Below are 57,671 nucleotides of genomic sequence, written 5' to 3'. Positions count from 1 at the left end.
TGGTGGGTATTATCGCTTATCTCTCGTTTGGCGAACTGCATCTGGGCAAACGTCGCGCGGAGCGCGCCCGCACTATGTGGCCGTCGACCGCACGCTGGCTCAACGACCTGAAACAGTGCCGTGAAATTTTTGCCACCGAGCACAGTGACGTTGCCCGTTCACTGTTTGAGCTTTGCTACCATCGTCAGGGCATTGCCGGGGTTAAGGGCAATCAGCTTCAGTTGCTCACCAGCGCCGACGACGTCATGCAGGCGCTGATTCGTGATATCCAGCTGGCCCGTCATAACATTGAGATGGTGTTTTACATCTGGCATCCCGGCGGCCTGGCGGATGAAGTCGCCGAATCGCTAATGGCCGCATCACGCCGTGGCGTTCATTGCCGACTGCTGCTCGACTCCGCAGGCAGCGTCAACTTTTTCCGCAGCCCATGGGTCGGCATGATGCGCAATGCCGGTATCGACGTCGTGGAGGCCTTGCAGGTCAGCCTGCTGCGCGTCTTCCTGCGGCGAATGGATTTACGTCAGCATCGCAAAATCGTTCTGATTGATAATTACATTGCCTATACCGGCAGCATGAACCTGGTGGATCCACGCTTCTTTAAACAGAGCGCGGGTGTAGGCCAGTGGATTGACCTGATGGCGCGTATGGAAGGCCCGGTTGCGACCGCGATGGGCATTGTGTTCAGCTGTGACTGGGAGATTGAGACCGGTAAACGCATTCTTCCCCCACCGCCCGATCGCAACATCATGCCGCTTGAGCAGGAGAGCGGCCACACCGTGCAGGTGATCGCCTCCGGACCTGGCTTCCCGGAAGATATGATCCATCAGGCGCTGCTGACCGCGGTTTATTCAGCGCGTGAACAGCTGATTATGACCACACCCTACTTAGTGCCCAGCGACGATCTGCTGCATGCTATCTGTACCGCTGCGCAGCGTGGCGTGAGTGTCAGCGTGATTGTGCCGCGCCACAACGACTCCCTGCTGGTAGGCTGGGCCAGCCGCTCCTTCTTCAGCGAACTGCTGGAAGCGGGCGTGAAAATCTATCAGTTTGAAGATGGTCTGCTGCACACTAAAAGCGTGCTGGTCGACGGACAGCTGAGTCTGGTGGGAACCGTTAACCTTGATATGCGCAGTTTATGGCTGAATTTTGAAGTGACGCTGGTGGTGGATGATGCAGGATTTGGCAGCGATCTCGCCTGTGTGCAGGATGACTACATTGCCCGCTCCCGCCTGCTGGACGGTAAGCGCTGGGCAAAACGTGCCTGGTGGCAGCGCATCGTCGAACGACTGTTTTACTTCTTCAGTCCTTTACTGTAAAACGAGCCAGATTGTGTAAATGGCCGCAGGCCGACAGGACAGACTATGGATTTGAATAATCGCCTTACCGAAGATGAAACGCTGGAACAGGCCTACGATATTTTTCTCGAACTGGCCGTCGACAATCTCGACCCGGCAGACGTCATTCTCTTCAATCTTCAGTTCGAAGAGCGCGGTGGCGCAGAGCTGTTTGATCCCTCTGAAGACTGGAAAGACCATGTCGATTTTGATCTGAACCCGGACTTTTTCGCCGAGGTAGTCATCGGGCTGGGTGAAGCGGATGGTGAGCCAATCACTGATGTCTTTGCCCGCGTACTGCTGTGCCGCGAGAAAGATCACAAGCTCTGTCATATCCTGTGGCGCGAGTAAGCATCAGATAAGAAAACGCCGGGCACATGCCCGGCGTTTTGCTTTAGAGCGGATCGACCTTGAGGCAAGAGACCGCATGGTGGAAACTGCCTTCCAGCAGCGGCCGGGTTTTCGCACACTCCGGGCCGGCGATCGGACAGCGGGTGCGGAACACGCAGCCTGACGGCGGATTAATCGGCGACGGCAACTCCCCTTCCAGCAACTGAATCTGCTTATTCTTTTCCAGATCAGGATCGGGGATCGGCACGGCAGACATCAGCGCACGGGTGTAAGGATGCTGCGGATTGCTGTAGACCTCGCTGTAGGTACCCAGCTCCACCGCATGCCCCAGATACATCACCAGCACCCGATCAGAGATATGCTTCACCACAGCCAGGTCGTGGGCAATGAAGATTAGCGACAGCCCCATCTCACGCTGTAACTGTTGCAGCAGATTCACCACCTGCGCCTGAATCGAAACATCCAGCGCCGAGACCGGTTCATCGCAGATGATCAGCTTCGGCTCCAGAATCAGCGCACGGGCGATACCGATACGCTGACACTGACCGCCCGAAAACTCATGCGGGTAGCGGTTAATCAGGTTGGGCAGCAGCCCCACTTTCATCATCATATTTTTGACGCGGTCTTTCACTTCCTGCCGCGCCATTTTTGGATGGTAGGTGCGCAGTGGCTCGGCGATGATATCGCCGATGGTCATACGCGGGTTCAGCGACGCCAGCGGATCCTGGAAAATCATCTGGATATCGCTGCGCGCCTTGCGCCACTCCTCTTCACTCTGACCGAGCAGATCGCGGCCTAACCAGGCCACCCGACCTTCCGTGGCTTTAACCAGACCGATAATGGCGCGTGCCAGTGTCGATTTGCCGCAGCCAGACTCGCCTACCACGCCCAGCGTTTCTCCCTCATAAAGGCGCAGGCTGACGCCATCCACTGCCTTCAGGGTTTTTGACGGCTGCCAGAACCATTGCTTGCCATCTTTGATATCAAAATGGACTTTGAGGTCGGCGATTTCCAGTAACACTCTTTTTTCAGCTACGGTGCTCATACTAACTCCTCCACCGGCTTAAAGCAGGCACGCAGACGGCCTTCGCCAAACGGCTCCAGCGGCGGAGCCTGGGTGCAGATATCCATTGCGTGCGGACAACGCGGCTGGAACGGACAGCCCTGCGGCAGCCGCAGCAGGTTGGGTGGATTGCCCGGAATGGTGGTCAGGCTCTCGCCCTCCGCATCCAGGCGCGGCACTGCATTCAGCAGACCAATTGAGTAAGGGTGCGCAGGCTGATAAAAGACATCGCGAGCGCGGCCATACTCCATGGTGCGTCCGGCATACATCACCAGCACCTTATCGCAGATCCCGGCCACCACGCCGAGATCGTGGGTGATCATGATTATAGCGGTGTTGAATTCACGCTTCAGATCGTTGAGCAACGTCATGATCTGCGCCTGCACCGTCACATCCAGCGCCGTGGTCGGTTCATCGGCAATCAGCAGTTTTGGCCGGCACAGCAGCGCCATGGCAATCATCACGCGCTGACGCATCCCGCCGGAGAACTCATGCGGGTACATCTTCATGCGTTTACGTGCTTCCGGCATTTTCACCGCGTCCAGCATTCTCACTGACTCTTCAAACGCCTGTGCGCTGTTCATCCCTTTGTGTAGCTTGAGCACTTCCATCAACTGCTCGCCCACCCGCATATAGGGGTTCAGCGACGTCATCGGGTCCTGGAAGATCATTGCAATCTGTTCGGCGCGCAGTTTATTAAGCTGGTTCTCAGGCAGGTTCAGGATCTCTTTGCCGTTGAACATCGCCGAGCCGCCAATGCGGCCATTTTTTGCCAGCAACCCCATCAGGGCAAAGGCCGTCTGTGATTTGCCGGAACCGGACTCGCCAACAATGCCCAGCGTCTCACCAGCGCGCAGCGAGAAGTTGAGGTCATTAACGGCGGTCACATCCCCATCGTGTGTGCCAAAGGTCACGCGTAAATCTTTGACCGTAAGTAGCTGTTCGCTTCCCGCGCGGGCCGCCATCGCTGGCTGAAATTCATGAATAGTCATCGGGAAACTCCTTAACGATCTTTCGGGTCGAGGGCATCACGCAGGCCATCGCCGATAAAGTTGAAACAGAACAGCGTAACCACCAGGAAGCCCGCTGGATAGAGCAGCAGCCAGGGTGAGACTTCCATCGAGTTGGCGCCGTCGCTGAGCAGTGCGCCCCAGCTGCTCAAAGGCTCCTGCGTACCCAGACCGAGGAAGCTCAGGAAGGATTCAAACAGGATCATGCTTGGCACCAGCAGCGAGGCGTAAACCACCACCACGCCCAGCACGTTTGGCACGATGTGGCGCACCACGATTTTCCAGGTTGATACCCCGCCGACATGGGCCGCTTCGATAAACTCTTTACGCTTCAGGCTCAGCGTCTGGCCGCGCACAATACGCGCCATATCCAGCCATGAAACCATACCGATAGCGGCAAAAATCAGCAGGATATTACGACCAAAGAAGGTCACCAGCAGGATGACGAAGAACATAAACGGGAAAGAGTTAAGGATTTCCAGAATACGCATCATCACCGAGTCCGTTTTGCCGCCGAGATAGCCAGCAATCGAACCATAAAGTGTGCCCACGATCACCGCGATCAGCGCTGAGGCCACACCCACCATCAGGGAGATACGGCCACCAATCGCCACGCGCACCAGCAGGTCACGACCCGATGAGTCAGTGCCGAACCAGTGGCCGGAAGTGGTATCCGGCGGCGAGGACATCATGGCCCAGTCGGTATCGTCGTAGGTGAACTGCGCCATCATCGGCGCAAAGATCACGAACAGGGTAATCACGAGCAGCACCAGCAGGCTGATTAAGGCCGCCCGGTTATGGATAAAACGACGACGCGCGTCCTGCCAGAGACTGCGCCCTTCTACTTCCAGCTTCTCACTGAACGCATCAAGAGCTTCGCTGTTTTTCTTACTTAACATCATGGCGAACTCCGCAATCAGTAACGAATTTTTGGATCGATAACGGCATAGAGCACGTCAACAATCGCGTTGAAGATAATGGTCAGCAAACCGACCAGAATGGTCAGGCTCATCACCAGTGAGTAGTCACGGTTCAGCGCACCGTTCACAAACAGCTGACCGATACCCGGCAGACCATAGATCGACTCAATGACCATCGACCCGGTGATGATGCCGACAAACGCCGGTCCCATGTAGGAGATCACCGGCAGCAAGGCGGGCTTCAGCGCATGACGCAGCACAATGCGGCGCAGCGGCAGGCCTTTGGCGCGCGCGGTGCGGATAAAGTTGGAGTGCATCACTTCAATCATCGATCCACGGGTAATACGCGCGATACTGGCGATATACGCCAGCGACAGCGCCACCATCGGCAGCAGCATGTAGTTCCACTGCCCGCCATTCCAGCCACCGCCCGGCAGCCATTTCAGGCTGATGGCGAACAGCAGGACCAGCAGCGGTGCGACCACGAAACTGGGTATCACCACACCGGTCATTGCCACCCCCATCACCGCGAAGTCCCACAACGTATTTTGTTTGAGCGCAGCGATGACGCCGGCGGTCACGCCCAGCACTATCGCCAGCAGGAACGCGGCCAGACCGAGTTTGGCAGAAACCGGGAACGCATGTGCGACCAGATAGTTGACCGAATAGTCTTTGTATTTAAACGACGGGCCGAAATCGCCGTGCGCCAGCTGCACCAGGTAATCGACATACTGTTTACCAATGGGATCGTTGAGGTGGTACTTCGCCTCAATGTTGGCCATGACTTCGGGTGCCAGCGTACGCTCACCGGAAAAAGGACTACCGGGGGCCAGGCGCATCATAAAGAAGGAGATAGTAATCAGGACGAACAGCGTCGGTAGCGCTTCAAGCAAGCGACGCAGGATGAATTTTAACATTGCCGTACCTACCAGGCTGTTGCTTCACAACATATAAAAAATTAAAAAAGGCGGCGCCAGACGCGCCGCCACTGCTGATAGCCTGAATGCTATTAGTGTTTGATGATGTAGAAGTTTTTATCCAGGGTTTTATCCAGCGGATCTTTACCGGTATAACCGCCGACATAAGGTTTCACCAGACGCGTATTTACGTAGTAGTAAACCGGTACGATGGTGCTGTCTTTATCCATGATCTGCTCAGCCTTCTGATAATCCACTGCGCGGGCTTTCGCATCCGGGGCTTTGATCGCGTCACGCACCACTTTGTCAAACTCATCGCTCTTGTAGTGCGATGTGTTACTGCTGCTGTTGGACACCATGGTGTTCAGGAAGGAAGTGGGTTCGTTGTAGTCCGCACACCAGGCCGCACGCGACACATCGTAGTTACCCTGATGACGGGTATCCAGGAAGGTTTTCCACTCCTGGTTTTCCAGCTTGATGTTTACGCCGATGTTTTTCTTCCAGATCGACGAGGCGGCAATCGCGAGCTTCTTGTGCAGATCGGAGGTGTTATACAGCAGGTTAAAGGTCAGCGGTTTGTCAGCGGTGTAGCCCGCTTCAGCCAGCAGCTTCTTCGCTTCGGCATTACGTTTGTCCTGTGACCATGTGAACCAGTCTGGCGGCAGAATGTCCATGCCGTCGGTCGCTGGTGGCGTGTAGCTATAGGCAGGTTTCTGGCCCTGCGCCAGCACTTTATTCACCATGATGTCACGATCCAGACCCAGCTTCAGGGCCGCGCGCACGCGAGGATCGGTGAATGGCGCTTTCTGGTTGTTGATTTCGTAGTAATAGGTGCAGAGATATGGATCGACGTGCAGCTCTTTACCGTTGTCACGCTGCAGCTTTTTAAACAGCTCAATTGGCAGGTTGTTATAGGTCATGTCGCTGCCGTTCTCGGAGAAGTAGCGGTTAACGTCACTGACTTCTGAACTGATCGGCAGGAAGGTGACTTTGTTCAGCACCGTATGTTCATTGTCCCAGTAGTTCGGATTACGCACCAGGGTGATACGTTCGTTAATCACGTGCGCTTCAAGCTTAAAGGCACCGTTGCCGACCCAGTTCTGCGGCTGCGTCCACTGATCGCCAAATTTCTCAATCGCCGGTTTGTAAACCGGTGACATGACGGAGTTAATCAGCAGCTTATCAAAATAGGGAACCGGCTCGCTCAGGGTGACTTCCAGCGTGTGGTCATCAATAGCTTTTACGCCCAGATCGGTAACTGGTTTTTTACCGGCGATGATGTCATCGACGTTCAGGATATGACCATACTGCGGATAGCTGGCATACGGTGAGGCGGTTTTAGGATCGACCAGACGCTCCCAGCTGTAGACGAAATCCTGCGCGGTGACCGGCTCGCCATTGGACCATTTGGCATTTTTACGTAAGTGAAAAGTCCACACTTTGAAATCTTTATTTTCATAGCTTTCCGCTACGGCCGGGATCGGTTTACCGTTGCTGTCATTGACCAGCAGACCTTCGTAAAGATCGCGCGCCACGTTATCTTCCGGCACGCCTTCGATTTTGTGCGGATCGAGCGACTGTACTTCATCGCCATTGCCGCGAACCAGCTCCTGTTTAGCGGCCAGCTCAACGCCCGCAGGCACGGTTGCCGCGAAAGCCGCATTCCCTGCCAGGGCACTCACTGCGGCAAAAACGCCCGCTGCAATCAGGCTTTTTTTCGTGATGTTGTTCATTATTACACTCCAGTTTTATTATCGTCACCGTGGCGATGCTCCGCCACGGCGTCCCCCGTCTCCGGGCTCCCTGGCCTGTTCCCAGGGAGATTGACCCCAAAATGGTCTGTACGCTGATGCGTGTCCCGACTGTCTCGCCGAAACGGCGATCAGATCAGTGTTGTTTGATGAAATAGTACTTCAGGTCTGTCATGTCCTGCGGGTCTTTGCCCGTAAAGCCGCCAACCCAGGGCTTTACCAGGCGCACACTTACGCGGTAGTAAACTGGCACAATTGGTGAGTCTTTGTCGAGTTGTGTTTCAGCCTGCTGATACAGGTCGACGCGCTGCGCCTCGCTGCCCGCCGTCAACGTTTCCGCCATTAAGCGATCGAAGGTCGCGCTGCTGTAAAACGCGGTGTTGATCGAGGCGTTACTGATCAGCATGTTCAGGAAGGTGGAGGGCTCGTTGTAATCGGCACACCAGGTGGCACGCACCACGTCATACTGGGCCTGATGACGGGTCTCCAGCATGGTTTTCCACTCCTGATTCTGCAGCGTCACCTTCGCGCCCAAATTTTTCTGCCACATCGACGCGGCGGCAATCGCCTGCCGCTTATTTTGATCAGAGGTGTTATAGAGCAGCGTAAAGTTCAGCGGATGGCTGGCATCAAAGCCCGCCTCTGCCAGCAGCTTTTTCGCCGCCTCATTACGCTGCGCCTGGGTCCAGGTGAACCATTCAGGCGGGGATAGCTTAATATCAGCCGTGAACGGTGGCGTGAGGCTATAGGCCGGAATCTGTCCCTGAGCCATGATCTTATTGGCAATCACCTCGCGATCGAGGGTCATTTTCAGCGCAGCGCGCACCCGTGCATCGGTGAACGGCGCTTTTTTGTTGTTGATTTCGTAGTAGAAGGTGCAAAGCAGCGGACTGACTTTGACTTCATCACCCAGCTCTTTGCGCAGCTTGCCAAACATCTCTGGCGGTATCGCACTGTTAGTGATATCCGTGCCACCACTGCGATAGCGATTAATGTCACTGTTTTCAGAAGCGATCGGCAGGAAGGTCCCCTGCTCAATCACCGTATGCGCATTGTCCCAGTAGAGGGGATTACGCGTCACAACGATTTTTTCATTCACCACCCAGTCGCTGAGTGTATAGGCACCGTTACCGATGTAGTGACCGGGACGGGTCCAGGCGTCGCCCCACTGCTTAATGGCTGGCGCATAAACCGGCTTCATCGCCGTATGCGCTAACATCGCCACCAGGTAAGGCACGGGTTCACTCAGGGTGATCTGCAGGCGATGGGCATCAAGTGCTTTTACGCCCAATTGATCGGGTGATGCTTTACCGGCGAGGATGGCATCAATACCGGCAAAATGAGCTGCCTCCAGATAGCTGGAATATGGCGATGCTGTTTTCGGGTCCACCAGCCGACGCCAGCTATAAACGAAATCAGCGGCCGTCACCGGTTCGCCATTGCTCCACTTTGCATCATCACGCAGAGTAAAAATCCAGACCGTGGGTTGTGGATTTTCCCAGCTTCTGGCGACGCCCGGCACAACCTGACCGCGGTTATCGGTGTTAACCAGGCCATCCAGCAGGTTATGGATAACATTAGATTCCGGCACGCCTTCGGTTTTATGTGGATCCAGCGAAGAGACTTCGCTTCCGTTGTTGATCACTATTTGCTGTTGGGCGGCCAGAACCGTTCCAGGCGGAACGGTGGCGGCATAAGCCGGAGAAAAAGCTGTGAACAAAAAGAGTGCGATTGCTGACCGCTGTTGTTGCAAGTTTTTCATCCCAATCATGCGAAACGCCAACCTTTAATTAAGTATCCCGATAGGCTTAAGCAAAAAGCGTTCTCACTTTGGACTTTCGGAGAAAAAATTTACGCTGGGCCAAAAATTATCAGAAGCCGCGAAGGGGCGCCAAAGCAAAATAGCTAAAATGTTAACTAATTCTCTTTTATCATGAGATGTCAGGCAGCGAAAGTGTTAATTTTCGTCCTGAAAATATTATATCGATATGAAAAATAGGCTATTTAGCTGGAAACCTGTTTCCAGGGCGTTATGCAGCTACAAAAAGCGTCTGTTTTGGTATTTGTATTGATAAAAAGAGCATCGACGTGATGAAATTCAGGCTGGCCGCTGAAGCCTGGGTATTTATCGGGTTGAGCGGAGATCAGATAGCAGATTATCGTGTGAAAATAGTGACATTATTCTGAGAAAAAAAGTCTGTGAGCAAACCCACAGTAACGGAATTTATAATCGTCTGTTTTTATTAAGCAGGATGAATGACTGCATTACTATGGTGCAATAAATTACCTTACTGCACCAATTCAGGTCACCAATTCGCTTCGCTGCATGAAATAAGTGAGTTTCTAGTTCAGCAAGCCGGGGAAAATCGACTTCATGCCGGTCACAACAAATTCAATACCCAGCGCCATCAGTAACAGGCCCATAATTCGGGTAATGACGTTGATACCGGTCTGCCCAAGAATGCGCACCATTAACGGCGCGGCGCGGAACAGCAGCCAGCAGCAGAAGGCAAAAATAGCAATGGCCAGGGTGAATCCCAGCAGATTGAGCCAGCTGTGGTAGCGGGTACTCCAGACGATGGTTGAGCTGATGGCACCCGGCCCCGCCATGAGTGGCAATGCCAGCGGCACAACCCCCACGCTTTCACGAATCGCCGTTTCTGACTTCTCCTGTTTGTTCTGCTTATCCTCGCCCAGCTTGCCGCTGATCATCGACATGGCAATGGTGACGACCAGAATCCCGCCCGCAATCCGGAAGGAATCAATCGAGATGCCAAACACATGCAGAATCGCATCGCCGAGGAAAAGTGACGTCCAGAGAATAATGGCAACGGCCAGATTAGCTGTAAGGTTGGTTTTGTTACGCTCAGCTACCCCCTGATAACGGGTCATGCTGATGAACACCGGAATAATGCCTACCGGATTGACCAGCGCAAAGAGCCCGACAAAAAATTTTATGTAGCCTGATAGATCTAACAGCGCTGGATTCACAACTCTACTCCGTACCACAGGGGGGAAAACGCGCCTAATGTATGTGAAAACGTGCAGAGACGCCAGATGTGCGCCTGGGTATTTATCCTGATGAACAGCAAAGCAATTAGCGCTTTCCGCCAGAGATTAAAAAGTGGCTGGATTTAGCCACTGCCAGGACGGCTGAGCACAGGAGCACGCTGACTTAACAGGTAAGCACTATAAAGGGCTGCTGAAAGGTGTCAGCTTGCGCTTAAATTGATCTGCATCAAAATTGACCTACCCCAAACCAGGTAATCTTTTCTTAACGGAAGGATAAGAAAGCTCGCTAACGCCAGCAGAAGACTCGTTCAGTAAACAGTTGAAAATCCGGGATTTACCTGTCAGCCAGTCACGTTATTTCAGCGTGACTATACTCAGGACGCAGGATTGTTTACTAAAAAAGTTTAACTTCCTTCAGGAGAACACCATGGCCGTAACCAATGTCGCTGAACTCAATGCACTGGTCGAACGTGTAAAAAAAGCCCAGCGTGAATATGCCAACTTTTCTCAACAACAGGTCGACGCCATCTTCCGTGCCGCCGCCCTTGCCGCCGCTGACGCCAGAATCCCGTTAGCCAAGATGGCCGTTGCCGAATCCGGTATGGGCATCGTCGAAGACAAGGTCATTAAAAACCACTTTGCTTCCGAGTATATCTACAACGCCTATAAAGATGAAAAAACCTGTGGTGTATTAGCCACTGACGATACGTTCGGTACGATTACCATCGCCGAGCCGATTGGCCTGATTTGCGGTATCGTCCCGACAACCAACCCAACGTCAACCGCCATCTTTAAAGCATTAATCAGTCTTAAAACCCGTAACGGCATTATCTTTTCGCCACACCCTCGCGCCAAAGATGCGACAAACAAAGCTGCCGATATTGTCTTGCAGGCCGCCATTGCTGCCGGTGCGCCGAAAGACATTATCGGCTGGATCGATGCCCCGTCTGTTGAACTTTCAAACCAGCTGATGCATCACCCTGACATCAACCTGATTCTCGCCACCGGCGGTCCGGGCATGGTGAAAGCAGCATACAGCTCCGGTAAACCGGCGATTGGTGTCGGTGCCGGTAACACGCCGGTAGTGATTGATGAAACCGCCGATGTGAAACGTGCCGTTGCCTCCATTCTGATGTCAAAAACCTTTGATAACGGGGTGATCTGCGCCTCTGAACAATCTGTCATTGTGGTTGATTCAGTTTATGATGCCGTGCGTGAACGTTTCGCCAGCCATGGCGGCTACATGCTGCAGGGTGCTGAACTAAGCGCCGTACAGAATATCATCCTCAAAAACGGCGGTCTGAATGCGGCGATCGTGGGTCAGCCTGCCTTCAAAATTGCAGAGATGGCCGGTCTCACCGTGCCGCCGAGCACCAAGATCCTGATTGGTGAAGTGAAACTGGTGGATGAGTCTGAGCCATTTGCCCACGAAAAACTCTCACCTACCCTCGCAATGTATCGGGCAAAAGATTTCCAGGATGCTGTAGATAAAGCCGAGAAACTGGTCGCCATGGGCGGTATCGGTCACACCTCCTGCCTTTACACCGACCAGGATAACCAGACTGAGCGCGTGCACTACTTCGGCGATAAAATGAAAACCGCGCGTATTCTGATCAACACCCCGGCCTCTCAGGGCGGTATCGGTGACCTCTACAACTTTAAACTGGCGCCGTCTCTGACGCTGGGTTGTGGTTCCTGGGGCGGTAACTCTATTTCAGAGAACGTCGGTCCAAAACACCTGATCAATACCAAAACTGTCGCCAAGCGAGCTGAGAATATGTTGTGGCATAAACTTCCTAAATCCATCTACTTCCGTCGGGGTTCACTGCCAATTGCGCTGGAAGAGGTGGCAACGGACGGCGCGAAACGTGCCTTTATCGTCACTGACCGCTTCCTGTTCAATAACGGTTATGCTGACCAGGTGACCCGCGTGCTGAAATCACACGGCATCGAGACTGAAGTATTCTTCGAAGTTGAAGCTGACCCAACGCTGAGCATCGTACGTAAAGGTGCAGAGCAGATGAACAGCTTTAAACCTGACGTCATCATTGCCCTGGGCGGCGGTTCCCCAATGGATGCCGCGAAAATCATGTGGGTGATGTACGAACATCCCGAAACCCATTTCGAAGAGCTGGCGTTACGTTTCATGGACATCCGTAAACGTATCTACAAGTTCCCAAAAATGGGCGTCAAAGCACGCATGGTTGCCATCACGACTACCTCAGGTACCGGTTCAGAGGTCACACCGTTCGCTGTGGTAACCGACGATGCGACCGGTCAGAAATATCCTCTGGCTGACTATGCATTGACACCAGATATGGCAATTGTCGATGCCAACCTGGTGATGGATATGCCACGTTCACTCTGCGCCTTCGGTGGTCTGGATGCAGTCACCCACGCTCTGGAAGCCTATGTTTCTGTGCTGGCGAATGAATACTCTGATGGTCAGGCGCTGCAGGCACTGAAACTGCTGAAAGAGAACCTGCCGGCCAGCTATGCCGAAGGCGCTAAAAATCCGGTGGCGCGTGAACGCGTACACAATGCCGCAACTATCGCCGGTATTGCGTTTGCCAACGCATTCCTCGGGGTCTGTCACTCAATGGCACACAAACTGGGTTCAGAGTTCCATATCCCACACGGCCTGGCTAATGCCCTGTTAATCTCGAACGTTATTCGCTACAACGCGAATGACAACCCGACCAAACAGACCGCATTCAGCCAGTATGATCGTCCGCAGGCGCGTCGTCGTTACGCAGAGATTGCTGACCACTTAGGTCTGAGCGCACCAGGCGACCGCACCGCGCAGAAAATTGAGAAGCTGCTGGTATGGCTGGACGAGATCAAAACTGAACTCGGTATTCCGACCTCAATCCGCGAAGCCGGTGTGCAGGAAGCGGACTTCCTGGCGAAAGTCGACAAACTGGCCGATGATGCGTTCGATGACCAGTGTACCGGCGCGAACCCACGCTATCCGCTGATTGCTGAGCTGAAACAGATTATGCTCGATACCTACTACGGACGTGAATTTGTCGAACCGTTCTCAAGTGTCGCCGAAGCTGTCTCTGAGCAGCCGGTGAAAGGCGTGAAGGTTGATAAGAAAGTGAAGAAAGTCTGATAGTCCGGTTCTGACTGTCTGATAAAAAACCCGCCGCGGCGGGTTTTTTATTACCTGAATGATGCGGTTAATTCAGCGGAGTCTGTGCGCCATGAATCGCCTGTAACGACCCCTGCTCTATCGCCTGTTTATAATGCTTACGGCAGACGGAGATATAGCGTTCGTTACCGCCAATGACCACCTGCTCGCCTTCACTGAAAGGTTTACCCTCGCTATCCAGTCGCAGCACCATGCTCGCCTTGCGGCCACAATGACAAATGGTTTTTAATTCAACCAGCTTGTCAGCCCATGCCAGCAGATACTGACTGCCCACAAACAGTTCACCGCGAAAGTCGGTTCTCAGGCCATAGCAGAGCACCGGGATATCCAGATCGTCTACGACATCAGAGAGTGCTTTAACCTGCTCCCGGGTCAGGAACTGACTCTCATCAACCAGCACACAGTGGATTGGCTGCGCGGCATGCTCGGCGGCAATGTCACTATAGAGTGCGGTTTCAGCATTGTAGAGCATGGCCGGTGACGAAAGTCCGATACGGGAACTCACCTGCCCGGCACCAAACCGGTTATCGATTTCAGCGGTATAGACCAGCGAGCGCATGCCGCGCTCCTGATAGTTATAGGAGGATTGCAGCAGTGCCGTCGATTTCCCTGCATTCATGGCAGAGTAATAAAAATAGAGTTGAGCCATAGGAGCGTATCTTCATCAGGACTTAACGGAATGGCGCGCATATTAACACAAAGTGCAGGTAATACATTGCGGTGTAGCGGTAATTAAAGCGTAACGGCTGACCGGTTATTCATCCTGGTGCATAGCCGGGAGCCGGTTATGTGCGCTTCACGCTGGATAAGTTTTGCTTATTTTACCCGCAACAAAAGGAATGACATTTTTGTTACCACGCTAAATACATTAAATTTATTGCATATCAGACTTGCGGAAACTCTTTTTTTATTTGCCATAACCGTGAAATTTTTACTGTGATTATTTTAATTACTCAGGGAATTATCGTTCTGATATTGTTTTAAGATTGAAGTTATTTAATGTCACCACTACTATTAGCGGGCAACACAACTTTTTCCTTATTCAGAGACCAGGACAATGAGCGAAGCACTAAAAGTTCTTAATAATATCCGTACGCTGCGCGCCCAGGCCAGAGAGTATTCCGTCGAAACACTGGAAGAGATGCTGGAAAAACTGGACGTGGTGGTAAAAGAACGCCGCGAAGAAGAGTCACATTTTCAGGCAGAAAATGAAGAACGCACGCGTAAGCTTAATCAGTATCGTGAAATGCTGCTGGCGGATGGAATCGACCCGAATGAACTGATTAACACGCTGACCGCCACTCACCGGGTTGCGGCAAAAGGTAAACGCTCAGTGCGCCCGGCCAAATATGGTTATACCGATGAAAAAGGCGAGTCCAGAACCTGGACAGGTCAGGGACGGACACCGGCCGTGATTAAAAAAGCGCTGGAAGAACAGGGTAAAACGCTGGACGATTTTTTACTGTAATGCTGACTGCTTCGCTGCTTAAGCGTTAGCCTGCTACCCCAATAAAAAAGGAAGCCGGAGCTTCCTTTTTCTTTTAATCAGACGCGGTAGAAATCGCGATACCAGTCAACGAAATTTTTAACGCCCTCTTCGACCCCGGTCTGCGGTTTAAAACCAATGGCCTTATACAGCGCTTCGGTATCCGCACTGGTTTCCAGCACATCACCGGGCTGCATTGGCATCAGGTTTTTCTTCGCCGTAATCCCCAACGCTTTCTCAATCGCTTCGATATAGTTCATCAAGGTAACCGGCTGACTGTTACCAATATTATAAACCCGATAAGGCGCAGAGCTGGTTGCAGGTGAACCGGTTTCAACAGTCCAGTTATCATCCTGCTGCGGAATAACATCCTGCAGACGGACAATCGCTTCAGCAATATCGTCAATATAGGTAAAGTCGCGTTTCATCTGGCCCTGGTTATAAACATCTATCGCTTCACCTGCAATCATTGCCCGGGTGAACTTAAAGAGTGCCATATCAGGACGGCCCCAGGGACCGTAAACGGTAAAGAAGCGCAATCCGGTCGTCGGCAGCTGATAAAGATGCGAGTAAGTGTGCGACATTAACTCGTTAGCTTTTTTAGTCGCCGCATATAAAGAAACCGGATGATCAACGCTATCTTCGGTTGAGAACGGCATTTTGCGATTCAGGCCATAAACTGAACTGGATGAGGCATAGAGCAGATGTTCAATTTTATGATGACGACAGCCTTCAAGGATATTGAGGTGACCGATCAGATTCGAGTCTGCGTAGGCATGGGGATTTTCAATAGAGTACCTGACGCCAGCCTGAGCGCCAAGGTGAATAACGCGCTGGAATGTGTGCTGGTCGAACAGTGACGCCATTGCGTCACGGTCCGCCAGATCCATCTCAATAAATGTAAAACCAGAATCGGCTTTAATTAAATTGAGACGGGCATGCTTGAGATTTACGTCGTAATAATCATTCAGGTTGTCGATACCGACAACCTGGTGACCGGCGGCCAGCAGACGCTGACTGACATGAAAACCAATAAAGCCTGCGGCGCCGGTGACCAGAAAGTTCATAAATCCCTCGTTAATTATGCAGTTTGAATAGACGCTCCGCGGCCGATTGCATAATAAACGAAACCGCGTTTGCTGATACGCTCTGGATCATACAGGTTACGACCATCAAAAATCACGGCTTCTTTCAGTGCATTTTTGATAACGTCGAAGTCAGGCGCACGGAAGTTTTGCCACTCCGTACAGATGACCAGACCGTCTGCGCCCTGCAGTGCGGCTTCTTTGGTACCCATCAGCTTCAGATCGCTGCGGTGACCATAGATGCGCTGCGCTTCATCCATTGCTTCAGGGTCAAACGCCTGAACAGATGCGCCCGCTTCCCACAGCGATTCCATCAGCACACGACTGGAGGCTTCACGCATATCGTCAGTGTTCGGCTTAAATGACAGACCCCAGAGTGCAAACGTCTTACCTTTCAGATCGTCACCAAAATGACGCTTGATAAAGGTAGGCAGCTTGTTTTTCTGGTTGTCATTCACATCTTCCACCGCCTGCAAAAGACGTGGCTGATAGCCAATGGACTCAGCGGTACGGATTAACGCCTGCACATCTTTCGGGAAGCAGGAGCCGCCGTAGCCACAGCCAGGATAGATAAAGTGATAGCCAATGCGGGGATCAGAACCGATACCCTGACGTACTTTCTCAATATCCGCACCTAAACGTTCAGCCAGGTTAGACATCTCGTTCATAAAGCTGATTTTGGTTGCCAGCATGCAGTTTGCGGCATACTTGGTCAGCTCCGCGCTGCGGATATCCATCATGATCATGCGATCGTGATTACGGTTAAACGGCTCATAGAGCTCGCGTAACAGTTCTACCACGTCGTCGTTGTCAGTACCGACAACAATACGCTCCGGACGCATACAGTCATTAACTGCTGCACCCTCTTTCAGGAATTCCGGGTTTGAAACCACATCGAAGGTGATGTTGGCGTCACGCGCTTTCAGCGCTTCCGTCATTACTGCACGAACTTTGTCTGCTGTGCCAACCGGAACGGTTGATTTGTCGATAACCACCTTGTGATCGTTCATATGCTGCGCAATAGTGCGCGCTACGGCGGTCACATATTTCAGATCGGCAGAGCCGTCTTCATCCGGTGGAGTACCGACTGCAATAAACTGCATAACACCATGGTTTACGCCCTGCTCAGCATCGGTGCTGAACTTAAGACGACCCGCTTCGTAATTGGACATTACCAGCGGTGTTAAACCTGGTTCGAAAATAGGAATGATGCCTTTTTTCAGATTTTCGACTTTATTAGCGTCGACATCAATGCAGAGAACGTCATGTCCGACTTCGGCTAACACCGCAGCCTGAACCAGACCGACATAGCCGATACCAAATACAGTGACTTTCATCGAGTTATCCTGTGTTTATGAATTACTTTTTGTTGCCAACTGCGCCATCGAGCCATTCAGAGAAATCTTTGCCCAATACCGGATGACGAACACCGTACTCAACGAAAGCCTGCATGTAGCCCAGCTTATTACCACAGTCATGGCTCACGCCTTTCAGGTGATAAGCTTCAACCGTCTCTTTTTCCATCAGCATCGCAATGGAGTCAGTCAGCTGAACTTCGCCGCCTGCACCTGGAGGAGTTTTCGCCAGCAGTGGCCAGATGTCTGAAGACAGCACATAACGACCTACGACGGCCAGGTTTGATGGTGATTCTGACGCTTTAGGCTTCTCAACCACACCAACCATAGGTGCGCTGTCGCCTGGGTTCAGTTCTGCGCCCTGGCAATCAACAACACCGTACGCGGTAACATCGTCGACCGGCTCAACCATGATCTGGCTGCGGCCAGACTCTTCGTAACGGCTTAGCATTTCTGCCAGGTTATCTTTGGTTGGGTTGGATTCATATTCGTCGATGATGACGTCTGGCAGGATGACCGCAAATGGCTCATCACCGATCAGCGGGTGTGCACACATCACAGCGTGACCCAGACCTTTAGCGATGCCCTGACGGACCTGCATGATGGTAACGTGTGGCGGGCAGATTGACTGGATTTCATCCAGCAGCTGACGCTTAACGCGTTTTTCCAGCATTGATTCCAGTTCGAAGCTGGTATCAAAATGGTTTTCGATGGCATTTTTTGATGAATGCGTAACCAGCACAATTTCGTTGATGCCAGCAGCGATACACTCGTTGACGACATACTGGATTAACGGCTTATCAACCAGCGGTAACATCTCTTTTGGAATCGCTTTGGTAGCCGGGAGCATACGCGTACCCAAACCCGCTACCGGGATTACCGCTTTTTTTACTTTGGTATTATTGGCAGACATTAAGATACCTCTCTTATAGGCCGTTCAAGTTAATACTTGATATGTCGGTTTAAAATCGGAAATGAGTATATCAGTTAGTATCGAACGGATTTATCCTGGAAGGGACTAAACTGTCGAAATTAAGACTATTACCCAACTGTAAAGCTAAACTCTGGCCCTGAGTTCATCGCCAGAATCTCTCTGTTTTTTACCCTTACTCTTCTGCAGACAGCATCAGCCGGATGCGACCACCCGCGCCCCATACGTGGCACTGCCAGTTATCTGCGCGCTGACTGATTTGATTAAGATGGGTGCTGCCCATAGTGCCAAGCGGGACACCATTACTGAGCTGAATCTGATGGGCATGCACATGTAGTGTGGCGTTTAATCCGGCCGAAACCAGAATCAGATTTTTTAAACCGCGATGATAGTAACCAACCAGTAGCGGGAACTGACCGCTCAGGTTCGCCTGACGCAGCAGCAGATTGACCTGTCTGAGTAGTCCATTCAGCTCCGGAAGACGCTGTTTTTGGCCCGTGAGCTGCTCCTGCAGCAGGCCATTAAACAGTGCGCGCAGCAGCAGTGCCGCCAGCACGCCGTTATCACCGGCGCGCGTCACATCGAGACAGTAAAACGCCAGATCTTTGTCGGAGAGTGCCGCGATATCAAGTACCAGACCAGGCTGCTCGGCCATCGTCAACTGGCGATAGTTAATCCGGCAGTTGGCAATGGTCTGCTGTACCGGCGGCTGAAGTTGCTTGAGCAGCTTGGCGGCTGCTTTTGGATCGCGAACCAGCGCATCCCAGTCCTGGAAAAGCTGCTCATCCTCCTCCACTTTTGAGGTGAACATTGAGGGATAAAGGCACTCATAAACCGCTTCACGGAAGCGTTCGAAGTTTTTGAGTGGCTTAAGCAGCACATCCTGCACCCCAAGACGCAGCACATGAGCGATATCGGACATGTTTTCAGTGGCCGAGATGATCAATATCGGCACGACATTGCCACGGGTACGAATATGTTCAACAAACTGGATGCCACTCATACGGGGCATTTCCAGATCGCAGATAATCAGGTCGACAGTATGCTGTTGTAGTTGTGCAATTGCTTCCAGACCATCTTCCGCTTGTAACGTCACAGCACCCATCGATAACAAAAATTGGTCCAGCAACGAACGGAAAACAGCCTCATCTTCGACAATGAGTATCTTTTTGCCGAGTAGTGGTTTTTCCATTCTTTCCCCCTGCGTACCAGATAATTCAATAGTGGTTCATAAAACGCAGTTGCGCCTTTCAGTATTGCCCGAAGTCACCGTTTTGAATGAACAACCTGATTATCTGCCACGGACCAGTGGTAATAGTTCATCCATTTTCTTCTCTACGGCGGCCCTGCCTGCCTCAATGGCCTCTTCAGCACGATGAAAATCCAGCGTCGAAATTTGCGGACAGATCGGCTGTATCAAAACATCGGGCGGATCGCCTGCCATACGGTTTCGCTTAAGGCGATTCTCCAGTACCTGAATAGAAGTAGACATAATCTCCATCGCGCCAGGTGACTGAGATGCACGGCGCTGGGTGAAATTCACCAGGCGCTGTCGCAACTTCCCCCCCCAACTTAATGCCGCTGCGGCGGCTTCTTCTTCACTGTTCTGAGGTGTAACGGAAAAGAGATCCTGCTGCATTAAATGTGCGTCATGCTGTAAGTCAACGGCGATAACAATGTCTGCCCCCAGGGCGCGCGTCAGTGAAATCGGCACCGGGTTAACCACAGCACCATCCACCAGCCAATACCCATTGTAGCCCACCGGCGGTAATAAACCTGGCATACTGCAGGATGCGCGTACTGCCTGATGCAGATCGCCCTCGGTCAGCCAGAGCTCACGTCCGGTACTGAGGTTGGTCGCCACCACGCCAAAGGGTTTATTACAGTGCTCAATCGCATCATTGGGAATCAGCTGACGGACATGGCTGAATACTCTTTCGCCGCGTAACAACCCGCCACGCTGCCAGGAAACGTCCATCAGGCGAATCACATCCCAGTAGCGAAATGCACTGACCCATTTTTCCATCAGCGGTAAACGGTTATTCACATAGGCAGACCCGACCAGTGCGCCGACTGAGCAGCCTGCAACAACGTCAATCTCAATACCGGCCCGCTCCAGCGCGTTAATCACGCCAATATGCGCCCATCCCTTGGCCGCGCCAGATCCAAGAGCCAATCCAATTCTTACCTTTCTCATTTGTATCTGGTCCTGCCGTCAATACGTAGCGTCACAACGTGGGGTCAGCTAACATAGCGCGCTTGTGAAATCGACTCATCATTCCCGGGAGACAATGTGTCAGAAACCTGCCCATGTTGTAGCGGAGAGCAGTATAGCGTATGTTGCGGGCCCTTTCTGCAGGGTAACCAGACTCCTGTTACAGCTGAACAACTTATGCGATCCCGTTATTGCGCCTATGTTCAGCAGAATGCGGACTATCTGGTTGCAACCTGGCATCCTGACAAACGGCATCCGGGGCTGTCGGGGCTTTTATCTGAAAGTTTTCCGGGCACCGAATGGCTTAGCCTGAATGTAACCCGTTGTAATCATGGAAACCATGAGAACGAAGCTTTCGTTACCTTTTTTGCGCGATACCGTGAGAAAACAAACATTCATGCCATTCATGAGCGTTCACGCTTTCTTCGCGAGGATCAACGCTGGTACTATGTTGACGGTACAATACCGCCCGTCGGGCGTAACGATCCCTGCCCGTGCGGCAGTGGCAAAAAATACAAAAAATGTTGTGGTTAAGCTGACGGCTACCCCAGCGGTTTACACCCTAATGCTTTGACAGGACTCTGATTGAGATGCAAGCGCAAACCATGCAAAGAAAAGTTTTACGAACCATTTGTCCCGATGCAAAAGGTCTGATCGCCAAAATCACCAATATTTGTTACAAGCACGAACTTAATATCGTGCAGAACAATGAGTTTGTTGATCATCGCACCGGGCGTTTTTTCATGCGCACCGAGCTGGAAGGAATTTTCAACGATAATACCCTGCTCGCTGATCTCGACAGCGCCCTGCCGCAGGGTTCAGTGCGGGAACTTCACAGTGCCGGTCGCCGTCGCGTGGTGATTCTGGTGACTAAAGAGGCACACTGCCTGGGCGATCTGTTAATGAAGAGCGCGTTTGGCGGCCTGGATATGGAAATTGCAGCGGTAGTGGGTAACCACGATACCCTGCGTTCACTGGTTGAGCGTTTCGATATTCCGTTTGTGCTGGTGAGTCATGAGGGGTTGACGCGGGAAGAGCACGATAACCGCATGGCAGAAGAGATTGACCGCTATCAGCCCGATTACGTGGTGCTGGCAAAATATATGCGCGTTCTGACGCCCGCTTTCGTGCAGCGTTATCCGAACCAGATTATCAATATTCATCACTCCTTTCTGCCCGCCTTTATTGGAGCCCGCCCTTACCACCAGGCTTATGAGCGTGGCGTGAAAATCATCGGTGCTACCGCGCACTACGTGAATGACAATCTCGATGAAGGTCCCATCATCATGCAGGATGTGATTAACGTTGATCACAGCTATACCGCGGATGAGATGATGCGTGCCGGTCGCGACGTAGAAAAGAATGTACTGAGCAACGCACTGTATAAAGTGCTGGGACAGCGCGTGTTCGTTTACGGCAACCGTACGATTATTCTTTAATCAGCCAGGACGCTGAATTGCCTGCAGATTCAGCGCTACGTGTAAAAAGTGGGCAAACAGTTGTGGTTTTGCCAGTGGGCGCTTTACACCCTTATTGCATTTGGTATGATGCGCCCCGCTTTAAGAGACAAAGATTCAGGCCATGGTGGGATTCCCGAGCGGCCAAAGGGAGCAGACTGTAAATCTGCCGTCACAGACTTCGAAGGTTCGAATCCTTCTCCCACCACCATCTGAATCTGAATCATCTTAAGCCACTTCAATCCCTGGTGGGATTCCCGAGCGGCCAAAGGGAGCAGACTGTAAATCTGCCGTCACAGACTTCGAAGGTTCGAATCCTTCTCCCACCACCATCCTGCATGTCGCACTTAATCCCAAAAAAACATCACAGCCTCCTGTTCTGCGCGGAGAGGGATGAGAACCTTCGATTAAGGTTCGGGTCGGGCATCGTGCACACGACTCCCAAAACGATACCTGAGCTTCCTGGTCTGCCTTACGCCTCCTCACGTTTCTTACCCGCTTTCGCACAATCTCAGTCTGTTCCGTCATGACTTTCTCAATAAAAATCGCTACCATCTTCGCCCATTACTTGCTGAACAATGGTCGATCTCATGAAATTTGTTTCATTTAACATCAATGGGTTGCGTGCCCGCCCACATCAGCTTCAGGCGCTTGTCGAACAGCATCAGCCCGATGTGATCGGTCTGCAGGAAACCAAGGTCCATGACGACATGTTCCCGCTGGATGAGGTGGCAAAGCTTGGCTATCACGTCTTTTATCATGGACAGAAAGGCCATTACGGCGTGGCGTTGCTAACCAAAGCTCAGCCAGTGTCAGTCTGCCGGGGTTTTCCGGGCGATAATGAAGAATCCCAGCGCCGCCTGATCATGGCGGAAATTCCCAGCCCGATTGGCGACATCACGGTGATTAATGGCTATTTCCCGCAGGGCGAAAGTCGCGACCATCCCACCAAGTTCCCGGCTAAAGAGAAGTTCTATCGCGATCTGCAACGTCTGCTGACCGACGATCTGCCTGCCGATAAACCGGTTCTGGTTATGGGCGACATGAATATCAGCAGCACCGATCGGGATATTGGTATTGGTGAGGAGAGCCGCAAGCGCTGGCTGCGCACCGGCAAATGTTCCTTCCTGCCGGAAGAGCGCGAGTGGATGGACCGCCTGCTGGGCTGGGGTCTGGTGGATACCTGGCGCGAGCACAACCCGGAGGTAGCGGATCGCTTCTCCTGGTTCGATTATCGTTCGAAAGGTTTTGATGATAATCGTGGGTTACGCATTGATTTAGTGCTGGCAAGCAAAAATCTGGCCGCACACTGCGTTGAGAGCGGCATTGATTATGAAATTCGGGGCATGGAGAAGCCGTCTGACCACGCCCCCATCTGGTCAACCTTCCACTTTTAATTAATGGTCGCGTGGCAGAGCGCCACGCGACGGCTATTTCACTATCTTCCAGATAAGGTTGTTGGTGCCAAGAGACTGTTCATCACGCGCACACTGCAGCAGCACGCCCTCAGATTTCACTACCGCACCTTCTGTGTAGTTGCGGTTCTCAAAGATACAGCAGCGGAGACAGTCCTGCTGACGTCTCTCTGACTGCGTCCAGGCTTCAGGCGGCATATCCACCACTACATCAGTGTTTACACCATTGTTGCCCTGTTGTGGCATCGACTGATAACGACTGTTGGCCTGCACTGCGCTGGTCGCCAGCATCAGAGCCAGGGCCAGCAATACTGAATAATGTCTCATTCCGTCTCCTTCACTTTACGCCTGGTTTTGCGCACCGGACGTTTCTGTCCGGTGGACGGTAATCCCCGAAATGCATGCGCCGCAGGCTGCTGCCGCGCCTGCTGGATAAGGCCGGTTAAGGTCTGCACCAGCGGCTGCATAAACTCATCATAGCGGCAGGCCTTTTCGCTGATACGCGTCAGTGTCGATTCCCACTGCGCCGTCATATCCGGGCGCGCGGCCAGATCGGGCAGAGAGTGAATCAGGGCGCGTCCGGCATCCGTGGAATTGATGTAACGGCCCTTCTTCACCAGGAAGCCACGACGAAACAGTAATTCGATAATGCCGGCACGTGTGGCTTCCGTTCCTAAACCATCGGTCGCACGCAGCACTTTCTTTAATTCTTTATCCTGAACGAAACGGGCGATGCCGGTCATTGCAGAAAGAATCGTCGCATCGGTAAACGGCCGTGGCGGCTGAGTCTGCTTCGCCAGCACCTCGCCACGCTCACACAGCAACTCATCACCCTTCGCCACCTCTGGCAGCGGCATGCCGTCGTTCTCTTCATCACGCTCTTTGCTGCCCAGCAGTGCGCGCCAGCCCGCCTCAGCCAGGAAGCGCGCTTTCGCCACAAATTTTCCGCCCGCAATATCAAGGTCGATGACACATTTACGAAATACTGCATCCGGGCAGAACTGCATCAGATACTGGCGTGCCACCAGCTCATAGATATGCTGTTCATTTTCGCTGAGCTTTACCGCGCTGCTTCGGGCCGTGGGAATAATGGCATGGTGAGCATCGACTTTTTTATCATCCCAGCAGCGATTTCTGCGATCGGCGTTAAAGTCTGCTGGTGGGGTAAGCTGGGGCTGATGCGCCTGTATCGCCTTTAAGACCGCATGACGACCAGCAAAATGTTCTTCCGGCAGATAGCGGCTGTCTGAACGCGGGTAGGTAATCAGTTTGTGTGTTTCATAGAGCCGCTGACAGGCGTCCAAAACCGTCTGGGCACTCAGTCCGTACCGTTTTGCGGCCTCGATCTGCAGGCTGGACAGGGAGAATGGCAGCGGAGCGACGTCATTTTCGCGCTTATCACTGTAGGCCGTGACGATAGCGGGTTGACCGGTGATACGCGCTACCACATGGTCGGCCAGTGCGCGTTTAAGCAGACGCCCCTCTTCATCCTGCCACGGCTCACAGGCTTCGCTGGGGATCCAGCTGGCAACAAATCTGGCACCATCCGGCGTGAGGATATGTGCTTTAACTTCGAAGTAGTCTTTCGGCACGAAGTTTTCGATCTCCTCATCGCGCCGGACTACCAGCCCCAGTACCGGTGTCTGCACCCGACCTACCGACAGCACGCCATCGTAGCCAGCATTGCGTCCCAGCAGCGTCCAGGCACGGGTCATGTTGATGCCGTAAAGCCAGTCCGCCCGGGCGCGGGCCAGCGCAGAGACGCACAGCGGGATAAACTCGCGATTCTCACGCAGGCGATTTACGGCTCGATCCACTGCCTGAGGATTAAGATCGTTGATCAGACAGCGCTGCACTTTGCTGCGTTTTTCAGCCGGCAGGTTAAGGTAATCCAGCACCTCATCCACCAGCAACTGCCCTTCCCGATCCGGGTCACCGGCATGCACCACTTCACTCGCCTGCGCCAGCAGACTTTCAACCACTTTCAGCTGCTTCGCGACCGACGGACGCGGTTTCAGTTGCCATTTATCCGGGATGATCGGCAGATCGTTCAGCGACCAGCGTGCGTAACGGCTGTCATAACTGTCGGGCTGCGCCTGCTCCAGAAGGTGTCCCACGCACCAGGTGACGATCTGATCGTTGCCGCAGGCAATAAAGCCATCACCGCGGCGATGCGGTTTCGGCAGCACATCTGCGATAGCACGCCCAAGGCTCGGTTTTTCCGCAATAAACAAACGCATTGAATCAGGACATCCTTAACATCAGGGGAACACAGTGATAACCGGTTGTTCGCTGTCGGTTTGAATCTTGGGGCTATGTTAGCCTGGCAGGGCTTCGGGCGTAAGCGTGACGCGCGGTGTTAGCGATCGTTCGCACAGGAACCGTGCAAAAGGCAGGGCTGAAATGCACCCTGCCGGAACCGGACATGCAGATTAGAAGTAGCGGACGAAAGGCGCGGTGTCAGGCGGGAGCACCGTGGTGCTGGATTTCAGTTGCGGGGTCCCCAGATAAAGGAAGCCAACAATGGCATCCTGCTCGCGGCAGCCAAAACCCTGCCGTACCTGCTCGTCATCGGTCCAGGGACCGCTGCGCCAGATACCGTTGTAACCCTGAGCAAGCGCTGCCATCTGCATCGCCATCACCGCACAGCTGGCCGAGGCAATCTGTTCCCAGCGCGGCACTTTGTGGTGATCTTCGCAATGTGCCACCACGGTAATAATCATCGGTGCGCGAAACGGCGCCTGGCTCGCTTTATTAATCGCCTTTTCATCCAGCTGGCTATCGCGTGCCGCCCTCTCCAGCAGCTGACTCATCCGGTCACGCCCTTCATTTTCTACAATGATGAAGCGCCAGGGTTGCAGCGTGCCGTGATCCGGGGCGCGCATGCCAGCCCGCAGGATATTTTCCAGTGCGTCACCTGCCGGTGCCGGCTCAGTCAGGCGTGAAGCCGAACGTCGGTTGACCAGTAACTCCAGTGCGTCCATGTTTCTCTCCCGATCTCTGTAATGTTGCCATTATCCTGGCACAGGCAGATTTTTTGTAACAGTGCGCAGTGATTTCCTGCTGACTTTTCACACGCCGCTCTTTAGGATGAGCTCGTCGGGGAAGTCTGGTCCGCGCGGCGGCCACTTCCTGCTACATATTTATGGAGAGTCTGATGCGCACATTGTGGCGAATAATTGCAGGTCTGTTCCGCTGGAGCTGGCGGGTATTGAATTTTATCAGGGAATTTATTCTGAATATTTTCCTGATTTTGTTGATTGTGGTGGGTGTAGGGATCTGGCTTCAGGTCAGCGGATCGGGCGGCAGTTCAGCGCCGATTCAGCAGGGCGCGCTGAAGGTCGATCTCAGCGGCGTGCTGGTGGATAAACCGTCGGTAAGCAACCGTCTGAGTAAAATTGGTCGCCAGCTGCTGGGTGCCAGCAGTGATCGCTTACAGGAAAATTCGCTGTTTGATGTGGTCGATGCCATTCGCCAGGCAAAAGGTGACAGCAACATTAAAGGCATGGTGCTCGATCTACGCGAGTTTGCCGGTGGCGATCAGCCTTCGCTGCAATATGTGGGTAAAGCGCTGCGTGAATTCCGCGACAGCGGCAAGCCAATTTATGCTCTGGGCGACAGCTACAGCCAGGCGCAATACTACCTTGCCAGCTACGCCACGAAAATCTATCTGTCGCCGCAGGGCACCGTGGATCTGCATGGTTTCGCCACCAATGGACTCTACTACAAAACCCTGCTGGAGAAGCTGAAAGTCACCTCACACGTCTTCCGTGTCGGGACCTATAAATCAGCGGTCGAGCCATTCCTGCGTGACGACATGTCACCAGCGGCACGTGATGCTGACAGCCGCTGGGTCGGTCAGCTGTGGCAGAACTACCTGAATACCGTGGCGGCGAATCGCCAGCTGACGCCGGAACAACTCTTCCCTGGCGCAGCAGCGATTATTGCTGGTTTAAACGCGGTTAAAGGCGATACCGCGCAATATGCGCTGGATAACAAGCTGGTCGATGCCCTGGGTTCCCGTGCAGCAGCCGATCAGGAGCTGGTAAAAACCTTTGGTCTGGATAAGCAGAGCAACGATTACCGTAGCGTCAGCATCTATGACTACAGCGTGAAACCAGCCTCCTCGCAGCAGGATGGCAACATTGCGGTCGTCATGGCCAGCGGTGCCATCATGGATGGCGAAGAGACGCCGGGCAACGTGGGTGGGGATACCACGGCCGCGCAGATTCGCGATGCGCGTCTCGATCCAAAAATCAAAGCGATCATTCTGCGGGTCAACAGCCCGGGTGGCAGCGTGACGGCTTCGGAAGCCATTCGTGAAGAGCTGGCGGCGGCCCAGGCCGCAGGTAAGCCGATTGTGGTCTCTATGGGCGGCATGGCGGCATCCGGCGGTTACTGGATCTCAACGCCTGCCAGCTATATTGTGGCGAACCCCAGCACGCTGACCGGCTCGATTGGTATCTTCGGTGTGATTAATACGCTGGAGAACAGTCTGGACAGCATTGGCGTACACACAGATGGTGTCGCGACCTCCCCGCTGGCGGATATCTCTACCACCAAAGCGCTGCCAGCGGAAGTTCAGCAGCTGATGCAGTTGACTATCGAAAATGGCTACCGCAACTTTGTGGGTCTGGTGGCGAAGTCGCGTCATAAAACCCCAGAGCAGATTGATGCGATCGCGCAGGGCCATGTCTGGACCGGCAGCGATGCCAAAGCCAATGGTCTGGTGGATGCGCTGGGTGACTTCGATGATGCCGTGAAGAAGGCGGGCGAGCTGGCGAAAGTCAGTAAACCTATGCTGAGCTGGTATCAGGATGAACCGACCTTCCTGGATATGGTGCTGGGCCAGATGAACGCCTCTGTACAGGCCGTATTGCCGGATACGCTGAAAGCCTGGCTGCCCGCACCGATGCTGGATGTGATGAGTGCCATGAAAGCCCAGCCGGGTCTGTTCGACAAGCAGAACGATCCTCAGAATCGTTATGCCTTCTGCCTGAACTGCGGCGAAGTGCGATAAACCTCTCAGCCCGGCCGCTGGTCGGGCTGCTTTTCCCCGCTATTCCCCTTATACTGCGCGTTTTATGGCGAGTCTGAGTTCTCTAATGCAAAAGAAAAACATCTACGTAGCCTACACGGGCGGGACAATCGGTATGCAGCGCTCTGCGCAGGGCTATATTCCGGTCTCAGGGCACCTGCAGCAGCAGCTGGCGAATATGCCCGAGTTCCACCGCCCCGAGATGCCTGATTTCACCATTCATGAATATCAGCCGCTGATCGACTCATCCGACATGACCCCGGAAGACTGGCAGTTTATCGCCAACGATATCCGACAAAATTACGATCGCTACGATGGCTTTGTGATTCTGCATGGCACTGACACCATGGCGTTTACCGCCTCTGCGCTCTCGTTCATGCTGGAAAATCTGGCCAAGCCGGTGATCGTGACCGGGTCGCAGATTCCACTGGCGGAACTGCGCTCAGATGGTCAGCAGAATCTGTTGAATTCTCTTTATGTAGCGGCTAACTATCCGATTAGCGAAGTGTCTCTGTTTTTCAATAACACACTTTATCGCGGTAACCGTACCACCAAGGCTCATGCCGATGGCTTCAACGCCTTTGCTTCGCCGAACCTCTCCGCACTCCTGGAAGCGGGCATTCATATTCGCCGCCTCAATACGCCACCTGCCCCGTCCGGTCAGGGTGAACTGAACGTTCACACCATTACGCCTCAGCCCATTGGTGTGGTCACCCTCTATCCAGGAATTTCCGCCGACGTGGTGCGTAACTTCCTGCGTCAGCCGGTGAAGGCGCTGATCCTGCGTTCTTATGGCGTGGGCAATGCCCCGCAGAACAAGGAATTTCTGGCCGAACTTCAGCAGGCCAGCGAACGTGGTATCGTGGTAGTAAACCTGACCCAGTGTATTTCAGGCAAGGTGAATATGGGCGGATACGCCACCGGCAATGCGCTGGAAGAGGCTGGCGTGATTAGCGGATTTGACCTGACGGTAGAAGCCGCGCTGACCAAGCTACACTTTTTACTCAGTCAGGAACTCTCTGCCGATCAAATCCGTGCCAGAATGCAGCAGAATTTGCGCGGCGAACTGACTGAAGACTGAAACGGAGCGACATGTAATGAAGCGGGCACTCATCATTATTGATATTCAGAACGATTTTTGCCCCGGCGGCCCGATGGCAGTCCATGAGGGCGACCACACGGTCGAGGTGGCTAATCGCTATGCGCGTTTGTTCCGTGAGAACGGTGAATGCGTACTGGCCCTGCAGGACTGGCACCCGGCCGATCACGGCAGCTTTGCCTCGGTTTCCGGTGAGCCGGTCTACACGCTGGGCGAGTTAAATGGTCTGGCGCAAATCTGGTGGCCCGATCACGGCATTCAGGGCTCAGCAGGTGCGGATTTCCATCCCGGTCTGGATCGTTCACTGTTCGATGCGACGTTCCATAAAGGTGAAGATCAGGATGTCGACAGCTACAGCGCCTTTTTTGATAATGGCCACCGTCGTAAAACCGAGCTGGACAGCTGGCTGCGTGAGCGTGGCATCACCCATCTGGTGATGCTGGGGCTGGCGACAGATTACTGCGTGAAATATAGCGTGCTGGATGCGCTGGAATTGGGGTATCACGTCGAGGTGGTCAAAGAAGGTTGCCGCGGCGTTAATCTCAATCCTGAGGACAGTGAAATCGCCTTTGCTCAGATGACGGCGCAGGGCGCGATTCTGATTTAAAAAAGGAGCTGGCATGACGCCAGCTTTTTTTTAGTGCAGATGAATGCGGGTGACATCCGGATCGATGCCGAACGCTTCTTTCAGCTCTTTTTTCGACTTCATCACCATCTCGCCGCCCTTAGCGATGGTCATATGCTGCGGCGCATCGTTATGTCTTGCCTGCCACAACATAACCAGTTGCAGACAGTTGTCGCGCTGTTCCTGCGTCAGTGCCACGCCATCCGGCCATTTTCCAATCTCAACTGCTGTTGCCAGTCGTTCGTAGACTTCAGGTGTCATCGACGCAAGCATCGCTTCAAGTTGTTCCTTCATCGCCTTACCCTTTGGTCTGTTCGCCCTGCTCGTCGGTGAAATTCAGCGAGGCGGAGTTAACACAGTAGCGTTCACCGGTCGGTTGCGGGCCATCGGGGAAGACATGCCCCAGATGCGCATCGCAGCTGCCACAGCGGATCTCAACACGCTGCATGCCGTGTGAATTATCTTCGAGGTAGCGAATTGCATCGTCACTGAACGGCTGATAGAAACTGGGCCAGCCACAGCCAGAATCATATTTAGTCTCTGAGAGAAAAAGTGGCGCCTCACAGACCAGGCAGTGGTAAATCCCTTCCTGCTTGTTGTGCAGCAGTGCGCCGCTGTAAGGCGGTTCCGTTCCGCGTTGCTGTGTCACATAACGCTGCATTTCTGTCAGCTCGGCGATTTTTGCGTCGGGTGCGGTGTCTTTAGCCATTTTTAGGATTCCGGGGAAGTGCCATTCTGAAAAATTCGACTATTATTCTAACAAATGATCAACATTACCGGGTCTTTTTTTGTGCTCACCCTTTCAAGCCGTCCACTGCAAAGCGTAATTGTGACTTTGATCACCTTTTATCCCGGGCATCCCTATATATTCGGCGATTGGTTCGACGAAACGCGATATCATTGGCGGCGCGCAAGCGGTTGCGCATCGAATTATTCCTGTCAGGCGAATTGACCTGTCGCAACAATTGACACGATTCCGCTTGACGCCTGGTAAGGTTTTTGTAATTTTACAGGCAACCTTTTATTCACTAACCAATAGCTGGTGGAATATATGACTATCAAAGTAGGTATCAATGGTTTCGGCCGTATCGGTCGCATCGTTTTCCGTGCTGCTCAAAAGCGTTCTGACATCGAAATCGTTGCTATCAACGACCTGCTGGACGCGGATTACATGGCGTACATGCTGAAATATGACTCTACGCACGGTCGTTTCGATGGCACCGTAGAAGTTCAGGATGGCGCACTGGTGGTTAACGGTAAAAAAATCCGTGTTACTGCTGAACGTGATCCAGCGAACCTGAAGTGGGATGAAGTGGGCGTTGACGTTGTTGCGGAAGCAACCGGTATCTTCCTGACCGACGAAACCGCGCGTAAACACATCACCGCAGGTGCTAAGAAAGTCGTTCTGACCGGTCCATCTAAAGATGACACCCCAATGTTTGTTCGTGGTGCAAACTTCGACAAATATGATGGCCAGGATATCGTTTCTAACGCCTCCTGTACCACCAACTGCCTGGCACCGCTGGCAAAAGTCATCAACGACAAGTTTGGTATCGTTGAAGGTCTGATGACCACTGTTCACGCTACCACTGCTACCCAGAAAACCGTTGATGGCCCGTCTCACAAAGACTGGCGCGGCGGCCGTGGCGCATCGCAGAACATCATTCCTTCATCAACTGGCGCAGCAAAAGCCGTTGGTAAAGTTCTGCCAGAGCTGAACGGCAAACTGACCGGTATGGCATTCCGCGTACCTACCCCTAACGTTTCCGTTGTTGACCTGACCGTGCGTCTGGAAAAAGCGGCCTCTTACAAAGAAATCTGTGCTGCCATTAAAGCTGCTGCAGAAGGTGAGATGAAAGACGTTCTGGGCTACGTTGAAGATGACGTGGTTTCTACCGACTTCAACGGCGAAGTCCTGACTTCAGTGTTTGATGCTAAAGCGGGTATCGCGCTGAACGACAACTTTGTGAAACTGGTTTCCTGGTATGACAACGAAACTGGCTACTCAAACAAAGTTCTTGACCTGATTGCGCTGGTTTCTGCTAAATAAGGCAGACAGACATCATTAAGATTAAGGGCGACTTCGGTCGCCCTTTTTTTGATCCGCACAGGAAGGAATCGAACATGCAAGATAAACTGTTTTCTCTGCCCGTAGTTACGCAGATCTCCCCTTACCTTTCGCAGCGTCAGGTTGGCGAACTGCCGACGATTGTCATCAGTCACCCTAAGGTACGCGCAGCGATTACGCTGCAGGGCGCGCACCTGATCGCCTGGCAGCCGAGTGGCGAAAAGCCGGTACTCTGGCTGAGCGGCAAAAGTCTGTTTTCACCAGGCAAAGCGATTCGTGGCGGTGTACCGATCTGCTGGCCCTGGTTTGGTCCGGCAGGCGAACCGGCTCACGGTTTCGCCCGGATTCAGACATGGAAACTGACGGCGCATGATGAGAATGACGATGGCGTGATGCTGACGCTGGTGCTGGAGAGCAACGCTCAGACGCTGAAACTGTGGCCACACGAATTTACCCTTATCGCCCGCTTCCGCCTGGGTCAGCATTGTGAGATTGAGCTGGAAGCTCATGGTGACTTTGAAGCCACGGCAGCGCTGCATAGCTACTTTACCGTCAGTGACATCAACGGGGTTGAGGTCTCCGGTCTGGGCAACCGCTATATCGACAAAGTCAATAATGGCGAGGTTGCCAGCAGTGATGGCAAACAGCGTTATCCGGGGCGCATCGACCGTATTTTTACTGCAGCAGAAGATTGCTCGGTCATCAATGATACGGCGGGTGAACGGCAGATTGAGGTTTATCACCATCATCATAGTGACGTTGTCACGTGGAATCCGGGTGTTGAACTCTCCTGCAGTATGTCGGACATGGCAAATGAAGGTTACAAGACGATGGTCTGCGTAGAGACGGCACGTATCAGCAAACCGTTACGCAGCGCAGGTGAAAAGCCAGCACGTCTGGCTACAACATTCCGCCTTAAGAAGAAAGCCGCAGCCAGCGACAGGGGCAACGGCTAAACGATATCCAGCGGTAATTTATGCTGTGGTGCTGGCCAGGCACGATCGATGAGCTGCAATTCTTCATCGGTCAGTTCCACCTCCAGTGCCGCAGCATTCTCATGAACATGAACCACAGAACTGGCTTTGGGAATGGCAATGATGCCAGACTGACGAATTACCCAGGCCAGCAGTAATTGCGCCACGCTGATGCCCTTCTGTTGTGCAATCTGATTCAGCACCACGTCGGTAAACAGCGCGTCCCGTAGCCGTCCAGCCTGTGCCAGCGGACAATAGGCCATCACCGGCACGCCACGCTGCTGACAGACGGGCAGCAGATCAAATTCAATACCGCGTGAAGCCAGATGGTAGAGTACCTGGTTGGTCGCACACTGATCGCCTCCGGGTTCGTCCCACAGTTCGGCCATATCATCAGTATCAAAATTTGAGACGCCCCAGTGACGAATCTTGCCCTGCTGCTGCAGGCGCTCCATGGCGCGCAGAGTCTCTTCCAGCGGCATATTACCGCGCCAGTGCAGCAGGTAGAGATCAAGGTAATCGGTCTGCAGACGGCGCAGGCTGCGCTCACAGGCTTCAATGGCATCCACTTCGCCGGCATTCCACGGATAGACCTTCGACACCAGCAACGCTTTATCGCGACGCCCCTGCAGTGCCTGCCCGACCACCTCTTCAGCGCCGCCGTCTGCATACATTTCGGCGGTATCAATTAGCTGCAATCCACATTCAAGACCTGCCTGCAATGCCGCGACTTCACCGGCCCGCTGCGCCGGGTTTTCGCCCATATACCATGTGCCCTGCCCGATTAACGGCAGGTTATTGAAGCCAGCGAAGTTAATCGTGTTGTGCATTCTGCTCTCCCGCCTCATTCTGAGGCCCCATAAAAGAACAGAGGGCACTGGGTGCCCTCTTTCGGTGCGTTATCAGAAGGTGTAGCTGACACCTGTCCAGATCGTCGTCTGCCCGCTCTTATCAATCATTGGACTGTCTTTGATTTCGCTGTCAAAGCGGGTGTAACGTCCTACCACGCCAACATTCCACTGCGTTGCAATCTGATAGCTGGCACTCAGCTCAACATAAGGTGACCAGCTGTCGTCCGGATTGTAACGACTGATGCCGGTACGTGCGCTTTCATGCGCGGAAACACCGTAATAATAACGGTTTTGATTGGCGCTATTCCACATGGCACCGATGCCCGGCGTCAGGCTGAAGTCGCCCATCTGGATGGGATAGAGGTAAGTCAGGTCCCAGATCATGCCGTTGCTGTTATTCAGCACGTCGCCCAGCAATGCCGTACGGACAACCCCCCAGTCGGCGGTGTGACGATAGGTTGCGCCACCCATTAGCGTCATGCGGCGCTTATCCAGCCCTTTCATATCGCCCAGATCGTTGTCGCTGGGTTTGTACTCCTGCGGTGAGCCCAGTAGCGTCAGAGAGAGCTGATTCTGAGGATCTTTCCACAGGTAGTAACCGCCCTGCAGGCTACGGAACCAGAAGTTTTCACCTTCATAATTGATAACCGGAACCGGAAGATAACGGTCCTGTCCGCCACGATAAGGTGAGTCGGCATAGATAACCGATGCCCCTACAGAAAGCGGAGCGGCACTGGCGTGCGCCGCCAGTAAACAACAGGGTAAAAGTGCAACAAGCGTCTTAAATTTGAATTGGTTCACAATTTATTCATTCCATAAATATAACAATCAAACAGGAAGTCTAACGTTTTTTTACGGCTGGATTAACTTATATCGAAATCCTTTAAGCAACCAACAGATGAATGTGGCACCAAAGGTTAAAAACACGTTAAGTTAAAGCATCACCCATACGAACTCATCTCTTAACTGATCCGAATTCGTCTTGATCTCCCCCTCATTCGCTCAAACCCGTGGAGGAAATTTCCTAGAAGCCATCTACAGTTAGAATTAACAGCAGAGATTTTGTACGAGCAGAGTAACCATAAAAGTTGTGTATCCCGATAAAAAAGATCAGGTTGGCATAAGGGTTGCTGTACTCAACAGAGAATATCTTCCGGGAGCTGCTACACGTCTTAAATTACGCTCCTTACCTGTGCTAAAAACGAAAGGACGGGCATCGCTATGAATATATTCGATCACTATCGTCAGCGTTATGAAGCTGCCAAGGACGAAGAGTTCACACTGCAGGAATTTCTTGCTATCTGTAAGCAGGATCGCAGTGCATACGCCAACGCTGCAGAGCGACTGTTAATGGCTATCGGAGAGCCAGTAATGGTCGACACTGCTCAGGAGCCACGCCTTTCCAGAATATTCTCCAACCGTGTGATGGGACGCTATCCGGCGTTCGAGGAATTTTATGGCATGGAGGAAGCGATTGAACAAATCGTCTCCTATCTGAAACATGCCGCTCAGGGACTTGAGGAGAAGAAACAGATCCTCTATTTACTGGGTCCGGTCGGTGGTGGTAAATCTTCCCTGGCGGAACGGCTTAAGTCGCTGATGCAGCGGGTGCCCATCTATGTGCTGAGCGCTGACGGTGAACGCAGTCCGGTCAACGATCATCCTCTCTGCCTGTTCAATCCGCAGGAAGACGCGCATATTCTCGAAAAAGAGTATGGCGTGCCGCGCCGTTACCTCGGCACCATCATGTCGCCGTGGGCCGCGAAACGCCTTCACGACTTTGGTGGCGATATTTCGCGGTTCAAAGTCGTAAAAGTCTGGCCGTCGATTCTGGAACAGCTGGCGATCGCCAAAACCGAGCCGGGTGATGAGAACAACCAGGATATCTCTGCTCTGGTGGGTAAAGTGGATATCCGTAAACTGGAAAACCACGCGCAAAACGATCCTGATGCCTACGGTTACTCTGGTGCACTCTGCCGCGCGAACCAGGGCATCATGGAGTTCGTGGAGATGTTTAAAGCGCCGATTAAGGTGCTGCACCCCCTCCTGACAGCAACGCAGGAAGGGAACTACAACGGCACCGAGGGGATTTCGGCGCTGCCGTTTAACGGCATTATTCTGGCGCACTCCAACGAATCAGAGTGGGTGACGTTCCGTAACAACAAGAATAATGAGGCGTTCCTTGACCGCGTTTATATCGTCAAGGTGCCCTACTGCCTGCGGGTTTCTGAAGAGATCAAAATTTACGACAAACTGCTTAATCATAGTGAGCTGGCAACCTCGCCCTGCGCACCGGGTACGCTGGAAACGCTGGCACGCTTCTCTATCCTGTCACGTCTCAAGGATCCGGAGAACTCCAGTATCTACTCTAAAATGCGGGTCTATGACGGCGAAAGCCTGAAAGATACCGACCCTAAAGCGAAGTCATGGCAGGAATATCACGACTACGCCGGTGTGGATGAAGGTATGAACGGTCTTTCAACCCGCTTTGCCTTTAAGATCCTGTCGCGGGTATTTAACTTCGATCACGCCGAAGTCGCAGCTAACCCGGTGCATCTGTTCTACGTGCTTGAGCAGCAAATCGAACGTGAGCAGTTCCCGCAGGATCAGGCTGAGAAATACCTTGAGCACCTCAAAGGTTATCTGATTCCCAAATATGCTGAGTTTATTGGCAAAGAGATTCAGACCGCCTATCTGGAATCCTACTCTGAATATGGTCAGAACATTTTTGATCGCTATGTGACCTATGCCGACTTCTGGATTCAGGATCAGGAGTATCGCGATCCCGATACCGGACAGTTGTTTGACCGTGAATCGCTCAACGCGGAGCTTGAGAAGATCGAGAAGCCTGCTGGTATCAGTAATCCGAAAGATTTTCGTAACGAGATCGTCAACTTCGTGCTGCGCGCCAGGGCACACAATAACGGTCGCAATCCAAACTGGACCAGTTACGAGAAATTGCGCACCGTGATTGAGAAAAAAATGTTCTCGAATACGGAAGAGTTGCTGCCGGTCATCTCGTTTAACACCAAGACCTCTACCGATGAGCAGAAAAAGCATGATGATTTTGTCGATCGCATGATGGAAAAAGGCTATACCCGCAAACAGGTTCGCCTGCTGTGCGAATGGTATCTGCGTGTGCGTAAATCGTCCTGATAAGAGTCTGTAAGCTTGCCGGTAAGTGATACCGGTCTGACAGGGTCGGGTTCGCCCGGCCTGCTTACAATGTAGTTTGGGGGAATACCATGGCCTATTTCATCGATCGCCGGCTTAACGGCAAAAACAAGAGCGCGGTTAACCGCCAGCGCTTCTTGCGCCGTTATAAGTCGCAAATTAAGCAGTCGATCTCCGAGGCCATCAATAAACGCTCGGTGACCGACGTAAGCAGCGGTGAGTCCGTCTCTATCCCGATTGACGATATTAATGAGCCCATTTTCCATCAGGGCCGCGGCGGTAACCGCCATCGGGTCCATCCGGGCAACGACCATTTTGTTCAGAATGACCGCGTTGAGCGTCCGCAGGGTGGCGGTGGTGGCGGCAGTGGTCAGGGCAATGCCAGTCAGGATGGTGAAGGTCAGGATGAGTTTGTCTTTCAGATATCGAAAGATGAGTATCTTGACCTGCTGTTTGAAGATCTCGCCCTGCCTAACCTGCGTCGCAACCAGCATCGTCAGCTTAATGAGTATAAGACCCACCGGGCCGGTTTCACCTCTAATGGCGTGCCAGCCAATATCAGCGTTGTGCGCTCACTGCAGAACTCACTGGCGCGTCGTACGGCGATGACGGCAGGTAAACGCCGCATGCTGCACGAACTGGAAGAGACGCTGCAGGAAGTTGAGAATGCTGAACCGGCACAACTGCTGGAGGAGGAACGACTGCGTAGAGAGATTGCCGAGTTACGGGCGCGCATTGAACGGGTGCCCTTTATCGACACCTTCGATCTGCGCTACAAAAACTTTGAGAAGCGCCCGGAGCCCTCCAGCCAGGCGGTGATGTTCTGTCTGATGGATGTCTCCGGTTCGATGGACCAGGCGACTAAGGACATGGCAAAACGCTTCTATATCCTGCTCTACCTGTTCCTGAGCCGCACCTACAAGAATGTCGATGTGGTTTATATCCGCCATCATACGCAGGCTAAAGAAGTGGATGAACAGGAGTTCTTCTACTCTCAGGAGACCGGCGGCACCATCGTTTCCAGTGCGCTGAAACTGATGGATGAGGTAGTAAAAGAGCGTTATGACCCGGCGCAATGGAATATCTATGCAGCTCAGGCCTCCGATGGTGATAACTGGGCCGACGATTCGCCGCTCTGTCATGAGATTCTGGCGAAGCACATTCTGCCGGTCGTGCGTTACTACAGTTATATCGAGATCACCCGCCGGGCGCATCAGACCCTATGGCGCGAGTATGAGCATCTGCAGGCGACGTTTGATAACTTTGCCATTGAACATATTCGTGAGCCGGAAGATATCTATCCGGTATTCCGATCGCTGTTCCATAAACAGGCAACGGAAGCCTGATGCACTAAGCCGGTTAATCACCGGCTTTTTTTATCTGCCGAATAACATGCTAAAACAGTCTGTTTTCTCCCGCTTGCCTGCCAACCCCCTCATTCTTCACATTAATCTGATTCCATATGCTGTTAAGCAATTCGTATAATACGCATTTTCACAATGACAACTCCTTGATAAAACATTATCTTTCAGAGATAGCATGGATATTTGTCACCCCTTGCTGCATCGCACTGTCATATCTCAGGAGACCGGGTTTGAACCACACTATTGTCTACAGTCTGTTTATCATTGGTTCCGTGCTGGTCGCATCGAGTATTCTGCTCAGCTCTTTCTCGTCCCGGCTGGGCATTCCTATTCTGGTTATCTTCCTTGCACTGGGTATGCTGACCGGTATTGATGGTATCGGCGGCATCGCCTTTGATAACTATCCCGCGGCGTATCTGATTTCAAACCTGGCACTGGCGATCATCCTGCTGGATGGTGGCATGCGAACCAAAGCCAGCTCGTTTAAAGTCGCGCTGGGGCCTGCGCTGTCGCTGGCCACTGTCGGGGTAATGATCACCGCAGGTCTGACCGGCGTGGTGGCCGCCTGGCTATTTAACCTGGACATGATGCAGGGCTTCCTGATTGGCGCCATTATCGGATCCACAGATGCCGCCGCCGTCTTCTCCCTGCTGGGTGACAAAGGCCTGAATGAGCGCGTCAGCTCTACGCTGGAGATTGAGTCGGGCAGTAACGACCCAATGGCGGTATTTCTGACCATTACCCTGATAGAGATGATTGAACAGGGCCGCAGCGGCCTTGACTGGATGTTCCTGGTGCATCTGGTGCAGCAGTTCGGTCTGGGTATCGTGTTGGGCCTGGGTGGTGGCTGGGCGCTGCAGCAGTTGATTAACCGGATCAGTCTGGCCCCAGGGCTTTATCCGCTACTGGCGTTGAGTGGCGGCATTCTGGTGTTTGCCCTCACCACCGTGTTAGAGGGCAGCGGCATCCTGGCGGTCTATCTGTGCGGCTTCTTACTGGGCAACCGCCCGATTCGTAACCGTCACGGCATTCTGCAGACCTTTGATGGGATGGCCTGGCTGAGCCAGATTGGCATGTTTATTGTGCTGGGTCTGCTGGTGACGCCGTCTGATTTATGGCATATCGCGGTACCCGCGATGATCCTCTCCCTGTGGCTGATTCTGGTGGCGCGTCCGCTGTCGGTGTTTATTGGCCTGTTGCCATTCCGCAACTTCACCACCCGCGAGCGGGTCTTTATCAGCTGGGTCGGCTTACGCGGTGCGGTGCCGATTATCCTCGCAGTCTTCCCGATGATGGCCGGCTTAGAGAACGCCTCGCTCTATTTCAATATCGCCTTCTTTGTGGTGCTGGTCTCCCTGATGTTGCAGGGTACCTCGCTGGGCTTTGCGGCGAAAAAAGCCAAAGTAGTGGTGCCGCCGACCGCCTCGCCGATCAGCCGTATCGGTCTGGACATTCACCCGGAAAACCCGTGGGAGCAGTTTGTCTATCAGCTCAGCGCCGACAAGTGGTGCGTCGGTGCCGCGCTGCGTGACCTAAAGATGCCGCGCGAGACCCGCATCGCTGCCCTGTTCCGTGACAATGTACTGATGCACCCCAACGGCGGCACACGGCTGAAAGAGAACGACGTCATCTGCGTGATTGGCCGTGAGCGCGATCTTCCGGCGCTGGGCAAAATGTTTAGCCAGTCGCCGCCGGTTTCGCTCGACCAGCGCTTCTTTGGTGACTTTATTCTGGATGCAGAGGCCCGCCTGCGCGACGTTGCGCAGATTTACGGACTCGAGCTGGATGAGCGCACCAACGATCAGCAGTCGCTGGGGCAACTGGTGCTGGCGATGCTGGGTGGCTCGCCAGTCGTCGGCGATCAGGTGGAGTGGAATCAGCTGACCTGGACCGTCGCGGAGAAAGAGGATAACCGCATCGTTAAGATTGGTGTCCGTCCGGCTGAAGAGAAGGAATAATCCTAATCATTCAGCCACGTTATTTTCTCTCAGTGCGCTAAGCTTAACAGTCAATGCCAGTTAAAACGGGAGAAATGAATGGGACACGTGGTTAAAATTGGTCGTTATGAGATTGTAGATGCCGATCTTGACAGTGAGAACGCCGACACCGTCAGTATCCCCTGTCACACCAATCCCGGCTTAATTACCCAACTCGATGGCTGGGATCGTGATACCAGCGTACCGGCCTGGATTGACGGGGAGCCAGTGAATCTGCAGATTGGCCACTACGATAAACAGCAGGACCGCTGGATTTTAAAGAAACCTGCCTGAGTCACTATCACTACCGCCAGTCATATGATTTGGCGGTAATTCCTAAAAAGTGTCTTAAACAGTTTGGTTATAACTGACCTCTTCCTTATTTTATTAAACAAAAACATGTAGTTATAGATTTAAAACTTTAATCACTTTTGGTGTTTTCAGATTTTTTCCGTATTAACTCTGTCAAATAACTCCTGCATACTCATTCTCAATGCTGCAACATTTCGTGATTACCATCACGCTTTAATCGTTACCTTTTTTGCAGCTGCACTGGCTGTACTGACTGCAACAGACTGAAAATTATTTTTTAATTTTTCAGAGGCCCACTCCTGAGCGCGTATTTGATTCTGATCAGGCCATCTTTTACTTGAGAAAGAGAGCAGGTTTTATGGCAAGTACATTGATAATGAATAGCCCGAGCCGCTCGTGGAGCGGAACGCGTAAAAATATCATCGTGAAATTCGCCCTGAGTTTTTCCGATCTGATTGCACTCAACCTGGCGCTGTTTTTATCTGCCGCGACGATACAGGGTATTTGGGGCGAGCTGGATACCTTTATTCCACCGCATCAGATTGAATATCGTTTTGTGGCTCAGTTTATTATGTCAGTCATGTGTACCGGCTGGTTTTGGGTACGTCTGCGCCATTACACCTATCGCAAACCCTTCTGGTTCGAACTGAAAGAGATCGTTAAAACATTATTTGTTTTCTCGCTGCTTGACCTGGCGCTTATCGCCTTCTCTAAATGGGACTTCTCCCGCATGGTGTGGGTCTTCAGCTGGACATATGCCCTGCTGCTGCTGCCGCTGATGCGTGCTCTGGTTAAACGTGCCATTAACAAGGCGGGCCAGTGGCAGAAAGAGACCATCATTATCGGTTCCGGCCGCAACGCCACTGAAGCGTATGCGGCGCTGCAGAGTGAAGAGATCCTGGGCTACAACGTGCAGGCCTTTATCTCGGTGGATGAGGTTCCTGCTCAGCAGAGCGTGAATGGTGTGCCAGTGATCACCTGGAAAGACATTAACTGGCAGACCATTGACCGTGACAATGTGCAGTTTATTGTTGCCATGGAGTATGAGCAGCAGCCGATGCGCGATCGCTGGCTGAAATTCCTGTCGAAGATGAACTGCCGGTCCGTCTCGGTGATCCCAACGCTGCGCGGCGTGCCGCTTTACGGCACCGACATGTCCTTTATCTTCAGTCATGAAGTGATGATCCTGCGAGTCAGCAATAACCTGGCGAAGCACTCTTCACGTTTCATGAAGCGTGCCTTTGATATCGTCGTAGCGTCGATGCTGCTGCTGTTCCTTGGCCCAATCTTCGCCCTGCTCTGCTATATGGTGAAACGTGACGGCGGCAATGCAATTTATGGTCACGAACGTGTGGGCCAGAATGGCAAAAAATTCAAATGTCTGAAATTCCGTTCCATGGTGACCAATTCCAAAGAGGTGCTGGAGAAATTGCTGGCGACCAGTGAAGAGGCACGGATGGAGTGGGACAAAGATTTCAAACTGAAGAATGACCCGCGCGTAACCCGGATTGGCAGCTTCCTGCGTAAAACCAGCCTCGACGAATTGCCGCAGCTCTGGAACGTGATTCGCGGTGAGATGAGTCTGGTCGGCCCGCGTCCGGTCATCGAAGCTGAACTGGAGCGTTATGCCGGTGACGTCGACTACTACCTGATGGCCAAGCCAGGCATGACCGGCCTCTGGCAGGTCAGCGGACGTAACGATATCGACTATGATACCCGCGTCTATTTTGACTCCTGGTATGTCAAAAACTGGGCGCTCTGGACCGATATCGCGATCCTGTTCAAAACCGCAGGCGTGGTGCTACGCCGCGACGGTGCTTACTAAGCAAGACCCTGCGATGCCTGTTTACAGCAGGCATCGCACTTTCCGCACGACTTCCTCTATCTTTTTTGCCTCTGAATCATTACCCTCTGCGCTCGTTTTTTAACAGAACGTTTACCCTCTGGTTGTTATGCAAAAATTTACTCTGCTGTTATTAAGCCTGGTGCTGCTGGCACCTTTAGGCATCGATCTCTATTTGCCCACGCTGCCGCAAATCGCTGAAGGGCTGGATACGCCGGTCTCACTGGTACAGACCACCATTCCTCTGTTTCTGCTGGTGATGGGACTGGGCCAGCTGGTGACCGGTCCGCTGGTGGACAACTATGGCCGTAAGCCGATTGCCCTGCTGGGGCTGGGCCTTTACATCACCGGCAGCGCCATCGCCGCTACCGCCACCTCATTTCCGCTATTCGTCCTTGCCCGTCTGGTGCAGGGCTGTGGCGTCTGCTGCAGCGCGGTAGTCGCCTTTAGCGGCGTCCGCGACCGCCTCAGCGGTGATGATGCCGCCCGCGCCTATGGTTTTCTGAACGGTGCACTGAACATCGTTCCAGCCCTGGCACCGCTGCTGGGCGGACTCCTGGCCAGCGCCTTCGACTGGCGCGCACCCTTCTGGTTCCTCTGCGCCTACGGCGTGCTGATTACGCTGCTGGTGATTATATGGCTGCCAGAAACACGTCCGGCTGATACGCTGCGGGTAAAAGGATTACCGGTTAAACAGTACGCTGAAATTCTGCGTCAGCCGCGCTTCCTGGCCTTCGCCTTTGCCAATGCCGGTGCGCTGGGTATGGTGCTGACCTATGTGTCGCTGGCACCGCAGGTACTAATGACCGAAGGCGGGCTGACGCCGATCCAGTTCTCGTTTGCGTTCGGCGCTAACGGTTTCTGGATCATGTTTGTCAGTATGTTCGTGAATAAAGCGATTCGTAAAGCAGGTCGGCCGTTCTGCCTGGCAATGGGATTCTTCACCATGCTGCTGGGCGCGGTGCTGCTGGTGGCAGGGATGCAGATTTTCCCGGCGGAGATGCAGACGCACTGGGCGCTCTACATGTTCCCGGTCGCCGTGTCGGTGGCCGGACTGGCCTTTACGGTGGGACCGGCCACCAGCTATGCGCTGGAGCCCTATCAGCAACAGGCGGGCGTGGCGTCCGCCCTGCAGGGCTTTATTCAGATGGCCGGTGGTGCGGCAGGCAGCCTGGTGATCGTCGCGCTGCCGGTGGCGGAGAAGCTGTCGCTGAGTCTGATGATGCTGCTGGGTGCAGCGCTGGCCTTTATCGCCTGGCGCTGCAGCAGAAAGATGCGCGGCAGCCTGACCGCGCTTAAATAACCGTGACCGGGACGCGGGGTGCCAGCGCGCACATCAGTTCGTACCCTACCGTTCCGGCCGCTTTTGCCACCTGATCGATTTTCACCTGCTCACCCCACAGTTCAACAGAAGAACCGATGCCCGCCTGCGGACAGGGGGTTAAATCCACCGTGATCATATCCATGGAAACGGCGCCAACCACCTGCGTCATCACGCCATCGACGCAGACCGGCGTGCCCGTCGGGGCATGGCGCGGATAGCCATCGGCGTAACCACAGGCTACGACGCCAATCCGCTGCGACGTGCTGGCGTGATAACGGTAGCCGTAACCGACGCCATCGCCCGCCTGTAACTGCTGAACCGCAATAATCTCACTGCTCAGGGTCATCACTGGCTTCAGGCCACTGCCGGCAATGTCCTGCCAGTCACCGCTGGGCGACGCACCGTACAGAATAATACCGGGCCGGACCCAGTCAAAATGCGCTTCAGGATGCCATAAGGTGCAGGCGGAATTCGAGAGCGACCGCGCGCAGTTCAGCCCCTCCGCCGCCTGATCAACACGCTGCAGCGGTGCAATCAGGCCCTGCGGATTTTCGGCATCGGCAAAATGGGCCATCAGCGTCATCTCACCAACATTGCTCAGCGCCCGCAGCTTCTGCCAGGCGCCAGAAACCTGCTCCGGGCGAAAGCCCAGACGGTTCATGCCGCTGTTCATTTTGAGATAGATATCAATCGGCGCAGAAAGGCTCGCACTGGCTAGCGCCTTGATTTGCCAGTTACTGTGTATGCTGGTGGTCAGGCGATAGCGGTCAATCAGCTGCAGATCCTCTGGCTGGAAAAATCCCTCCAGCAGCAGAATCGGTTTTTTCCAGCCCTGCTCGCGCAGCAGAATGGCTTCTTCCATATTAAGCAGCGCAAAGCCGTCGGTGGCAGATAACGCTTCGCGTACACGATCAATGCCATGGCCATAAGCATTGGCTTTCACCACTGACCAGACGCGGGATACGGGCGCCGCCTGGCGAACAACCGTCAGGTTATGACGAAGCGCCTGTTGGTTAATGGTAGCGACAATCGGACGTGACATCCTCTCTCTCCCTGAATACTTAACGAGTTGCGTTGGCGTTACGCAGCGGCGATGAGGTCGCCGCGAAACCGGGTAAGTAGCGGAACACCGCTAAGTCATCCGCCGCAATGGCTGGCTTTTTACCGGAGATGAGATCGGCCAGCAACTGACCAGAACCACACGCCATCGTCCAGCCCAGCGTACCGTGACCGGTATTGAGATAAAGATTGGAGAGTGGCGTGGCACCGACAATCGGCGTACCGTCTGGCGTCATCGGACGCAGACCGGTCCAGAAACTCGCCTGCGCGAGATGACCGCCTTCAGGATAGAGATCACTGACCACCATCTCCAGCGTTTCCCGCCGCGCTTCGGTGAGTCTGGTGTTAAAACCAACAATTTCCGCCATCCCGCCGACGCGGATACGATCGTCAAACCGGGTCACCGCCACTTTGTAGGTTTCATCCAGAATCGTCGAAACCGGTGCAGCCTCAGGATTTTTAATCGGAATAGTGAGTGAGTAGCCTTTCAGCGGATAGACCGGAATATCAATGACGTTTTTCAGCAGTGCGGTCGAGTAGGAACCAAAGGCCACTACATAGCTGTCCGCCTTGATGATCTCCTCGCCGCACTTCACACCATAAATGCAATTGCCATCGCGCAGCAGGTGATCGACCGGGGTGTTAAAGCGGAAAACCACGCCCGCCTCTTCGGCCATTTTTGCCAGTCGCTGCGTAAAGAGCTGGCAGTCACCGGTTTCATCGTTAGGCAGGCGCAGTCCACCAGTGAGTTTATGCTGGGTTGCCGCCAGCGCCGGTTCCACGCGAGACAGCTCATGCGCCTCCAGCAGCTCATAGGGCACGCCCGCGTCGCGGAGCACCGCAATATCTTTACTGGCGCTGTCGAACTGCTGCTGCGTGCGGAAAAGCTGCAATGTTCCGCCCTGACGACCCTCATAGGCGATGCCGGTCTCAGCGCGTAACGCTTTCAGACAGTCACGACTGTATTCGGCAATCCGCACCATGCGGCTTTTGTTCTGTTGATAATGGTTGATGTCGCAATTACGCAGCATGTGCCACATCCACTCCAGCTGAAAACTACTGCCATCCAGCCGGATAGCCAGCGGCGCATGACGCTGGAACATCCACTTCACTGCTTTCAGCGGCACGCCTGGTGCCGCCCAGGGCGCGGCATAACCCGGTGAGATCTGACCAGCATTTCCTGCGCTGGTCTCCATTGCCGCAGCAGGCTGACGATCAATGACCGTAACCTGATGTCCGGCACGCGCCAGATACCAGGCACTTGCCACGCCAACCACACCACTTCCAAGAATGACTACGTGCATAGCTCCCCCACCCGGCATGTAAAAGCATAATTCACTGTTCAGGAGATGATAGTCAGCGGATTTACACAGCGGACACCACCCCATAAATTCAGCATCTATTTCACATCTTTTTCACTTTTCAGGTAACTAAAATCTTGTCGCACAGCCAATTTCAGCGCTTTATGCGTCTTATTCCATAAACACAGAAATAAATGACAACGGAGGCAGTTAAATCTGCGCATGGCAGGAGAATGCTTCAACCCCATACATTCTGCTTATAAACAGGATGATATTCCGCGTTATAAAATAACGTTCGAATTAAAGGCTATTAATTTCTCTGCCGCATCTGTCTGAATGATTTTGTGCCAAAGAATTCGTTTGAGTTCGCATTTCGGATAAGCGACAGTGGGCTATCATTGTTGTGTTCGCTCAGTTTTTTTCGGGTTCCCTTTTTCAGGATGAAGCCTTAAATAACCAGAACGGGTTGTCTTTCGGGTCAGCCGGTTTGCAAAAAAGAGGTGCGCTATGACGACGATCTTTGACGAAGCCATCAGAGACAGCAAACGACTCAATGACGGACCAGACTGGACATTTGAACTGCTTGATGTCTATTTAGCAGAGATAGACCGGGTTGCTAAACTGTACCGGCTTGATACCTACCCGCACCAGATTGAAGTGATTACCTCAGAACAGATGATGGATGCCTATTCCAGCGTTGGCATGCCCATCAACTATTCACACTGGTCATTCGGTAAAAAGTTTATTGAGACCGAGCAGCGCTATAAGCATGGTCAGCAGGGTCTGGCCTATGAAATCGTTATCAACTCCAACCCCTGCATCGCCTACCTGATGGAAGAGAACACCATGACCATGCAGGCGCTGGTGATGGCGCATGCCTGTTATGGCCATAACTCCTTCTTCAAGAATAACTATCTGTTCCGCAGCTGGACGGATGCCGGATCGATTGTCGATTACCTGCTGTTCGCCAAAAACTACATCAGTGACTGCGAAGAGCGCTATGGCGTCGAAGAAGTCGAGCGGCTGCTCGACTCCTGCCATGCCCTGATGAATTATGGCGTTGATCGCTATAAACGCCCGCAAAAAATCTCCCTTCAGGAGGAGAAGGCGCGACAGAAAAGCCGCGAAGAGTATCTGCAGAGCCAGGTGAACACCCTGTGGCGTACGCTGCCACGGCGTGAAACAGAAGCCGTGGCCTTTGAAGCCGCGCGCTACCCTTCTGAGCCGCAGGAAAACCTGCTCTACTTTATGGAGAAGAACGCTCCGCTACTGGAGCCCTGGCAGCGTGAGATTCTGCGCATCGTGCGCAAGGTAAGCCAGTATTTCTATCCGCAAAAACAGACCCAGGTGATGAATGAAGGCTGGGCGACCTTCTGGCACTACACCATCCTGAATCACCTCTATGACGAAGGCAAAGTGTCTGAACGCTTTATGATGGAGTTCCTGCACAGCCATACTAACGTCGTGTTTCAGCCACCCTATAACAGTCAGTGGTATAACGGCATCAACCCTTACGCCTTAGGCTTTGCGATGATGCAGGATATTAAGCGCATCTGTCAGTCACCGACCGAAGAGGATCGCTACTGGTTCCCGGATATCGCCGGTTCAGACTGGCTGGAAACGCTGCATTTTGCGATGCGTGAGTTCAAGGATGAGAGTTTTATCAGCCAGTTCCTGTCGCCGAAAGTGATGCGTGACTTCCGGTTGTTTACCGTGCTGGATGATGACCGCAATAACTATCTCGAAATCGCCGCTATTCATGATGAAACAGGCTATCGGGCAATTCGCCAGCAGCTCTCTGCGCAGTACAACCTGAGTAATCTCGAACCCAACATTCAGGTCTATAACGTGGATGTGCGCGGTGACCGTTCACTGACTCTGCGCTATGTGCCGCAGAGCCGGACGCCGCTCGATAAGAGTCGTCGCGAGGTGCTGAAGCATGTGCATCGTCTGTGGGGATTTGATGTGATTCTGGAACAGCAGAACGAAGATGGCAGCGTTGAGTTACTGGATCGTAATCCGCCGCGCGGTTCATCGCTCTGACAGGCTAAACATAAAAAAAAACCGGACGCGATGTCCGGTTTTTTTATCGCTTATTGCCGAGGTCGTCTGGCAGGTTCTTCTGCATACTGTGCCAGATTTCGCCGCTGCGGCGGCCATAGTTGCGCACCACCTCTACAATCTCATCCTGTCCTGGCTCTTTGTCGCACAGCGCCAGAAGTGTCAGATAGAAATCACGCGCAACCTGACGCGCTTCCGCACTGGAAAAGTAGTGACGACCTACACGGGTATAGAGGCCTTTCAGGCCATTGAGGATCAGACCGTAAATCGGATTACCTGATGCAAATGCCAGACCGCGGAACACCCGATAGTCGAGTTCGGTATAGGCATCCGCCTGATCGGCCGCGGCACTTACCGTCTCCAGCACTTCACGCGCCTTGTCCGGATGATGGCGCAGCGCACGGCTGATAAAAATTGATGAAATATTGCTGCGGACTGACAGCAGGTTGTCAATCAGCACCGGCACACTGTCGTGATCAAGGCGGGCAAGCGTCTCCAGAATATTCAGGCCAGATGTCTCCCAGAAATCATTCACGCGCGTCGGTTTGCCGTGCTGAATCGTCAGCCAGCCGTCACGTGCCAGGCGCTGCAGCACTTCACGCAATGTAGTGCGTGTCACCCCAATCAATTCAGAAAGCTCACGCTCAGCAGGAAGAATCGATCCGGGCGGAAAGCGACTGTTCCAGATGCTTTCAATAATATACTCTTCAGCAAATCCCGCTGGACTCTGAGCCTTTATAACCATAGCAATGTGTTCTCGTTGCTTTTCTAATCATGATGGGGACTCATCATACCAGACGCCCTATAGCGGATATAGCCTGCGTAACCATTAAAACCGGGCGCGGGCGCATATTTCAGACTGGCTGGCGACGAGTGCAACTGTTATAAGGCGACGGCCGGGTGCACGTTTTTCTGCGCGGGAACATTCAGTCTCAAAAACCAGCAGAAAAACATCCTGAAAGTACAGCATGCTGGTACCGGATGGCCTGCGCTTGCCGTTTCGCTTCCTGTCGATCGCAGCCGGGTATTCTTAACGTCCCCACCTTCAAGCTGTTTACTGAGCAGGCAAAACCCTGAGGGCCTCCGCTTATCCTCATGTAACCTGCTCTGGATCAGAATCAGGTCATGTTTGCACACGATTTTTCCCTGTCCCTGGCTGGTTTGCCCGCGCTTTTGGTTTACACTGCGTGGCATTAACGTTTACAGGGAATGCAATATGTTGCGATATCTGAATCAATGTTCTCGTGGTCGGGGAGCCTGGTTATTACTGGCACTGACAGCGCTTGCACTGGAATTAACGGCACTCTTCTTTCAGCACGTGATGGGACTAAAGCCCTGCGTGATGTGTATTTATGAACGTAATGCGCTGTTTGGTGTACTGGGCGCGGGTCTGGTGGGTGCGATTGCACCGAAATCACCGCTGCGTCTGGGCGCTCTGGCGTTATGGATCTACAGTGCCTGGGAGGGTCTGCGTCTCTCTTATGAACACACGATGATTCAGCTGCATCCAAACCCGTTTACTACCTGTGATTTTGCCGCCCGTTTCCCCAGCGGATTACCGCTGGATAAGTGGCTGCCGTCGGTGTTTCTGGCCAGCGGTGACTGCGCAGAACGTAGCTGGACTTTCCTGACGCTCAGCATGCCGCAGTGGATGATAGGGGTATTTGCCGGTTATCTGCTGGTCGCAGTGCTGGTACTGATTGCCCAGCCTTTCAAACCTAAGCGTCGCGATCTCTTTAGTCGCTGACACGAAACGTTGCTGAGATCAAAAAAGGCTGCCAGTGGCAGCCTTTTTACGTTTCAGATGAGGCAGTGGCGCTTAGCCGTTGCGATCGGGACGATCAATAATGTGATCTTCCCAGTCCCGCACTTCACTCTCCCGCACTGCAATATAACGCACCGAAATTCGCTGCGCATGCATCGCGGTTTTCGAACCAGCCCGCAGCGGATGCCAGACCGGCAATCCTTTGCCCTCGCCCAGCAACCGGTAGGCGCAGGTGCGCGGCAGCCAGTTGAAGGTGGTCAGATTTTCGCGCGTAAGCTTGATGCAATCCTCTTCTAATTCGAAGCGGCGTTCATAGTTACGGCACTGGCAGGTTTTAATATTGAGCTGATTGCAGGCGACGTTGGTAAAGTAAATCTCATCCGTGTCAGCGTCCTGCAACTTGTTAAGGCAACACTGGCCACAACCATCACACAAGGATTCCCATTCCTCATCGCTCATTTGTGCCAGGCGTTTTTGTTGCCAGAAAGGGGTGTCAGTCATGATGATTTGTCCGGGTTGTGCCTGAAACGCACCTTATAAAGCCTATGCTGCGGTGATGCAAGTTTTTAGAGTACGCGCGTGCTGATGCCGTGACCCGCCAGCGACACGTCCAGCTTGTCACCCGAGCGCATCGGCCCCACACCCTCAGGTGTCCCGGTCAGAATGACATCGCCTGCACGCAACGTAAAATAGTGGCTCATATGTGCAATCAGCGGCAGAATTTTGTGAATCATATCGGCTGTGTTGCCGTGCTGACGCACTTCTCCGTTTACCACCAGCTTAAGCTCGACATTCTGTGGATCATCACTGAATTCGGCTACCGGGATGAAACCGGAGATGGGACAGGCGTTATCAAAGCCTTTGGATTTTTCCCATGGCTGGCCCGCTTTTTTCAACCCGGACTGCAGGTCACGCAGCGTCAGATCCAGCGCCACGCCATAGCCTGCAATCGCCTTAGCCACGTGTTCTTCACTCGCCTGCTTCAGCGTCGCACCTATCAGCACCGCCAGTTCGACTTCGTGATGAACTTCGCCAAAGGCGTCGGGAATAGAGAGCGGCTGGCGCAAATCACATAGCGCTGTTTCCGGTTTGATAAAGATTACCGGCTCGGTTGGGATCGCACTGCCCATCTCTTTAATGTGTTTTGCATAATTACTGCCGACGCAAACCACTTTGCTGACCGGAAAATCTAACAGAGCGCCTTGCCAGTTATGATGCTGATACATGCTCATCCCCTGTTCAGGTTAGGTGTTGTGCCAGCGCGGCTGGCGGGTTGATGTTTGCTGATGCGTTGATCGAAATGCCAGCAACAGAGCGTGATAATAAGATCCTTTTAACCATCCGGGGTGCGGAATTTGTCAAAAAGCGTAAACGATGCCCCTGGCGTGCTGAATAATCGTACAAATAAGGTGTGAAAATGTGGACTGGGTATTTAAACAGGGGTAAACAGATAAGCTGCGCCGTTAATTTTGCGCAGCTTCAGAGCAATATTAACCCTGCAGTATCGCACCGACAGGATTTATATTTACAGAAGAATCCGAGTTAAACTTTTTTATCGGCCTCTAAATGAATTTTTAGCAGACTTTCAATCGGCGGTGGAAGCTGTAAATAAAAACCCTGCTCGCTCAATCCCTGCTTAACTTTATTGATATCTGCGTTAGCCAGCCTGTCGCGGTCCGCCAGCTTCAGCACCATCGCCAGTTGCGGCTTGCCAAATCCTTTCAGCAATTCTTCCGGAACGCGCGAAAAATCGTCCTTTTTTTCAACATAGAGATAAGTCTGGTCACGTAACGGGCTTCTGTAGATCACACAAAACATATTTTTTACTCGAATTAACCGGCGTTGAGGCTTGTCTGAATATAGCTGTAACTATAACATGCTTGCAGAACTTCGAATATTCACCGTTAGCGCTTCAGCGATGATTTTATCATCGCCGGGTTAACGGTAGTGAAAACAGGACTGAGTCGGGACAGATGTCGCAAACGCCAATCGAATTCAAAGGTAGCAGTTTCACCCTGTCTGTCGTCCATTTGCATCACCATGACCCTGTGGTGATTCGCAAGGCACTCCAGGACAAGATTGACCAGGCTCCCGATTTCCTGAAAAACGCCCCGGTGGTGCTAAACGTCGCCACATTGAGTGCCGATGTTAACTGGAAACAGCTACAGCAGGCCATTCTTGCTACCGGTTTACGCATTGTCGGCGTAAGCGGCTGCAAAGATGATGCTTTGAAACGCATGATCGCCCGTGCAGGGCTGCCGGTACTGGCAGAAGGCAAAGAGTCCAGACCGCGCGCCGAGACACAGCAGCCGGCCCCCATTCCTGAACCACAGCCGGTTGTAACCGAGACGGCAGCAGCGAAAACCCGCATCGTGAACACGCCGGTGCGCTCAGGCCAGCAGATTTATGCGCGTGACGCTGACTTAATCATCACAAGCAGCGTCAGTGCCGGTGCCGAACTGGTCGCCGATGGCAACATTCATATTTACGGCATGATGCGCGGTCGCGCTCTGGCAGGTGCCAGCGGCGATCGCAACTGCCAGATTTTCTGTACTAACCTGGCTGCCGAGCTGGTCTCGATTGCCGGAGAGTACTGGATCATGGATCAGATCCCGCAAGAATTTTTTGGTAAAGCCGCGCGCCTGTGCCTGCAGGATGGCGCGCTGACTATCCAGACACTTAATTAGGCCCCTTTTCTTTTGTTAAGGAAATCAACATTTATGGCACGCATTATTGTAGTTACATCCGGTAAAGGGGGCGTTGGTAAGACCACGTCAAGCGCGGCCATCGCCACCGGTTTAGCGCAGAAAGGCAAAAAGACGGTCGTTATCGACTTTGATATCGGTCTGCGTAACCTGGATTTGATCATGGGCTGTGAACGCCGTGTGGTCTACGACTTCGTTAACGTTATCCAGGGCGATGCCACGCTGAACCAGGCGCTGATTCGCGACAAACGCACTGAGCAGCTCTACATTCTGCCTGCATCGCAGACCCGCGATAAAGATGCGCTGACCCGTGAAGGTGTTGAGAAAGTCCTGAACGATCTGGCCGCAATGGAGTTTGACTTCATCGTCTGTGACTCACCGGCAGGGATTGAAACGGGCGCACTGATGGCACTTTACTTTGCGGACGAAGCAATCATCACCACTAACCCGGAAGTCTCTTCTGTCCGCGACTCCGACCGTATCCTCGGCATCATCTCATCGAAATCCCGCCGCGCTGAAAACAGTCAGGACCCGGTTAAGGAGCATCTGCTGCTGACCCGCTACAACCCTGGCCGGGTAAACCGTGGCGATATGCTGAGCATGGAAGATGTGCTGGAAATTCTGCGCATTCCTCTGGTCGGTGTGATCCCTGAAGATCAATCGGTGTTACGTGCCTCTAACCAGGGTGAGCCGGTGATTCTTGACGGCGAATCTGATGCTGGCAAAGCCTATGCCGATACCGTTGAACGGTTACTCGGTGAAGTACGCCCCTTCCGCTTTATCGAAGAAGAGAAGAAGGGTTTCCTGAAACGCCTGTTCGGGGGATAAACCATGGCATTACTTGATTTCTTTTTATCCCGGAAGAAGAACACTGCCAACATAGCCAAGGAACGGCTGCAGATTATCGTGGCAGAACGGAGAAGGGGCGACAGTGAGCCCCACTATCTTCCGCAACTTAAGCGCGACATTCTGGAAGTGATTTGCAGATATGTGAAGATCGATCCGGAAATGGTCACGGTACAGCTCGATCAGAAAGGTGATGACATCTCGATTCTGGAGCTGAACGTCACGCTGCCAGAAACGGATGAAGTGACTAAATGACGCTGACCGTTTCCTGAATTTCCCCTGCGCAGTGGCAGGGGAAGTTTAACCGGTTAACAACCCGCAAGAATCTCCTCAATGCCGGGTTTCAGCAGTTCGCCCCGCCATCCGGTGAGTAATTCCGGCTGACGTCCCTGTGGCTTCAGGCCCCAGTGCTGGCTTAATACCTGATTAATCTGACGTCGTGACGCCAGTAACTCCTGACTGAATCCGCTCTGCTCACTGACCTGCTGCACCAGCGCCTTCATCGCCTTAAACACCTGCTTATAGTGCGGATGGTCGATCAGATTGCCCAGCGGTGCCGGCAGTTCATTCTCGTCAAGCGCCTCCGCTTCGGCCACCAGCGCCACCAGCGTTTTGCCGTGGAAACGGATTTCGTGGCCTGACAGCCCCAGATGATCCAGCTCCCCCAGAGAGCCAGGCATAAAGCGCGCCACTTTCCACAGATGCTCTTCGCGCACCACAAAATTCACCGCCATATCTTTTTCACGCGCCAGTTTCAGACGCCAGGCCGCCAGCCGCTGCAGTGCCGCCAGCTGACGCGGACGCAGTTGCCAGCCATTGGTGATATCCCGCCAGGCTTCATCCGGTGCCACGCTGTCGAGACGGCGCTGACAGAGGTTATCGCACTCACTGAGTGCCGCCGCCATGTTGCCAGCCTCTTCCGTGTTGATCATCAACTGACGGGCAATCGGCAGCAGATAGTGAACGTCCGCCGCCGCATACTCGCACTGACGCTGGGTCAGGGGGCGCGCCAGCCAGTCGGTACGGGATTCACTTTTATCCAGCTCGACCTGGGTAAAATGCGCCACCATGGAAGCAAAGCCCCAGGAAAGTGGCTGGCCGGAGAAGGCTGCCAGAATCTGAGTGTCAATCATAGGCGTCGGCAGCACGCCGAAACGGTGCAGGAAGACTTCCAGATCTTCCCCTCCGGCATGCAGAAATTTAGTCACGCGGGTGTCGGTCAGCAGCGCAATAAAGGGTGACCAGTCACGGATATTCAGCGGGTCAATCAGCACCAGCTGGTGATCGTCGAACAGCTGGATCAGGCCAAGCTGAGGGTAGTAGGTGCGGGTGCGGACAAATTCGGTGTCCAGTGCCACCGCTGTATGCTGGCGGGCTTTCTGACACACGTCAGCCAGTTGTTCATCCTGGTCGATAAGGGAATAATTCACGTCTGATTTCCACCGCAGCCAACAACGCGCGGCGCTCCATGTTAAAAACAATAAAAACGCCGGACATGCCGGCGTTCAACCTCAATTCTTATACAGATTCAGTTCGCGCCGGGCTTCGCCTCGTCGCGCAGCTCACGTCGCAGAATCTTTCCGACGTTGGTTTTCGGTAACTCATCACGAAACTCAATGATTTTTGGCACCTTGTAACCGGTCAGCTGGCGGCGACAGTGATCGAGCACCTCTTCTTTGGTCAGCGACGCCTCTTTTTTCACGATGCAGACTTTTACTGCTTCGCCTGACAGGTCGCTGGGCACGCCAATTGCCGCGGCTTCACGCACTTTCGGGTGCTGCATCAGTACATCTTCGATCTCATTCGGATAGACATTAAAACCGGAGACCAGAATCATATCTTTTTTGCGGTCAACGATGCGAATGAACCCTTCCTGGTCAACGGTAACAATATCACCGCTGTGGAGCCAGCCATTTTTCAGCACTTCCGCTGTTGCTTCCGGATGCTGCCAATAGCCCAGCATCACCTGCGGACCACTGATACAGAGTTCGCCCGGCTCCCCCGGCACTACTTCGTTTCCGGCATCATCGAGAATGCGTACGTCGGTCGAAGGAACCGGCAGGCCGATACTGCCCGTATGGCAGCTGATGTCATACGGATTGACGGATACCAGCGGCGAACATTCGGTCAGGCCGTAGCCTTCCAGCAGATAGTGTCCGGTGAGCTTTTCCCAGCGCTCAGCCACCACTTTCTGCACTGCCATTCCGCCACCCGCAGAGAGGCGCAGCGTTGAAAAATCGAGTTTATTGAACTGCTCATCGTTGAGCAGCGCATTAAACAGCGTGTTCACGCCGGTAATCGCGGTAAACGGAACTTTACCCAGCTCTTTAACGAAGCCGGGAATATCGCGGGGATTAGTGATTAACAGATTCTGACCGCCCAGCTCCAGGAACAGCAGGCCATTCACGGTTAAAGCGAAGATGTGGTAAAGCGGCAGCGCGGTGACAACAAATTCTTTTCCGTCACGCAGTACCTTACCGTATGTCGCACGGGTCTGCTCCAGATTCGCCTGCATGTTGCGATGGGTCAGCATTGCCCCTTTCGCCACGCCGGTGGTGCCGCCGGTGTATTGCAGGAAGGCAAGATCGTCATTCGAGACAGTCGGTCGCTGATAATTGAGCGTGGCACCCTCTTCCAGCACCTGACGAAACGAAATGGCGCCGGGTAAATGGTATTTGGGCACCAGCTTCTTCACATACTTGACGACAAAATTAACCAGTGTGGCTTTTATCGGTGCCAGCTGATCGCCCATCCGGGTCAGGATGACATGCCGCACAGCGGTTTCAGCCACCACTTTTTCCAGGGTATGCGCAAAATTTGAGACAATAACGATGGCGCTGGCACCACTGTCATTGAGCTGATGCTTCAGCTCACGCGGCGTGTAGAGCGGATTCACATTGACCACGACCATACCGGCACGCAGTACACCAAACAGGGCCACCGGATACTGCAGTAAGTTAGGCATCATCAGCGCCACCCGATCACCTGCTTTCAGGCCCAGCTGATGCTGGAGATAAGCAGCAAAGGCACGGCTCTTCTCTTCCAGCTGACGATAACTCATCTTCTGACCCATGTTCAGAAATGCGGGTTGATCGGCGTAGCGTTTTACTGCCTGCTCAAAAAGATCCACCAGCGAGGTGTAACGATCTGCACTTATTTCGGCAGGTACATCTGCCGGGTAGCGTTTCAGCCAAACCTTATTCAAGGATCCACCCCGATAATTATGTTGTATTTCCATCGCTGCCTCAGCCAATCTGGTTTGTTAACAATATTTTAACTGATTGTACCAGTTTGCCTGTTTCGGCATGTTGAGGTTGCGAAGTGCATCACTAAATTTCGTGCCGGGAAAACAGGCCAATAAAAAGCCCGGTAGCGAGCGCCGCGACCGGGCTGGATAAATCATGTTTACACTTATTCGGTCAGGATGGTCTGCACCTCTGAGGGTCCGGTGTTGACCATTCCCCAGTAGGGATTAGGTCCCCAGTATCCGCCGCGATGACGGGTCGGACCATACCAGATCCAGGGATCCATTGGCTGTGGCGGTGCGGTTACCTGCTGGGCAATGCGCCAGCGCTGATAACCGCGCACATCAATGACCACAAATTTGTAATCGGCCTCACCAATTTTACCCTGCTCCGTGCCCTTCAGCGTACCCAGCACGGTAACGTACTGGTTTCTGACATCCACCGGATCAACAAAGCCGTGAATGTCTGCATAAATCCGGCCAACCGAGGCTGCCCCCAGACGCGGTCTGGCGCTCTCATCCAGCGGTTGTGCCGCAATCTCAAGCCGGGTTTTGCCGTTCAGGTTAGTGACATTCACTACCTTGC

52 protein-coding genes and 2 tRNA genes (2 of these 54 only partly in view) are annotated in these 57,671 nt (G+C 53.2%); 25 read left to right on the top strand and 29 right to left on the bottom strand.

The features are described 5' to 3' along the window. Both cls and ACTJKZ_RS04180 read left to right on the top strand, forming a co-directional pair. A protein-coding gene (gene cls, locus ACTJKZ_RS04185) for a cardiolipin synthase (RefSeq protein ID WP_440829284.1) crosses the window boundary here: on the top strand, nucleotides 1-1,316 show its 3' portion. The gene continues 145 nt to the left of window position 1, outside the view; 1,316 of the gene's 1,461 nt are visible here — the last part of the coding sequence; its start codon lies beyond the left edge, outside the window; its stop codon occupies nucleotides 1,314-1,316. 45 nt (nucleotides 1,317-1,361) lie between these two features. Next, nucleotides 1,362-1,685: an HI1450 family dsDNA-mimic protein gene (locus tag ACTJKZ_RS04180; RefSeq protein WP_003853921.1), complete on the top strand. Its 324-nt coding sequence runs from the start codon at nucleotides 1,362-1,364 to the stop codon at nucleotides 1,683-1,685. Between the two features lie 43 nt (nucleotides 1,686-1,728). On the opposite strand, the gene oppF is transcribed toward ACTJKZ_RS04180, so the two are convergent. The 7 genes from oppF to ACTJKZ_RS04145 form a co-directional block, all read right to left on the bottom strand. Further along, nucleotides 1,729-2,730, bottom strand: a complete 1,002-nt coding sequence (gene oppF, locus ACTJKZ_RS04175) for a murein tripeptide/oligopeptide ABC transporter ATP binding protein OppF (protein ID WP_161733973.1) — start codon at nucleotides 2,728-2,730, stop codon at nucleotides 1,729-1,731. Continuing rightward, a complete protein-coding gene (locus ACTJKZ_RS04170; protein WP_161733975.1) occupies nucleotides 2,727-3,740 on the bottom strand; it encodes an ABC transporter ATP-binding protein in 1,014 nt (337 codons plus the stop codon). Before ACTJKZ_RS04170 ends, oppF begins: the two co-directional genes overlap by 4 nt. Nucleotides 3,741-3,751: 11 nt before the next feature. Next, nucleotides 3,752-4,660: an oligopeptide ABC transporter permease OppC gene (gene oppC, locus ACTJKZ_RS04165; protein WP_161733977.1), complete on the bottom strand. Its 909-nt coding sequence runs from the start codon at nucleotides 4,658-4,660 to the stop codon at nucleotides 3,752-3,754. A 14-nt stretch (nucleotides 4,661-4,674) separates the two neighbouring features. Then, on the bottom strand, nucleotides 4,675-5,595 hold the full coding sequence (gene oppB / locus ACTJKZ_RS04160) for an oligopeptide ABC transporter permease OppB (RefSeq protein WP_161733980.1): 921 nt from the start codon (nucleotides 5,593-5,595) through the stop codon (nucleotides 4,675-4,677). Nucleotides 5,596-5,687: 92 nt separating this feature from the next. Beyond that, entirely contained in the window at nucleotides 5,688-7,328 is a 1,641-nt protein-coding gene (gene oppA, locus ACTJKZ_RS04155; protein ID WP_161733982.1) for an oligopeptide ABC transporter substrate-binding protein OppA, read from the bottom strand. 154 nt (nucleotides 7,329-7,482) lie between these two features. Continuing rightward, a complete protein-coding gene (locus ACTJKZ_RS04150; protein ID WP_440829283.1) occupies nucleotides 7,483-9,108 on the bottom strand; it encodes an ABC transporter substrate-binding protein in 1,626 nt (541 codons plus the stop codon). A 581-nt stretch (nucleotides 9,109-9,689) separates the two neighbouring features. After that, nucleotides 9,690-10,337, bottom strand: a complete 648-nt coding sequence (locus ACTJKZ_RS04145; protein ID WP_161733986.1) for a YchE family NAAT transporter — start codon at nucleotides 10,335-10,337, stop codon at nucleotides 9,690-9,692. A 448-nt stretch (nucleotides 10,338-10,785) separates the two neighbouring features. On the opposite strand from ACTJKZ_RS04145, the gene adhE reads away from it, so the two are divergent. Next, the gene (gene adhE / locus ACTJKZ_RS04140) at nucleotides 10,786-13,473 is read left to right on the top strand and encodes a bifunctional acetaldehyde-CoA/alcohol dehydrogenase (protein WP_161733988.1); all 2,688 of its coding nucleotides are present in this window, start codon (nucleotides 10,786-10,788) and stop codon (nucleotides 13,471-13,473) included. Nucleotides 13,474-13,540: 67 nt separating this feature from the next. On the opposite strand, the gene tdk is transcribed toward adhE, so the two are convergent. After that, nucleotides 13,541-14,161 (bottom strand): thymidine kinase, encoded by a 621-nt coding sequence (gene tdk / locus ACTJKZ_RS04135; protein WP_033783265.1) that lies wholly within the window; start codon nucleotides 14,159-14,161, stop codon nucleotides 13,541-13,543. Between the two features lie 408 nt (nucleotides 14,162-14,569). On the opposite strand from tdk, the gene hns reads away from it, so the two are divergent. Then, complete coding sequence (gene hns, locus ACTJKZ_RS04130) at nucleotides 14,570-14,980, top strand: histone-like nucleoid-structuring protein H-NS (protein WP_161733990.1); 411 nt, start codon at nucleotides 14,570-14,572, stop codon at nucleotides 14,978-14,980. A 77-nt stretch (nucleotides 14,981-15,057) separates the two neighbouring features. Here the strand turns inward: hns and ACTJKZ_RS04125 are convergent, their stop codons facing one another. The 5 genes from ACTJKZ_RS04125 to rssA all read right to left on the bottom strand — a co-directional run bounded on the left by ACTJKZ_RS04125 (nucleotide 15,058) and on the right by rssA (nucleotide 20,566). After that, nucleotides 15,058-16,065, bottom strand: coding sequence for an NAD-dependent epimerase (locus ACTJKZ_RS04125; protein WP_161733992.1), 1,008 nt, complete (start codon nucleotides 16,063-16,065; stop codon nucleotides 15,058-15,060). Nucleotides 16,066-16,079: 14 nt separating this feature from the next. Next, nucleotides 16,080-17,420: a UDP-glucose dehydrogenase family protein gene (locus ACTJKZ_RS04120; RefSeq protein ID WP_440829282.1), complete on the bottom strand. Its 1,341-nt coding sequence runs from the start codon at nucleotides 17,418-17,420 to the stop codon at nucleotides 16,080-16,082. A gap of 22 nt (nucleotides 17,421-17,442) precedes the next feature. Continuing rightward, on the bottom strand, nucleotides 17,443-18,351 hold the full coding sequence (gene galU / locus ACTJKZ_RS04115) for a UTP--glucose-1-phosphate uridylyltransferase GalU (RefSeq protein ID WP_161733996.1): 909 nt from the start codon (nucleotides 18,349-18,351) through the stop codon (nucleotides 17,443-17,445). 193 nt (nucleotides 18,352-18,544) lie between these two features. Then, nucleotides 18,545-19,561 (bottom strand): two-component system response regulator RssB, encoded by a 1,017-nt coding sequence (gene rssB / locus ACTJKZ_RS04110; protein ID WP_161733998.1) that lies wholly within the window; start codon nucleotides 19,559-19,561, stop codon nucleotides 18,545-18,547. Between the two features lie 99 nt (nucleotides 19,562-19,660). Next, a complete protein-coding gene (rssA, locus tag ACTJKZ_RS04105) occupies nucleotides 19,661-20,566 on the bottom strand; it encodes a patatin-like phospholipase RssA (protein WP_161734000.1) in 906 nt (301 codons plus the stop codon). 96 nt (nucleotides 20,567-20,662) lie between these two features. Here rssA and ACTJKZ_RS04100 point away from each other — a divergent pair, with 96 nt between their 5' ends. From ACTJKZ_RS04100 to xthA, 5 genes are all read left to right on the top strand, one after another. Next, nucleotides 20,663-21,118 carry a YchJ family protein gene (locus ACTJKZ_RS04100; RefSeq protein WP_253418778.1) on the top strand — a complete coding sequence of 152 codons (456 nt, stop codon included), beginning with the start codon at nucleotides 20,663-20,665 and terminating at the stop codon, nucleotides 21,116-21,118. 56 nt (nucleotides 21,119-21,174) lie between these two features. Further along, a complete protein-coding gene (gene purU, locus ACTJKZ_RS04095; protein WP_111140030.1) occupies nucleotides 21,175-22,023 on the top strand; it encodes a formyltetrahydrofolate deformylase in 849 nt (282 codons plus the stop codon). A gap of 144 nt (nucleotides 22,024-22,167) precedes the next feature. Continuing rightward, nucleotides 22,168-22,252, top strand: a tRNA-Tyr gene (locus tag ACTJKZ_RS04090). A gap of 36 nt (nucleotides 22,253-22,288) precedes the next feature. Continuing rightward, nucleotides 22,289-22,373: transfer RNA gene (locus ACTJKZ_RS04085), tRNA-Tyr, on the top strand. A gap of 258 nt (nucleotides 22,374-22,631) precedes the next feature. Further along, nucleotides 22,632-23,438 (top strand): exodeoxyribonuclease III, encoded by an 807-nt coding sequence (xthA, locus tag ACTJKZ_RS04080; protein ID WP_440829281.1) that lies wholly within the window; start codon nucleotides 22,632-22,634, stop codon nucleotides 23,436-23,438. Between the two features lie 33 nt (nucleotides 23,439-23,471). On the opposite strand, the gene ACTJKZ_RS04075 is transcribed toward xthA, so the two are convergent. The 3 genes from ACTJKZ_RS04075 to ACTJKZ_RS04065 all read right to left on the bottom strand — a co-directional run bounded on the left by ACTJKZ_RS04075 (nucleotide 23,472) and on the right by ACTJKZ_RS04065 (nucleotide 26,440). Then, a complete protein-coding gene (locus tag ACTJKZ_RS04075; RefSeq protein ID WP_161734006.1) occupies nucleotides 23,472-23,783 on the bottom strand; it encodes a DUF1496 domain-containing protein in 312 nt (103 codons plus the stop codon). Beyond that, nucleotides 23,780-25,696: a DNA topoisomerase III gene (locus tag ACTJKZ_RS04070; protein ID WP_260058312.1), complete on the bottom strand. Its 1,917-nt coding sequence runs from the start codon at nucleotides 25,694-25,696 to the stop codon at nucleotides 23,780-23,782. The genes ACTJKZ_RS04075 and ACTJKZ_RS04070 overlap by 4 nt, the downstream gene beginning before the upstream one ends. Nucleotides 25,697-25,888: 192 nt before the next feature. After that, entirely contained in the window at nucleotides 25,889-26,440 is a 552-nt protein-coding gene (locus ACTJKZ_RS04065) for an NAD(P)H nitroreductase (RefSeq protein ID WP_285088393.1), read from the bottom strand. A 173-nt stretch (nucleotides 26,441-26,613) separates the two neighbouring features. On the opposite strand from ACTJKZ_RS04065, the gene sppA reads away from it, so the two are divergent. The 3 genes from sppA (at nucleotide 26,614) to pncA (ending at nucleotide 30,200) form a co-directional block, all read left to right on the top strand. Further along, nucleotides 26,614-28,476, top strand: a complete 1,863-nt coding sequence (sppA, locus tag ACTJKZ_RS04060; RefSeq protein ID WP_033783269.1) for a signal peptide peptidase SppA — start codon at nucleotides 26,614-26,616, stop codon at nucleotides 28,474-28,476. 85 nt (nucleotides 28,477-28,561) lie between these two features. After that, nucleotides 28,562-29,575: an asparaginase gene (gene ansA / locus ACTJKZ_RS04055; protein WP_161734014.1), complete on the top strand. Its 1,014-nt coding sequence runs from the start codon at nucleotides 28,562-28,564 to the stop codon at nucleotides 29,573-29,575. 16 nt (nucleotides 29,576-29,591) lie between these two features. Next, a complete protein-coding gene (gene pncA / locus ACTJKZ_RS04050; protein ID WP_161734016.1) occupies nucleotides 29,592-30,200 on the top strand; it encodes a bifunctional nicotinamidase/pyrazinamidase in 609 nt (202 codons plus the stop codon). A gap of 30 nt (nucleotides 30,201-30,230) precedes the next feature. On the opposite strand, the gene ACTJKZ_RS04045 is transcribed toward pncA, so the two are convergent. After that, the gene (locus ACTJKZ_RS04045; RefSeq protein ID WP_013358061.1) at nucleotides 30,231-30,512 is read right to left on the bottom strand and encodes a YeaC family protein; all 282 of its coding nucleotides are present in this window, start codon (nucleotides 30,510-30,512) and stop codon (nucleotides 30,231-30,233) included. 4 nt (nucleotides 30,513-30,516) lie between these two features. After that, the gene (gene msrB / locus ACTJKZ_RS04040) at nucleotides 30,517-30,927 is read right to left on the bottom strand and encodes a peptide-methionine (R)-S-oxide reductase MsrB (RefSeq protein ID WP_440829280.1); all 411 of its coding nucleotides are present in this window, start codon (nucleotides 30,925-30,927) and stop codon (nucleotides 30,517-30,519) included. Between the two features lie 342 nt (nucleotides 30,928-31,269). Here msrB and gapA point away from each other — a divergent pair, with 342 nt between their 5' ends. Beyond that, nucleotides 31,270-32,268: a glyceraldehyde-3-phosphate dehydrogenase gene (gapA, locus tag ACTJKZ_RS04035; RefSeq protein WP_013358063.1), complete on the top strand. Its 999-nt coding sequence runs from the start codon at nucleotides 31,270-31,272 to the stop codon at nucleotides 32,266-32,268. Between the two features lie 74 nt (nucleotides 32,269-32,342). Continuing rightward, nucleotides 32,343-33,242, top strand: coding sequence for a D-hexose-6-phosphate mutarotase (locus tag ACTJKZ_RS04030; RefSeq protein ID WP_440829279.1), 900 nt, complete (start codon nucleotides 32,343-32,345; stop codon nucleotides 33,240-33,242). On the opposite strand, the gene ACTJKZ_RS04025 is transcribed toward ACTJKZ_RS04030, so the two are convergent. Both ACTJKZ_RS04025 and ACTJKZ_RS04020 read right to left on the bottom strand, forming a co-directional pair. Continuing rightward, the gene (locus tag ACTJKZ_RS04025; protein ID WP_440829278.1) at nucleotides 33,239-34,090 is read right to left on the bottom strand and encodes an aldo/keto reductase; all 852 of its coding nucleotides are present in this window, start codon (nucleotides 34,088-34,090) and stop codon (nucleotides 33,239-33,241) included. The genes ACTJKZ_RS04030 and ACTJKZ_RS04025 overlap by 4 nt on opposite strands. A gap of 72 nt (nucleotides 34,091-34,162) precedes the next feature. Beyond that, a complete protein-coding gene (locus ACTJKZ_RS04020) occupies nucleotides 34,163-34,912 on the bottom strand; it encodes a MipA/OmpV family protein (RefSeq protein WP_222925399.1) in 750 nt (249 codons plus the stop codon). Nucleotides 34,913-35,332: 420 nt separating this feature from the next. Here ACTJKZ_RS04020 and yeaG point away from each other — a divergent pair, with 420 nt between their 5' ends. From yeaG to ACTJKZ_RS03990, 6 genes are all read left to right on the top strand, one after another. Continuing rightward, the gene (yeaG, locus tag ACTJKZ_RS04015; protein WP_003852739.1) at nucleotides 35,333-37,267 is read left to right on the top strand and encodes a protein kinase YeaG; all 1,935 of its coding nucleotides are present in this window, start codon (nucleotides 35,333-35,335) and stop codon (nucleotides 37,265-37,267) included. Nucleotides 37,268-37,356: 89 nt separating this feature from the next. Further along, on the top strand, nucleotides 37,357-38,631 hold the full coding sequence (locus ACTJKZ_RS04010; RefSeq protein ID WP_110330377.1) for a YeaH/YhbH family protein: 1,275 nt from the start codon (nucleotides 37,357-37,359) through the stop codon (nucleotides 38,629-38,631). A 248-nt stretch (nucleotides 38,632-38,879) separates the two neighbouring features. Continuing rightward, nucleotides 38,880-40,607 carry a potassium/proton antiporter gene (locus ACTJKZ_RS04005; RefSeq protein WP_161734026.1) on the top strand — a complete coding sequence of 576 codons (1,728 nt, stop codon included), beginning with the start codon at nucleotides 38,880-38,882 and terminating at the stop codon, nucleotides 40,605-40,607. Nucleotides 40,608-40,685: 78 nt separating this feature from the next. Continuing rightward, on the top strand, nucleotides 40,686-40,919 hold the full coding sequence (locus tag ACTJKZ_RS04000) for a DUF1480 family protein (protein ID WP_013358069.1): 234 nt from the start codon (nucleotides 40,686-40,688) through the stop codon (nucleotides 40,917-40,919). A gap of 376 nt (nucleotides 40,920-41,295) precedes the next feature. Then, nucleotides 41,296-42,762: an undecaprenyl-phosphate galactose phosphotransferase WbaP gene (wbaP, locus tag ACTJKZ_RS03995; protein ID WP_161734028.1), complete on the top strand. Its 1,467-nt coding sequence runs from the start codon at nucleotides 41,296-41,298 to the stop codon at nucleotides 42,760-42,762. Between the two features lie 127 nt (nucleotides 42,763-42,889). Further along, nucleotides 42,890-44,083, top strand: a complete 1,194-nt coding sequence (locus ACTJKZ_RS03990; RefSeq protein ID WP_161734030.1) for a multidrug effflux MFS transporter — start codon at nucleotides 42,890-42,892, stop codon at nucleotides 44,081-44,083. Here the strand turns inward: ACTJKZ_RS03990 and dadX are convergent. Continuing rightward, nucleotides 44,076-45,146, bottom strand: a complete 1,071-nt coding sequence (gene dadX, locus ACTJKZ_RS03985) for a catabolic alanine racemase DadX (protein WP_440829277.1) — start codon at nucleotides 45,144-45,146, stop codon at nucleotides 44,076-44,078. The two genes, ACTJKZ_RS03990 and dadX, sit on opposite strands and share 8 nt — an antisense overlap. 19 nt (nucleotides 45,147-45,165) lie before the next feature. After that, nucleotides 45,166-46,467 carry a D-amino acid dehydrogenase gene (locus ACTJKZ_RS03980; RefSeq protein WP_440829276.1) on the bottom strand — a complete coding sequence of 434 codons (1,302 nt, stop codon included), beginning with the start codon at nucleotides 46,465-46,467 and terminating at the stop codon, nucleotides 45,166-45,168. Between the two features lie 504 nt (nucleotides 46,468-46,971). Here ACTJKZ_RS03980 and ACTJKZ_RS03975 point away from each other — a divergent pair. Beyond that, entirely contained in the window at nucleotides 46,972-48,507 is a 1,536-nt protein-coding gene (locus tag ACTJKZ_RS03975; protein WP_440829275.1) for a SpoVR family protein, read from the top strand. 43 nt (nucleotides 48,508-48,550) lie between these two features. Here the strand turns inward: ACTJKZ_RS03975 and fadR are convergent, their stop codons facing one another. Beyond that, nucleotides 48,551-49,270 (bottom strand): fatty acid metabolism transcriptional regulator FadR, encoded by a 720-nt coding sequence (fadR, locus tag ACTJKZ_RS03970; RefSeq protein WP_013358075.1) that lies wholly within the window; start codon nucleotides 49,268-49,270, stop codon nucleotides 48,551-48,553. Between the two features lie 471 nt (nucleotides 49,271-49,741). On the opposite strand from fadR, the gene dsbB reads away from it, so the two are divergent. Next, entirely contained in the window at nucleotides 49,742-50,272 is a 531-nt protein-coding gene (gene dsbB / locus ACTJKZ_RS03965; RefSeq protein WP_161734034.1) for a disulfide bond formation protein DsbB, read from the top strand. A 72-nt stretch (nucleotides 50,273-50,344) separates the two neighbouring features. Here dsbB and ACTJKZ_RS03960 read toward each other — a convergent pair whose 3' ends face one another. The 3 genes from ACTJKZ_RS03960 to ACTJKZ_RS03950 all read right to left on the bottom strand — a co-directional run bounded on the left by ACTJKZ_RS03960 (nucleotide 50,345) and on the right by ACTJKZ_RS03950 (nucleotide 52,108). After that, nucleotides 50,345-50,791: a YcgN family cysteine cluster protein gene (locus ACTJKZ_RS03960; protein WP_013358078.1), complete on the bottom strand. Its 447-nt coding sequence runs from the start codon at nucleotides 50,789-50,791 to the stop codon at nucleotides 50,345-50,347. Nucleotides 50,792-50,856: 65 nt separating this feature from the next. Then, nucleotides 50,857-51,516 carry a fumarylacetoacetate hydrolase family protein gene (locus tag ACTJKZ_RS03955; RefSeq protein ID WP_161734036.1) on the bottom strand — a complete coding sequence of 220 codons (660 nt, stop codon included), beginning with the start codon at nucleotides 51,514-51,516 and terminating at the stop codon, nucleotides 50,857-50,859. A gap of 316 nt (nucleotides 51,517-51,832) precedes the next feature. After that, nucleotides 51,833-52,108: a YcgL domain-containing protein gene (locus ACTJKZ_RS03950; RefSeq protein WP_440829274.1), complete on the bottom strand. Its 276-nt coding sequence runs from the start codon at nucleotides 52,106-52,108 to the stop codon at nucleotides 51,833-51,835. A gap of 155 nt (nucleotides 52,109-52,263) precedes the next feature. Between ACTJKZ_RS03950 and minC the strand changes: the two genes are divergently transcribed. The 3 genes from minC to minE are packed head-to-tail and all read left to right on the top strand — an operon-like array spanning nucleotide 52,264 to nucleotide 54,096. Continuing rightward, nucleotides 52,264-52,977, top strand: coding sequence for a septum site-determining protein MinC (gene minC, locus ACTJKZ_RS03945; RefSeq protein WP_161734040.1), 714 nt, complete (start codon nucleotides 52,264-52,266; stop codon nucleotides 52,975-52,977). Nucleotides 52,978-53,010: 33 nt separating this feature from the next. After that, nucleotides 53,011-53,823, top strand: a complete 813-nt coding sequence (minD, locus tag ACTJKZ_RS03940; protein WP_003852716.1) for a septum site-determining protein MinD — start codon at nucleotides 53,011-53,013, stop codon at nucleotides 53,821-53,823. Nucleotides 53,824-53,826: 3 nt separating this feature from the next. Continuing rightward, nucleotides 53,827-54,096, top strand: coding sequence for a cell division topological specificity factor MinE (gene minE / locus ACTJKZ_RS03935; RefSeq protein ID WP_008925314.1), 270 nt, complete (start codon nucleotides 53,827-53,829; stop codon nucleotides 54,094-54,096). A 53-nt stretch (nucleotides 54,097-54,149) separates the two neighbouring features. On the opposite strand, the gene rnd is transcribed toward minE, so the two are convergent. From rnd to ACTJKZ_RS03920, 3 genes are all read right to left on the bottom strand, one after another. Then, the gene (gene rnd, locus ACTJKZ_RS03930; protein ID WP_440829273.1) at nucleotides 54,150-55,271 is read right to left on the bottom strand and encodes a ribonuclease D; all 1,122 of its coding nucleotides are present in this window, start codon (nucleotides 55,269-55,271) and stop codon (nucleotides 54,150-54,152) included. A gap of 98 nt (nucleotides 55,272-55,369) precedes the next feature. Next, a complete protein-coding gene (gene fadD / locus ACTJKZ_RS03925; RefSeq protein ID WP_440829272.1) occupies nucleotides 55,370-57,046 on the bottom strand; it encodes a long-chain-fatty-acid--CoA ligase FadD in 1,677 nt (558 codons plus the stop codon). 206 nt (nucleotides 57,047-57,252) lie between these two features. Beyond that, nucleotides 57,253-57,671 carry the 3' portion of a Slp family lipoprotein gene (locus ACTJKZ_RS03920; RefSeq protein ID WP_061062628.1) on the bottom strand. It continues 178 nt past the right edge of the window, so 419 of the gene's 597 nt are visible here — the last part of the coding sequence; its start codon lies off the right edge, out of view — the gene reads right to left on this strand; it ends in the stop codon at nucleotides 57,253-57,255.

This window comes from Pantoea sp. 22096, assembly GCF_052045955.1.
GTDB lineage: Bacteria > Pseudomonadota > Gammaproteobacteria > Enterobacterales > Enterobacteriaceae > Pantoea > Pantoea alfalfae.
This window is presented reverse-complemented; position numbering and strand designations above follow the sequence as displayed.

Bases quoted from the DNA above. Each gene is read 5' to 3' on its own strand.
- ACTJKZ_RS04180 (WP_003853921.1), top strand. From the start codon at position 1,362: ATGGATTTGAATAATCGCCTTACCGAAGATGAAACGCTGGAACAGGCC.
- oppF (WP_161733973.1), bottom strand. From the start codon at position 2,730: ATGAGCACCGTAGCTGAAAAAAGAGTGTTACTGGAAATCGCCGACCTC.
- ACTJKZ_RS04170 (WP_161733975.1), bottom strand. From the start codon at position 3,740: ATGACTATTCATGAATTTCAGCCAGCGATGGCGGCCCGCGCGGGAAGC.
- oppC (WP_161733977.1), bottom strand. From the start codon at position 4,660: ATGATGTTAAGTAAGAAAAACAGCGAAGCTCTTGATGCGTTCAGTGAG.
- oppB (WP_161733980.1), bottom strand. From the start codon at position 5,595: ATGTTAAAATTCATCCTGCGTCGCTTGCTTGAAGCGCTACCGACGCTG.
- oppA (WP_161733982.1), bottom strand. From the start codon at position 7,328: ATGAACAACATCACGAAAAAAAGCCTGATTGCAGCGGGCGTTTTTGCC.
- ACTJKZ_RS04150 (WP_440829283.1), bottom strand. From the start codon at position 9,108: ATGAAAAACTTGCAACAACAGCGGTCAGCAATCGCACTCTTTTTGTTC.
- adhE (WP_161733988.1), top strand. From the start codon at position 10,786: ATGGCCGTAACCAATGTCGCTGAACTCAATGCACTGGTCGAACGTGTA.
- tdk (WP_033783265.1), bottom strand. From the start codon at position 14,161: ATGGCTCAACTCTATTTTTATTACTCTGCCATGAATGCAGGGAAATCG.
- hns (WP_161733990.1), top strand. From the start codon at position 14,570: ATGAGCGAAGCACTAAAAGTTCTTAATAATATCCGTACGCTGCGCGCC.
- ACTJKZ_RS04125 (WP_161733992.1), bottom strand. From the start codon at position 16,065: ATGAACTTTCTGGTCACCGGCGCCGCAGGCTTTATTGGTTTTCATGTC.
- ACTJKZ_RS04120 (WP_440829282.1), bottom strand. From the start codon at position 17,420: ATGAAAGTCACTGTATTTGGTATCGGCTATGTCGGTCTGGTTCAGGCT.
- galU (WP_161733996.1), bottom strand. From the start codon at position 18,351: ATGTCTGCCAATAATACCAAAGTAAAAAAAGCGGTAATCCCGGTAGCG.
- rssB (WP_161733998.1), bottom strand. From the start codon at position 19,561: ATGGAAAAACCACTACTCGGCAAAAAGATACTCATTGTCGAAGATGAG.
- rssA (WP_161734000.1), bottom strand. From the start codon at position 20,566: ATGAGAAAGGTAAGAATTGGATTGGCTCTTGGATCTGGCGCGGCCAAG.
- purU (WP_111140030.1), top strand. From the start codon at position 21,175: ATGCAAGCGCAAACCATGCAAAGAAAAGTTTTACGAACCATTTGTCCC.
- xthA (WP_440829281.1), top strand. From the start codon at position 22,632: ATGAAATTTGTTTCATTTAACATCAATGGGTTGCGTGCCCGCCCACAT.
- ACTJKZ_RS04075 (WP_161734006.1), bottom strand. From the start codon at position 23,783: ATGAGACATTATTCAGTATTGCTGGCCCTGGCTCTGATGCTGGCGACC.
- ACTJKZ_RS04070 (WP_260058312.1), bottom strand. From the start codon at position 25,696: ATGCGTTTGTTTATTGCGGAAAAACCGAGCCTTGGGCGTGCTATCGCA.
- ACTJKZ_RS04065 (WP_285088393.1), bottom strand. From the start codon at position 26,440: ATGGACGCACTGGAGTTACTGGTCAACCGACGTTCGGCTTCACGCCTG.
- sppA (WP_033783269.1), top strand. From the start codon at position 26,614: ATGCGCACATTGTGGCGAATAATTGCAGGTCTGTTCCGCTGGAGCTGG.
- ansA (WP_161734014.1), top strand. From the start codon at position 28,562: ATGCAAAAGAAAAACATCTACGTAGCCTACACGGGCGGGACAATCGGT.
- pncA (WP_161734016.1), top strand. From the start codon at position 29,592: ATGAAGCGGGCACTCATCATTATTGATATTCAGAACGATTTTTGCCCC.
- ACTJKZ_RS04045 (WP_013358061.1), bottom strand. From the start codon at position 30,512: ATGAAGGAACAACTTGAAGCGATGCTTGCGTCGATGACACCTGAAGTC.
- msrB (WP_440829280.1), bottom strand. From the start codon at position 30,927: ATGGCTAAAGACACCGCACCCGACGCAAAAATCGCCGAGCTGACAGAA.
- gapA (WP_013358063.1), top strand. From the start codon at position 31,270: ATGACTATCAAAGTAGGTATCAATGGTTTCGGCCGTATCGGTCGCATC.
- ACTJKZ_RS04030 (WP_440829279.1), top strand. From the start codon at position 32,343: ATGCAAGATAAACTGTTTTCTCTGCCCGTAGTTACGCAGATCTCCCCT.
- ACTJKZ_RS04025 (WP_440829278.1), bottom strand. From the start codon at position 34,090: ATGCACAACACGATTAACTTCGCTGGCTTCAATAACCTGCCGTTAATC.
- yeaG (WP_003852739.1), top strand. From the start codon at position 35,333: ATGAATATATTCGATCACTATCGTCAGCGTTATGAAGCTGCCAAGGAC.
- ACTJKZ_RS04010 (WP_110330377.1), top strand. From the start codon at position 37,357: ATGGCCTATTTCATCGATCGCCGGCTTAACGGCAAAAACAAGAGCGCG.
- ACTJKZ_RS04000 (WP_013358069.1), top strand. From the start codon at position 40,686: ATGGGACACGTGGTTAAAATTGGTCGTTATGAGATTGTAGATGCCGAT.
- wbaP (WP_161734028.1), top strand. From the start codon at position 41,296: ATGGCAAGTACATTGATAATGAATAGCCCGAGCCGCTCGTGGAGCGGA.
- ACTJKZ_RS03990 (WP_161734030.1), top strand. From the start codon at position 42,890: ATGCAAAAATTTACTCTGCTGTTATTAAGCCTGGTGCTGCTGGCACCT.
- dadX (WP_440829277.1), bottom strand. From the start codon at position 45,146: ATGTCACGTCCGATTGTCGCTACCATTAACCAACAGGCGCTTCGTCAT.
- ACTJKZ_RS03980 (WP_440829276.1), bottom strand. From the start codon at position 46,467: ATGCACGTAGTCATTCTTGGAAGTGGTGTGGTTGGCGTGGCAAGTGCC.
- ACTJKZ_RS03975 (WP_440829275.1), top strand. From the start codon at position 46,972: ATGACGACGATCTTTGACGAAGCCATCAGAGACAGCAAACGACTCAAT.
- fadR (WP_013358075.1), bottom strand. From the start codon at position 49,270: ATGGTTATAAAGGCTCAGAGTCCAGCGGGATTTGCTGAAGAGTATATT.
- dsbB (WP_161734034.1), top strand. From the start codon at position 49,742: ATGTTGCGATATCTGAATCAATGTTCTCGTGGTCGGGGAGCCTGGTTA.
- ACTJKZ_RS03960 (WP_013358078.1), bottom strand. From the start codon at position 50,791: ATGACTGACACCCCTTTCTGGCAACAAAAACGCCTGGCACAAATGAGC.
- ACTJKZ_RS03955 (WP_161734036.1), bottom strand. From the start codon at position 51,516: ATGTATCAGCATCATAACTGGCAAGGCGCTCTGTTAGATTTTCCGGTC.
- ACTJKZ_RS03950 (WP_440829274.1), bottom strand. From the start codon at position 52,108: ATGTTTTGTGTGATCTACAGAAGCCCGTTACGTGACCAGACTTATCTC.
- minC (WP_161734040.1), top strand. From the start codon at position 52,264: ATGTCGCAAACGCCAATCGAATTCAAAGGTAGCAGTTTCACCCTGTCT.
- minD (WP_003852716.1), top strand. From the start codon at position 53,011: ATGGCACGCATTATTGTAGTTACATCCGGTAAAGGGGGCGTTGGTAAG.
- minE (WP_008925314.1), top strand. From the start codon at position 53,827: ATGGCATTACTTGATTTCTTTTTATCCCGGAAGAAGAACACTGCCAAC.